Raw genomic sequence first — 44,681 nt, forward strand, 5'->3', positions numbered from 1 at the left:
CGCGCTCGGAAACTCGGCATTGGTCGGCTTGCCCGTGGGCATCGACGGCGGCAGCGCCGCAACCAAACCGGCGGCCGACGGCTGGGCGCCGACCGGCACGTTCCAGGCCGCCGCGTAGCGCGTGATCAGGTTCTCGTAGGTCCGCTCGTTCATGTTGGCGATGATCTGGTGGTTGTCGCCGAGCGAGCGGAACGCAGGGCACGCGGTCGGTGTGCAATGGTCACGCGCCATCAGCGCATAGGCGACGAGGCCGTACCGGTCATGCTCGATGGCGCGGCGCAGCGCCTGCAACTCGGTGGTCGAATTGCGCTCCGCGGCGGCGAGGTCGCCCAGTGCGGTCAGCCGCGAAATCTGTGCCGCGGCGTAGCTCACCGCCGCAGCGGCGGTATCCGATGAACCGAACAGTACCTTTTCGCAGGCATTGAGAACGGCATCTCCGGCGAGGTCGTCGACACAGGCCAGCGCCGGCACGGTCTGGCCAGTCAATTGCGCCGTCCGCGTCTCGGCCGGCGAGGCCTGCCCGCCCGGCCCGAAGCCGCGGATCGTCGCAGCAACCGCAACCGCGATCGACAGCAGCGTAATGACGGTCAGCGCCCCGTTGGCGACGGATTTTTCCGCACGCAGCAGCGTGACGAGAACGACAATCCCAAAAAATCCTGCCGCGGCCAGCGTCAGCCACATCGGGAAGGTCGGTGAGCGCCAGATCTGATCCAGCGAGGAAGCCCAATTCATGCGCGATGTCCCTCAACGCAGCGTAAGCACAATCGGCGGCGGCGAACGCCGCCATCCCGACGTCCAACCTTCAGCACAATGGGTCTGCGAACAGGGCCTTTTGACGGCGACAGCGCGGAACCCGCTTCAGCCACCGGCTTGCGCACAACTCCTCAGGACAGCGCGAGCTGGCTCTCCTTGGCCACCCGTTCGAAAGCTTCGGTCGAGCTCTTGATGCGATATTGGCAGTCATCACCGTCGGTCGGCAGCAGGCGGATCACCTGATAGGTACCGCTCGCAGCGGGGCGCGCCACGTTGCTGGCCGTGAAATAGACGACTTCGCCAATCGAGTACTTATGCTTCAACGCCCTCTCCATTTTCTTAGAGATTGCTGGCCGAGCTGACAGTCCCGATAGCTCTGGCCGGCATTTTGAGAACCCTGCGGCAAGCTAGCACATCGCACCGCCCCAAATCCAGCAAGATTGGGGCATGGCCAAGGTACAATTTTTGCAGGTTTTTCAGGGCGATAGGCAGCAATTTACGTGCCAGCCGGAAATTGCCCGCGGACCCCGGTGGGAACCCGGTTCCACCTGCTCAGGCGGTATGCGGCAGCTTGCCGTTGGGGCTCGCGCCATCGACCGCAGCCGGAAGCTGCTGGGCGAGCACCTTGGAGAGCTGGTCGACCGGAATATTGAACCTGGCGGCGAGCTGCCTGACCGTGTCGCTGCCCAGCACCTGCTGGAGCTGCTCGGCCGTGATCGGCAGGTTCTGGCCGGTGCCGATCCAGGATTTGACCTGATCGCCGAGCCCGGCCTGCTCGAGCTTGGCAACGATCGCGGACAAGCCGCCCTGCCCGCCATTGCCCATCACCTCGCCGAGCACAGCGGGAATCACCGCCGCGCCGAGCTGGCCAAGCATGCCCTTCAGCTCGGGTGAATTCTCCAGGGAATCCAGAATACCCATGGTCTAAGTCCTTTCACGACTTGCAAAACCGGCTTTTCGGATTCGACGCTTTCGGCCCCGCGACGTCAAGCTGCGATCTTTTCGGGCCCTGTCACAAATCGGAAGCGCAAGAACCGTCAGACCTCCTCGAATCGGGCGATCCGCAGCGTCTCGGCAACGCCGTCGCGGGTCCATTCCTGGAACGCCGGAAGCTGCATCATGGCATCGACATAATGCTGCGCCTCGGCCCTCACCGGGATCGCGTAGGTGCGGAAGCGATGCACCACGGGAGCGTACATCGCGTCCGCGCCGGAGAAGGTGCCGAAGAGGAACGGGCCCTGCTTGCCGTAACGCGCGTAGCATTCGGCCCAGATATCCTCGATCCGCGCCACATTGGCCCGCGCATCGTCCGACAGTGCGATGGCGCCGATCGGCCGGTGCAGGTTCATGCCGCATTCGCTTCGCAGCGGCACGAAGCCCGAGTGCATCTCCGCCGAGATCGCGCGCGCATGTGCACGCGCGGCGCGATCCGAGGGCCACAGCTTGGCCTCGGGAAACTTCTCGGCGAGGTATTCGATGATCGCAAGCGAATCCCACACCGTGACGTCGCCGTCGATCAGCGTCGGCACCTTGCCCGCCTTGCTGAAAGAGAGGATGCGATCCTTGTCGGCCTGATCGGTATAGAGCGGAACGAAGATTTCCTCGAACGGGATGTTGTTGGCGCGCAGCGCCAGCCAGGGCCGCATCGACCATGACGAATAGTTCTTGTTGCCGATGACGAGCTTGAGCATGGTCCGGGAATCCTGTTGTCACGCCAGTTTGCCATAGTGCATTGCACGCGTTCAACCTGTACATGACGCAGGATGCGGCGCGGACCGGCAGCCGCGCGTTCACGAAGGAAGGCACCATGACCGGCTATTGGGTCGACATCCTGGCCGTCGGCTTCTTTGCGCTGGAGTGGCTGGTCTACGCCATCACGCTGGAGCACACCGCCTATGGGCGCGACAGCCTGTCGGCGCGCATGCATGTCTACCGCGAAATCTGGGTGAGGAATCTGCTCAACCGCGATGCGCGGATGGTCGACATGCAGATCATGGCCAGCTTGCAGAACGGCACCGCATTCTTTGCCTCCACCAGCCTGATCGCGATTGGTGGCGCACTGGCGCTGCTGCGCGCCACCAATGACGCGCTCGCCGTGCTCGGTGCGCTGCCGGTCAACCTCACGCCCTCGCCTGCTCTGTGGGAGGTCAAGTGCATCGGGTTGATCCTGATCTTCATCTACACCTTCTTCAAATTCGCCTGGGCCTATCGCCTATTCAACTATGTCGCGATCCTGTTCGGCGCGATGCCGCCGGCCGGCCAGCGCGACACGCCGGAGGCTGAGGCCCATGTCATCCGCACCACCCGGCTGTTCGAGACCGCGGGCCGGCACTTCAACCGCGGTCAGCGCGCGTTCTTCTTCGCGCTCGGCTATCTCGGCTGGTTCGTCAGCCCCTGGGTGCTGTTCATCACCACCGCCGCCGTCGTGATCGTGATCTGGCGCCGGCAGTTCGCCTCGAACGCCTGGCAGGCGATGGGAAGCTGACGCTCGTTCTGGCTCACGACGCGAAATCGCGCGGGCTGAAATCGAGATCGAGCACCTTCCATTCGCCGTAGCGGTCCCGCGGCAGCATTGCATAGGGCTGGCAGGCCTGCAGCGCCTCGGTCGCGCTTTTCAGCAGCAGCGGCCCCTTTTGCGATGCGGTGGCCTCGATCAACAGCGGCGGCGAGGCGAGCTTGCCGTCGGGCTTCAGGAACACCCGGAGCTTGATCCTGACATCGTCGCTCGTGCTCACCGTCGCCGGGAGTTTCATGCAGGTCTTCAGGTGGCGTCGGAATTCGGCGGCCACGCTGGAGCCGACATCGGCCTGTTCGGTGGCCGCGGCGTCGAAGTTGTCCTTGCCGGGACCGGGACCGGACGGCGCGTCGGCGGGCGGCTTCACGGAGATGTCGGGCGGCAGGCCGAGCATGACATTGTATTTGACGGAAAGATCAGGCTCGGGCTTCGCGTAGGCGGGCTGTGACGGCGCCGGTTGCTGCTCCACCGGCTGGGGCATCGGCGGCGTCTGAGGTGCTGGCGTTGCCGGCGGCGGTTCAGCCGCGGCATGTTGCGGAGCCGGGCTCGGCTTGGGCGTCGGGGGCGTCGCCTGCTTCTGCTGAGGCTCCGGCGCGGTCTGCTGCGGCTTCGGTGCCGGTGCCCGCGCCGACGATTCGGGCTTGGCTGCGTCCACCGGCTTGTCGAGCGACGGCAGCTGCAGCTCGGGGGTCGGCGACGGGCTCGGCACCGGATCAGGCTCGGTCTTGATCTCGGTCTTGGCGACCTCCTGCGGCGTCACGATCTCGACCGGCACCGTGTCAGCGGCGACGGGATCGAACTGATGGACCTCCGAATACAGGAAAATCAGCGCGAGCAGCATCAGGTGCACGAACACCGACGCCATCAGATCCGCGTTTGGCCGAAACTTCATCCCACTCGATCACGTCGTGATGCTCCCCTGCCCGGCACCATAGCGGGCAATCTGGAGCGGCCTCAATCCCATTCTACCTGAAGCCGGATCGGTCCGGCTGTGATGGCCGATCCGCAACAGTCCGTTATCACATGGGATCACCGTCCGGTGACGCGCAAAGGATGGGTCCGCCGTCCATCGCAACCATTTAAGCTTCGCGCCAGGGGGAAACGACGCGCGGGCGAAACTGCGGTGACAGGTGGTGACCGTCACCGCAACGCCTCAATAGCACGCGCGATTGCGTGACCGGCAGGGGCGGTTGTTGGTTTGCCCGGCGGTTTGCCCGGCCTTCTTGGCACCGGCCTTCGGCGGATTCTGCTGCGCATACGCATCGGATACGAACAGCGGCGTGGTGATGGCGCCGGCGAACAGAATGCTCAACGCGAGGACTATGATTCTCATACAAATCTCCCTTTAAAAAATATGGCCGGAAAACCGAACGAGGGCTCGGCCGCCATAAGGCGAACGGATACGGAAATCGAAGTCAAGGTATTTTGAACCGGCTGCAGCCAGAGATAGCATTTGTGGGCTCGAAACCTCAGCCGGCTGCCGCGCCGCCCATCGCGGAAATCTCGCGCATGTCCTGATCCGACAGCTCGAAATCGAAGATGTCGATATTTTCCTGGAGACGCTCGAGCTTCGAGGTGCGCGGGATCGCGGCCACATTCTGTTGCACCAGCCAGCGCAGGCAGACCTGGGCAGCCGTCTTGCGATAGCGGTCGCCGATCCGCGCCAGCGCACGGTCGCCCTTCACCCGCCCCTTCGCGATCGGGCCGTAGGCGACGAACGCCATGCCTTGGCGTGCGCAGGCCTCGATCACATCGGCCTGGTCCAGATAAGGATGGTACTCGACCTGGTCACAGGCGAGCGGCTCGGGACACGTCGCCACCGCCTCCTCGATCAGTGCGACGCTGAAGTTCGAGACGCCGATGTGCCGCGCCAGTCCCGCCTGCCTGACCCGCGCCAGCGCACCGAGCGTCTCGGCGAGCGGCACCTGCGGATTGGGCCAGTGCAGCAGCAACAGATCAACCTCGGTCATGCGCAGCCGCGCCAAGCTCTCCTTCGCGGACCGTTCGAGATCCTTCGCCATGAAGTGCGTGGTCCAGACCTTGGTGGTGACGAACACATCGTCGCGCTTGACGCCGGATGCGCGCAGCCCCTCGCCCACCTCGCGCTCATTGTCGTAAATCTGCGCGGTGTCGACGTGCCGGTAACCGAGCCGCAGCGCCTGCTCGACGATACGAGCGCAGGTCCGCCCGCGCAGTTCCCATGTGCCGAGGCCGATCGCTGGGATTTTGGCACCGTTGCCTTCGACGACATTCATGCGGCCATTATGCGCGCATGACGAAGACCTGCCAACTCACGTATCGGTTCCGCAACGGACGATGGCGACGGCTCACCGCTCGGGCTGGTAGCCGTCGGTCAACGTTTTCAGGAAGGCGATGATGTCGGCTTCATCCTTCGCCGTCATCGCGGGCGTGTCGCCCGGATGGCGCTCGAAGGGCGGATCGCTGACGTCGACATTGCCGTGATATTTCTCCGGCAGATCGTCGTATTTCCGCACCGTTCCGTTGGCCGCGCGCGGGTACACCTTATCCGGATTGGTATCGCGGAAGTTATAGAAATCGAGCACCTGCTCAAGGCTCGTGAAGACGCCATTGTGGAAGAATACGCGGCGCGTTGCCGTATTGCGCAAGCTCGGCGTCAGAAACATCCCGCAATATTGCGTCTGCTCGGCAACATCGGTGCGATACGGGCCGCAAACCCCGAGATCGAAATAATCGGGATCGCGATTGTTGCCGAGTGCGGCGTTGCGTGGCGCGCCGAGCGCCTCATACTGGTGGTCGGTGAACAGCGGCGGCAGGCCGTCACGGGTCGGCGCCGACGTATGGCAGCCGCCGCAATTGGCCTTGTCCGGATCGTTGAACAATTGCAGGCCGCGCAGCTCGCTCTCGCTCAGCCGCGCCTTGCCTTCGAGCCAGTAGTCGAACTTGCTGTTGTAGGGATGGAAGCTCGGCTCCTCCACTTGATAGCGCGCGACCGCGAACATCGCTTCCGAGATCAGCAGCCGCGTATTGTCGAAAACGCCGGCGCCGAACAGTTCGGCAAAGCGCGGCGCATAGCTCGCCTGACGCAGCTTCTGCGCCACCACCTCGACGCTGCCGCCGTCCATCTCATTGGGATCGAGCAGCGGGAAGATCGCCTGGTCCTGCAGCGTATCGGCGCGACCGTCCCAGAACAGTCCGCCCTGCGGCACGATGTTGACCGCAGACGCAGCCGTGCCGGTCGCGACCTTCCTGGCGCGCGCGGCCTGCTGGCCTGCTGCGGCCAGTTGCGCGAAGTCGACGACGGTGTCGTCCTCGTCCTTCTCGGGCCCGATGCTGAAATTCGGCTGGCGCTCGTGATAGGTCAGGCCCGGCACCGCGCGCGTCCCTTGTCGGGATTGCGCGGGTCCGCCGAGCATCACCGCCGCATCATTGGGCGGACCGTAGGCGAGGTCGGGGCTATGACAGGAGGCGCACGACAAGGCGCCCGACGAGGACAGCGACGCGTCGAAGAATATCTTCTGGCCGAGCTGGGCCATGCCGGACAGCGGAGCGACCGGCGGACGCCGGAGCTGCACCGGGTTCGGATTGGTCCCCGGGAGCCCTTGCGTCTCGACAGCCGCAACGGCGCCGGCCATGCAGAGCAGGCCGGCGCCGAGAAGCCACAACATGCGGCCGTTCATATGTCGTCCAGTTATCCCAGAGCGCTAGTGATGGTGATGATCGTCAGACGGGCTGACGATAACCGTGCCGGCCGTCGGATCGAGGAACAGCTTGTTCTGCCGATCGTCATCGTCGCGATCGTGACCATGGTCGAAGTCGAACAGGTCCACGATCGATTCGACGCTGGCGTCAAACGAGCCGCCGCCGAGACGCTGGCCGTGCAGCCAGTTGTCTTCGATGAAGCGCACGACCGACGCCTGCGAGATGCGGGTGTGGCTGACGAAGTTCTTCTTGGCGAAGGGCGAGATCACCAGGAACGGGGTGCGCGTGCCGGGTCCGCAGCGGCCGTTCACCGGCTGGCCATTGAGGCCCTTCGGTTGCGTCTGCTTGCCGATACCGAGGCCGCACTGGCCGGGACCGTTGACCTGATCGGCGGTCGGATCATACGAAGCGCTGGTCGGCGCAATGTACTGGTGGTCGTACCAGCCGTCGGAGTCGTCATAGGTGATGATGACAGCGGTCTCGCCCCACTCCTTCTGCTTCTGCAGGAAGTTGATCAGCTCGACATTGCCCGCCTGCTCGTCGAGCGGATCGGAGTTGCCGGGATGACCGTCCTGATAGGCCGGCATCTTGATGTAGGAGACGGCCGGGAAGTTGCCGGCTTTCACCGACGCGTAGAAATCCTCGAGGTCGTAGGCGTGATTGGCCGGATCGACCGTCTTGCCGCCGGGAACGTAGGTGTGGCCGATCGCGTCGACCGAGCTCGGCCGCGCATGGGTCGGGTTCGCGGTCGACTTGTAGTACTGGAACCAGGCGTGGTGCGGGATGTAGTCCACGATGGTGCCGTTGACGTTGCTCGAGAAGGTGCTGCGGGCACAGTTGGTGGTGCCGTTGGTGTTCTTGAGCGTCAGATCGAAGCCGCCCATGAAGCTGCCCCAGCTGATGTGCTCGGCATTGAGCAGGTCGCCGATGTTCTTGCTGGTCATCAGGACCTGGCTGGTCGCGCTCGAGCAGGAGTCATAAGCGGGGTCGGTGTCGCCGATCAGCGTCAGGCCGCCCTGGCCATCGGCGATCGAGGCTGACGTGCCGATGATGTTCTGCGCGCCGTTGGTCTGGCCGGAGATCACCTCGAGCGCGCCGGGCGTCGACGGACCAAAGGTGTCGGTCCAGTTATTGTCGCTCATCGCGAAGTTCTGGGCGTAATTCCAGAACGCGGTGACGGTGTTGCCGTCGAAATAGCCCATCACCTGCCCGTTGTTGCCGAAGGCGCCGACGCCGCCGGCGGTGCCGCGACCCGTGAATTTCGGGAACAGATCTTCCTTGCCGTTGTCAACCGCCTGCTGCTCGGGCGTGTAGGCGTGGTTCTGCGAGCGCGTGTTGGCCTGGGTGCGGTCGAGGCGGAACGGATTGGTCGCACCCGTGCCGTTGGCCGGATTGAGGTTCGGGTTGTTGGTCAGCAGATTGGCGTTGGCGAGGTTGTTGACCTTCGGCGTATGCGGCTTCGCAGTGAACGGAATCGAGCCGGTCGGGTTGGCGGCGTTCGGATACGTTGCAAAATAATGATCGAACGAGCGGTTCTCGTTGAAGATGACGACGAGATGCTTGATCGGCGTTGCGGTGTGGATGTGGTGCGGATGATGATCATCGCCGCGATTGTCGTCCTGAGCCGCGGCGCCGTACATAACCGCAGTCGCGGCGATCAGACAGACTCCGACCGTCGAAAGAAATTTGGCTTTCACCGTAGTGCCCCTTGATTTTACAGATTTGTGACGTCGACCTGCGACAAGTTAGTCACCGCGGGTGACAGGTCTGTGTCAGTCTTGTGCAATCACCAATCAACGCGGCGACGAATGGCGTGCGCGTTTGTGCATCGGTTGCAACAGAGATCGAGCCGATCAACTCGCGTGCACACGCGGCTGTTCGATCGCTTCATGTGCGAGGCGCGGAGTCCGTTTCGGCCGGTGAGACGCGAAGATCAACGGAATCGCTTGCGTGACGACGATTGCCGGCAGCCGTGCGACCAACTGGCTCGCCAATCGAAGCCGCCGCTGCCTGCCGTCAAAATGATTCCGTGCTCGACGCGGTGCGGCGGTCTGTGAAGCTAGCCCTTCATTCCCGTGATCGAGGCGCTGACCGCCCGTGGATCGCGCTGCGGCCAGCGGCCGCTCTCCACCTGCGCAAGAAAATCTCCGACGATCCGGTTGTATTCGTCGGGCTCCTCGATGTTGATGGCATGGCCGCAGTTCGGCAGCACCGCAAGCGCGGCCGACGGGATGCTCTGCTTCATCAGGATGCCCGGCAACAGACACGGCCAGTCCTCGTCACCGGTGATGATCAGCGTCGGCACATTGATGCGCTTCATCTCTCGACCAGCGTGTAGAGCGAGGGCCGCTCCTTCTGCACGCCCTGCTGGGTGTTGGCCGATCCGACCGCCGAATGCTCGGCCAGCATGCGCTTGAACTCGGCGTGACCGCGCGGATCCTTGTTCTCGTACTGCACGCGCGTCGGCCCGTATGCGTACCGCTCGGCGAAGGTCGGCATGCCTTCTTTAAGGATCATGCCCGCGATCACGTCGGCCTCGGCGCGAAACGTCTCGCGCTTGTCGAGCTCAGCGCCATAGCCGCAGCCGCCGATGCACAGCGACAGCGCCCGCGTCGGGTGGCGCAATCCGAAATGCAACGTCGCAAAGCCGCCCATCGACAGGCCGACGATATGCGCCTTCGGCGCACCGATGTGATCGAGCACCGCCAGGATGTCGTCAGCGGCACGCGCCTGCGAATAGGACGAGACCTGCTCCGGCACATCGGACGGCGGAAAGCCGCGCGCATTGTAGGCAATGGTCCGGAAGCGCTTGCCGAAGTGCCGCATCTGCGCCTCGTAGCTGCGCAAATCGCCGGCGAACTCATGGACCAGGATCACCGGATGGCCCGATCCGGTCTCCTCGAAATAGAGCCGCACACCATCATCTGTTGTCGCGTAGGGCATGGTGGTCTCCAGCCTTCTTGCTTTGCGGTTACTTCCTTGGCGTGTTACGGGACCGTCGCCCCTACCGGAGGTTTGGCGCGCGGCAGATATGTGCCGTGCTCCTTGCTGCCGACAAGGGCGCCGTCGTCGACGACCACCTTGCCGCGCACCATGGTCAGCACCGGCCAGCCCGTGACCTCGAGCCCTTCATAGGGCGTGTAGTCCGAGCCGTCATGGATCAGTTCGTGGCGGATCGTCACCTTGCGCTTCGGATCCCACAGCGCGATGTCGGCATCGGAGCCGACCGCGATCGTGCCCTTGCGTGGATAGAGACCGTAGATCTTGGCGTGGTTGGTAGCGCTGAACGCGACGAAGCTGTTGAGGTCGATACGCCCCTTCACCACGCCTTCGGAGAACAGGATCGGCAGCCGCGTCGCCACGCCGGGGATTCCGTTCGGCACCCAGCGGAAGCTGGTGCGGCCCTTCGGCGCGAGCTTTCCCTTCGGATCGTCGTAGCGAAACGGGCAGTGGTCCGACGAGAACACCGAGAACACTTTCTGCTGCAAGCCTTCCCAGCACGCCTGCTGGCTGGCGACGTCGCGCGGCGGCGGCGAGCAGACGTATTTCGCGCCTTCCATGTTGAGCTGATCGAGATCCTTCTCGGTCAGCATCAGATATTGCGGACAGGTTTCGCCCATCACCCGCAAGCCCCGCTGCTGGGCGCGCCGGATTTCGTCCATCGCCTCGCGGTTCGAGACATGCACGATCATGATCGGCACGTCGACAAGCTCCGACAGCGAGATGGCGCGATGGGTGGCCTCGCGCTCGACCGGGATCGGTCGCGAGGTGGCATGGAAGCGCGGCGCGGTGTTGCCGGCGCGTTCCAGCCGGTCGGTGAGGAAGCGGATCGCATCGAAGTTCTCCGCATGCACCATCAGCATGGCGCCGGTCTCGCGCGCGACCGACATGGTCTCGAGCAGTTCGCGATCCGACAGCGCCAGCCCCTCATAGGTCATGAAGACCTTCAGCGAGGTGTAACCGTCTTCGACCAGCGCCGGCAGCTCCTGGCCCAAGACATGCTCGGTCGGATCGGTGACGATCAGATGGAAGGCGACGTCGACATGGCATTCGCCTTCGGCCAGCGAATGATAGTGCTTCAGCGCCTCGCGCAGCGTCTGACCCTTCTCCTGCAGGCAGAACGGCAGCACGGTGGTGTTGCCGCCGAACGCCGCCGAGCGGGTGCCGCTGGCAAAGCCATCGGCCATCACGATGCCGTCGCCCGACGGCTGGGCAAAATGGACGTGGCTGTCGATGCCGCCGGGCAGCACCAGCCGGTCGGTGGCGTCGATGATGATAGCCGCATCGCCGAGATCGTGACCGAGCGCGGTGATCTTGCCGTCACGGATTCCGACGTCGCAGGCAAAGGTGTCGGCAGCGGTGACCACGGTGCCGCCGCGGATGATGGTGTCGAAGGACATCAGGCGGTCTCCCCTTTCGATGAACGATGTTCGATGATTGCGGCAAGCGGCTCGGCGAGCCCGATCGTCGGCTTCGGATCGGGACGGCGGAAGGTACCGGCCACCGCCTTGCGCGGCTTCAGCACGGCAAGCGTCTCCGCCTGGCGCACGGCAGCCGCGACCGGATCGACCACGGGCACCGGAATCCGGTCGCGGACCTTTGCCGCGAGCCCGGCGAGCGGCGCGCCTGACAGAATGACGACGTCGGCGCCGTCCTGCGCGACCGCCTGGTTGGCGAGCGCGACCAGCAGTTCCTCCTTCTCGGCCTGTACGTCGGAGATCGACTGGAAGCTGCCATCGAGCGTGCGGATGCCGGCGCAGCGCGTGCTCAGCCCATGCATCGCGACGCATTCCTCGTACCAGGGCGCCAGCGCGCCGGCGAAGGTCACGATCGAGAACCGCCGGCCGAGCATGCAGGCGGTGAGCATCGCGGCTTCGGCCAATCCCACGACGGGATATGCGAATAGCTCGCGCGCGCCGAACAGGCCGGGATCGCCGAACGCGGCGATGATGGCGGCATCGATGCCGGGGCCGGCCTCGGCCAGCATCTCGAGCGCGATCGCGCCGCCGATCTGCGCCTCGGCGCGGGTCGCGATATAGGGCACGCCGCGCGCCGCCGTGACTGGCACGAGCTCGGTGTCGGCCGACGCCACCTTGCTGCCGGCGGCATGGAGCAGATCGGTCACACCAGCCGTCGTGTTGGGATTGAGCAGCAGGATCTTCATGACGCAACGTTCCTCGCCTTGCGGCCGCGCGGCTTCGCAGCTGCGCCCGGCCCTCCAGCCTCATCTCCCTTGCCATCCAGCGTCTCGGCCACGATCTCGCCGGTGCGGCGCACATGGTGGGCCAGCACCTGCCCCGCCCGCGCCGCATCGCGCGCCCGCAGCGCGACGAGAATCTCCTGGTGTTCACGCACCGATTCATCCCAGCGCCCGAGCACCGACAGCGCAAAGAAGCGCGCGCGCTCGGCCCGCGCCAGCAGCGCCTCGTGCGTCGCCTTCAGCACCGCGTTGCGCGCAAAGCCGACGATTGCCGAATGGATCAGCTGGTTGGTCTGGAAATAATCGCGCAGCTCGCCGCGGCCGTGATGCCATTCGATCTTGTCCTGCAGCGCCTCGAGCCGTTCGAAATCGGCGTCCTCCATACGCAAGGCGGCGAGCTCGGCGGCGCAGCGCTCGATGCCGCTGACGGCCTCGAACAACTCGTTCAGCTCGGCGCGGCGGAACGGCGCGACCACGGCGCTGTGGTTGAGCCTGAGCTCGACCAGGCCTTCGCTCGCCAATTGCTTCAGCGCCTCGCGCAGCGGGGTTCGCGAAACGCCGAGCGCGTCGGACAGGTCCGCCTCCCCGAGCGATTGTCCGGGCGCCAACTCGCCACGCACGATCATGGTGCGCAGCCGCGCCGCCGCCTGCTCGTGCAGTCCGACCCGCGGCACGCGCAGCCGGCGCCGTTGCAGCGCCGTGATCGCGCGCTTGGGTTCCTTGCTACGCCTGGTCGCTTTGGCTTTGGTCTTGGCTTGGGTCTTGGCTTCAGTCACCGCTCGCCTTCATCGTTGTATTCGGAGATCGCGGTCGCTGCGCGCAGATCGGGGTTCGTGAACAGGCTGCCCCAGCCATGGACACGCGACGGATCGCAGTCCACAGCCGTGAGACACGCCCACAGCGTTACCGCGATCGAATCCAGCACCGGCACGCCAAATCCACGCTCCAGCCGCTCGGCGGCGCCCGCGCCGCGCATGTTGGTGCAGAGCACGACGGCGGCATCGCAGCCCTCGCGGACCACCTCCTCGACCAGCCGTGCGACCTCAGCCTCGCTGACCTCGGCAAAGGAGAAATTGTCCTGCAACGACAAATGCCGCTCGGCGAAGCAATGCAGCCCCTCCGAACTCCAGTTGGCGATGATCTTGTCCTGGACATCCTTGCGATAGGGCGTCACCAGGCCGATGCGTTTGGCACCGATCCGCCGCAGCAGGTCGCGATAGGCCAGCACCGTGGTGCAGGCCTTGATCCCGGTCGCGGCCGTAATCTGCTCGCACAGGCTCTCGTCGCGATCGAAGCCGAGCCAGCTGGCTGAAGTGCCGTTCCAGGCGATGACATCGACCTTGGCATGCGCCAGCAATTCTGCCGCACGCAGGATCTCGCTGGCGTCGAACTGGCGCAGCGCCGCCTCCGACAGCGCGATCTCCGTCACCTTGAAGCGCGAGTAATGCGCCGAGACGTCGCCGATCCCTGCCAGCATTGCGCAGGTGATCGGCTCGAGTGCGGTATTCGACGACGGCGTCAGCATGCCGAGCCGGACGAAACGTGTCATTCGCTGGCCTCATCAACCGGCCGAACCCATTTCGGATTCGGCCGCCTCCGTTTAGACCGGGAGCTTGCGGCTGTAATCGATCAGGGTCGAGCAGATCAACAGCGCAATGCCCGCGGCGGCGAAATACATCAGTGCCAGGAAGTACGAGCCGTTGGCCTGCACGATGAAGCCGACGATCAAGGGCGTCGTGACGCCGGCGATGTTGCCGCCGAGATTCATGCAACCGCCGAGGAAACCGGACTTGCCGCGGCCGGCCAGCGCCGACGGGATCGCCCAGTACATGCCGCACCAGCGCAGGAAGAACAGCGTCGTCGACAGCAGCACCACGACCGCGACCGCATTGGTGACGTAGGCGACGAGGAAGATCGAGACGGTCGCCATGATCGCAGCGATACCGAACAGCGTGCGGAACACGGTGTTGGGCGTCCCGCCCCGCGCCCGCCAGCCGTCGCCGATCCAGCCCCCGACCAGTTCGCCGACGAAGCCTGAGAAGAAAATGATGAAGGATGCGCCGCCGAGCGCCTTGATGTCGAAGCCGTGCACCTTGAACAGATAGGTCGGCATCCAGGTCAGCAGCCCGTAGAACGTGGTGTTGAAGAACATCCAGCCGAGGCACATGCACCAGACCGAGCGGAAGCGGAAATACGCCACCCAGCTAGCGCCGGAGGACGGCGGCGTCGCCGCGTCCTCGATCGCATGCGCCTCCTCGAGATAGCGCGCCTCGGCTTCGTTGACCGACGGATGCTCGCGCGGCACGTTGCGGATGTAGTACCAGGCCCACAACCCGCACAGCATGGTTCCAACGCCGGCGATGACAAAGGCCACGCGCCAGGAGCTGAACGCCGCCATCAGCCACGCAATCACGATCGAGCCGAGCGCGGCGCCAAGCGGCGCACCGCCGTCCAGCAAGGTCGCGCCGCGGCCGCGCTCGGTCTGCGTCATCCAGATCGCGTTGAGCTTGCCGCCGGCCGGATAGATCGGCGCTTCGGACGCCCCGAGCCCGAGCCGGGTCAACAGCAGCAACATCCAGCTCGTCGACAATGCCGCCAGCGCCTGGAAGAAGCCCCAGAACAGCGTCGCTGTTGCGATCACGATGCGCGGCTTGAAGCGGTCGGCGAGCATGCCGCCCGGCACCTGCATCAGCGCGTAGGTCCAGAAGAACGAGCTCAGGATCAGGCCCTGCATCGCCGGATCGATATCGAACTCCTTGGCGATGACAGGCATTGCGACCGAGAGCGAGGCGCGATCGATATAGTTGATCGAGATCAGGAACAGCATCAGCAGGAAGATCTTCCAGCGCACGCCGCTCGGCTTCGCCGTATCTGCCATTGCGATGGTGGACACCTGATCGCTCATTGCTCGCTCCTCTGCCGGCAGATTGTTTTTTGCCCCTGGCGCGACCCTCGTCTTCGAAGGTCGCTGGCCTCTCCTGCCCCGCGAGAAGTCTGCTTCAACCCGGCCGACGCGACAAGCACATTTTGCATGTTGCATGCAATTTATTTCATCATATTGATATCGCTAGATATTCAATCATAGCTGCATTGATTTTGGTCAGCCCGTGATGAGGGATTGGGCGTCAGGTCACCCGCTCGGGGCTGGCAATTTCAGGGAATGGGGCCCCGCGATGCCGCTCTATCGATCGCAGCAGCGGTGGTTCGCTTATTCCAAAATGAGTCGGTCCGCGCTCCCGTTGGGAGCGCGGACCTGTCGTGAAGCTGCAGATGCGGAATCGCTTGTCAGCGGCGGATGAAGGCTGCCACCACCGCGCTGGACGTCGCGCAAATCGCGACGACGAGGAACACCAGCGACGTCTGGTTATGTTTGTCCATGACATGGCCGATGATGGGCTCGCCGAGACCTGCGAACAGATAGGCAAAGGAGTTCATCACCCCGGTTGCGGTCCCTGCCCGCTTGTGGCCGACCAGATCCGGGCACAGCGCCCAGAACGAGGATTGCGGGCCGTACGTGAAGAAGCCGCACAGGAACAGCACCGTCATCCCGAGATAAATCTCTGAGGTCGGGATCGCGTACATGCACAGCGCGGTGACCGCGGCGAGCACCATGTAGAGCACGATGGCGAGGTAGCGGCGCGAGCCGAACACCTTGTCCGAGACCCAGCCATTGCTGAATGCGCCGACCGCCATGCCGACCGGCAGCGCGATGCTGATCCAGCGCGGATCGATCGCCGACGTCGCACCGGCCTTGGCCCAGTTGCTGCCGAGGAAGTGCACCGGCACCCACACCAGCAGGCCGTAGCGCGCCGCGTTCTGGAAGCCGATCGAGACGCCGGCGACCAGCAGGCGCCAGTTCGACAGCACCGCCTTGTAGCGCGCGAGCGAGCCCTCGTTGGCGTCGACCGCGGCTTCGGTTGCGGCGACCCCATCGGCCTCGTCATGCGGCGAGGCAAAGCCCATGTCCTCGGGCTTCTCGCGCGCCATCAGATAGAACGCGATGCCGCCGAGCAGCAGCAGCACCACCGGGATGCGGAAGATCCAGCGCCAGTCGAGCTGGAAATAGCCGACCACCACCAGCGAGGTGACGAACGACAGCACCGAGGCGAGACCGGCCGCGAATGTGTAGAGCCCGTAGACCGTGCCGCGCTCGTGCCGGCCCCACCAGTTCGAAAGCAACCGGCTGCCCGGCGCCCATCCCATCGACTGGAAATAGCCGTTGATGCCCCAGAACGCGGTGAGGCTGACGATCCCGGTCGAAAGACTGGTGGCCCAGTTCATGATGAAGGAGAGGATCGCGCCCGCGCTCATCACGCGGCGGCCGCCGAACTTGTCGCCGAGATTGCCGTTGATGGCCTGCCCGACCGCGTAGCACCACAAGAGCGCCGCGCTGGCCCAGCCCAGCGCCTCCTTGGTGACGCCGAACTCGGCCTGGATGCCGGGAATGGCGAAGCCGAAGGTTTGCCGCCCGGTGTAGAAGAACAGATAGCAGAACATCGCCGCGAACAGCATCCGCCACTGCGCGCGGCGGAACGATGTCGCAAGCTCCGGATTCTGGACTCCGACCGAGCCGACGCTCGACGGACTGAACGTGATCGACATTGAGGCCTCCCCTTTGTTTGGTTGATCGCAGTCGGCCGCCGCGTTGTTCTTGTTCTCGCGTACGGCCCTCGTTCGGACGACGCGCTTCGCTACACCGGCCAGGGCAGCGAATAGGTCTTGACGTTGGTGAAGCTCTTGATCGCCTCCTGCACGCCTTCCTTGTAGCCAAGGCCGGAATCCTTGATCCCGCCGAACGGCGACATCTCGATCCGGTAGCCCGGCACTTCCCACACGTTGACGGTGCCGACATCGAGCTCGTTGACGAACCGCGTGATGTAGTCGAGCCGATTGGTGCAGACGCCGGACGACAGGCCGAACGCGGTCGAATTCGAGATCCGGATCACGCTCTCGATGTCGTTGGGTACGCGGATGATCGGGATCACAGGCCCGAAGGTCTCCTGCATCACCAGCTCACTGGTGTAGGGAATCCGGTCGACCACCGTTGGCGGATACAGCGCTCCGTTGCGGCCGTTGCCGTGCAGCAGCTCGGCGCCGTCGGCGACGGCAGCGTTGACGCGGCGCTCGAATTCCTTCGCCGCCCCCTCATGGATCACCGTGCCGACGTCGACCGTCGGATCCATCGGATCGCCGCACTTCAGGGTGCGCGCCTTCTTCAGGACGAGCGCCGCAAAATCGTCGGCAACCGCCTCGACGCAGAGGATGCGCTTGACCGCCGTGCAGCGCTGGCCGGAATTCTTGGTCGCGCCGGTGACCGCAAGCTCCGCCGCCTTCTCCAGATCGGCATCCTCCATCACGATCAGGGGGTCGTTGCCGCCGAGCTCGAGCACCAGGCGCTTGTAGCCGGCCTTGGTGGCAATGTGCTTGCCGACCCTGACCGAGCCGGTGAAGGTCACAAGATCAGCGTCCGGGTCGATGATCATCGCGTCACCCATCGAATGCGGATTACCGGTGACTACCGACAGCATCTCGGGCGGCAACCCGGCCTCGTACAGCACGTCGGCAAGCGCGAGCGCGGTCAGCGGCGTCAGTTCGGTCGGCTTCAGCACCACGCGGTTGTTGGTGGCGATCGCGGGGGCGATCTTGTGGCTCACCATGTTGAGCGGATGGTTGAACGGCGTGATCGCCGAGATCGCGCCGAGCAACGGCGTGCGCGTCGTGAAGATCTTGCGCGCCTTGCCTTGCGGGCTGATATCGCAGGAGAACGTCTCGCCATCGTCCTGGATCGCGAGCTGGCCGGCAAAGGAGTAGACGTCGTAGGCGCGGCCCGCCTCGTAGAGCGAGTCCTTCCAGCACAGGCCGGACTCGGCGGTGATCAGCCGCGCGAACTCCTCCTTGCGGCCCGCCAAAATCTCAGCGGTGCGGAGCAGGATACGCTGGCGCTCGTAGCGCGTCAGCTTCGGCTTGAACGCCGCCGCTTTGGCAAAGGCGCTGCGCACATGTTCCGGCCGCGCCGCGGGAACCGTGCCCACCACCTTGTTGGTGTAGGGATTGAAGACCTCGACATGCTCGTCGGTGTCGACGAGTGTGCCTGCGATGCGCATCTGCTCATGGCGAACGGCCGGGCCCTGGATGTTCATGGTGGTGTCCTGGAGTCCCGTTGTCACTGGATGCGGTTGAGCGCGACGTCGAAGGCGTCGAAATTGCGCAGGGCGTGACCGGCCGGCAGCGCGATCTTGCGGTTGGCGATCAACGGCACCCGCTCCTCGGTCAGCCCGCCATGCGAGCGCAGCGGCTCGGTCAGCCCCGACAGATCGTGCCGGGATTCGCTGGTGCCGAGCACCTTGTGCTTGGTCGAGATCACGACGATGTCGCCGATCCGGTCCGGCGGCAGCTCGAACCTGGCGCAGGCATCCTTGCGCGGCAGCGCCACCTCGATGCCCTTGATGTCGCGTAACCGCGTCAGCAGCGTGCCGACATCGGCGCCTTCGGGCGTGTAGATCGTCGCGAACGAGCCGAGTGAGCCATGATGGGCGACATAGGGATCGGTGATCGGCAGGATCACGCGTGCGGCGCCCTTCCCCGTCCAGTCGTCCATCACGTCCTGGAGGTAGATCACGTCGGGCTTGCCGTCCGGCAAAAACTTGTCGTTCATGCCGTGGTCGGCGGTCGCCACGATGTTGCAGCCGAGCGCATCGAGCTGAGCCAGATAGCCGTCGATCATGGCGTAGAAGTCGTTGGCGACCTTGGTGCCGAGCCCGACCTTGTGCTGGATGTAGTCGGTGGTCGACAGATACATCAGATCCGGACGGTGCCGCTCGACCAGCTTGACGCCGGCAGCGAACACGAAACGCGACAGATCGGCCGAGTAGACCTCGGGCAGCGGCAGGCCGACGAAGTCGAGCACATTGTCGATGCCGTTATTGGCCTTGGTCGCCTGATCGGCTTTCTCCGACGAGAACGCGATGGCGCGGCCGCTCGCATAGTCGAGCCCATAGGCCAGCAAGGTGCGCAGCTTGTCCTTGGCGGTGACGGCGGCAACCTTGTAGCCGGCGTCATGGACACCGGCCAGAATGGTCGGCGCGCGCAGGAATTTCGGGTCGTTCATCATGACTTCGGCGCTGCTCGCCGTGTCGTAGAAATAATTGCCGGCGATGCCATGCACCGCGGGCGGCCGTCCGGTGATGATCGAGAGGTTGTTCGGGTTGGTGAAGCTCGGGATCACGCTCGCGGCATGGACATGCGCGCCCTCCTTCATGAAGCGAGCGAAGGTCGGCGCAACGCCGGCCTCGATCGCCCGCTCGATATAGCCGGGCTCCGAACCGTCGAGGCAGATCACGACCGTCGGCCGCGTCGGCGCATCGTAGCGGCGTCCGTTGACGGTGATGGTTTTGCGATTGTCTTGCATGATATCTCTCCTTGTCACCTGGCCGCCGTCAAGCGCTCGCCGCGCTCGGCATCCGCAGCGTCTGCGCTGCCTCGATCAGCCGTTCCTTCGAGCCTAAGAAGTTGCGGCCGCGCTCACCCTCGAGCGAGTCCGCGATCAGCGCATGCCATTCCGCGCGCTCGATCCTGTAGGCGGCCGGATTGCAGGAGATGCCGAGCCGCGCCATGAAGTCCTCGAGATCGTCGGCCGCCCGCGCCAGGTCGGCGCCGAAGATCTGCTTCAGGCTGTCCTCGCAGAGACCGCCCGCCCCTTTGACGCTGCGCAGCACCATCGGCAGCGAGAACGAGCAGGCAATGCCGTGCTGCACGCCGTGCCGCAGCGTGATCGGGTAGGACAGCGAATGCGCGATCGCCGTCTTGGTGTTGGAGAACGCCAGCCCCGCGAACAGTGCCGCCTGCGCCATGCGGCTGCGCAGCTCGAGATTGCCGAGATCATTGGCGAGCTTCGGCAGCACGTCGAGAACACCGCGCGCCGCGGCGACCGCGTGATTGGCCGACACCGGGTTGTTGTTGACGTTCCAGATGCTCTCCAGCGCATGCGACAGCGCGTCGAGCCCGGTGCTGATGGTCAGCAACTGCGGCTTGCCGAGCATCAGGCGCGGATCGATCACCGCATGGGTCGGATACAGCGACGGGCGCGCCAGCGAGTATTTCTTGCCGTTGGCCTCATCCCAGACCGTGCCCCAGCACGTCACCTCGCTGCCGGTGCCCGCGGTGGTCGGCACCGCGATGATCGGAATCGCCGAGAGGCGTTCGGCGCCCTGCTGCGTCTCCAGGTAGGCTTTCACGGTCGCGAAGTCGCCGCCGGCGGCCGCGAACACTTTTGCCGAGTCGATCACCGAGCCGCCGCCGAGCGCGATGATCACCTCGGGCTGCTTCGCGAGCCCGGCAAAGCGCGCGGTCTGCTCGGTGAGCAGCCGGTAGTCCGGATTGGGCGCGACGTCGCGGATCGTCAGGACCGACGGCCCCGCCGCGGCGCGCACCCGCCGCTCGAGCTCGGCGAAAGCCGGCTCGCCATAGGTCACGAGCACATAGGCGCGCTTGCCGATCAGCGCCGGCAGCTTGTCGAAGGCGTCGGCTCCGAATTCGATCTTCACCGGGTTGGAATAAGTCCAGGCCATCCACGCGTCCTCCGTTTGGCGCGAAGGTACGTCGTCGGCTGCTATTGACAAATTCATTCTACGGATGCGCTCTATTGATTATGTCAATAGTGTTCAGCCAGCTGCGCGCCTTCCACGCGGTCGCCGCCCATGGCGGCTTCACCGCGGCCTCCCGCGTGCTCAATGTCGGCCAGCCGACGTTGACCATCCAGGTCAAGGAGCTGGAGGAGAGCTACGGCGTCGAACTGTTGATCCGGAAGCCGCGGCACACCGAGCTCACCGAAGCCGGCGCCGCACTGTTCGAGATCACCCGTGGCATCATGACGTTCTGCGACGAGGCGCATGAACTATTGGCCGCGCATGGCAAGGCCACCAAGGGCCATCTGCGGGTGGCGACCGTCGGACCGTTTCATGCCACCGAGATCATCGCGGCCTTCAAGCGCGATCACCCCGAGGTGCAGATCTCGACCCTGCTCGGCAATTCCGAACGCACCTTCCGCCACATCGTCGACTTCGAGGCCGACGTCGCGATCCTGGCGGAAGTGCCGGAAGATCCGCGCGTCACCATGATCCCCTACCGCACCCACCGCGTGATCGTGTTCGTCAACCGCGATCATCCCTGGTTCAAGCGAAAGTCGGTCAGGCTGCGCGAGTTGGCCGATCAGCCGATCGTGCTGCGCGAGCGCGGCTCGACCACGCGGCGCGCCTTCGAGGCGACGATGCAGGCCGAGGGCATCAGGATCGAGCCGGTGTTCGAGATCGAGAGCCGCGAAGGCGTGTGGAAGGCGGTCGAGCGCGGGCTTGGCATCAGCGTCGTCGCCGACTTCGAATTCGTGCCGCATCCCAATCTGCGCGCGCTCGAGATCAGCGACCGCACCATCAAGACCCAGTACAGCATCGCCCATCACAGCGGCCGCGGCCATTCCCCGATGATCAAGGCGTTCGTCGATACGGTTCGGCGGATGAAGGGTGGCGATACTATCGCGAAGAGGCTTTCTCGGCCTTGAGTGTGAAGAGCGCTACGAGCGCTGCCAAACTTAAAGCCGATGTGACCGCAAGCGTGTAGCCGCCGAGCGGTGAAATCAGAAACCCGAATGCCAGCGGCGCGATCGCTTGAGACAGCCGCGACGGCGCGCCGAGCAGTCCAAGGCGATAGCCGTAATCCTTTGGACCGAATATCGCCAACGGCAGCGTGCCCCGCGCGATCGTCAGGATCCCGTTCCCTGCGCCGTGCAACAGCGCGAAGACTCCGGCGAAGCCGCCGCCGAACAAGCCGATCACGCAGGCGCCCAGCGGGTGCGTGATACAGGCAAGTCGTGCCGACCAGAGCGGATGGAACCGTTTCAGGAGGCTCGCTTCGACAATGCGCGCCGCCACCTGCGCCGGGCCGATCAACGCGCCCGCCGCGATCGCCTGCGCTTGCGTCGCGCCGAGCGACTCAAGAATTCGCGGCAAGTGAACGGCCATCGCCGAGGTGACGCTCCAGGCGGCCGCGAAGGCAAAGGCCAGCAACACCATCGCACGGTCGATCGGAACATGCGGCTTTGGCGTGTCGGCTGCGACCCGATGCTCTCTCTTCAATTTGGGGATCAGGAAGCCGTTGAGGGGCAGGCAAATCAGGATGTGCGCGGCCGCCCAGCCGAAGCAAGTCCAGCGCCAGCCGATCGTTGCCAGTCCCCACGCGCTGAGCGGCCAACCGATCGTGCTGGCAAAGCCCGCGATCAGGGTAATGCCGGTGATGGAGCGGCGGGCCGTGTCGCCGTAGATGCGCCCGAGCGCTGCGAAAGCTGCGTCATACAGACCAAGGCCCATGCCAACGCCGAGCAAAAGCCAGCTCACCGCCATTAGCACACCACCGTGCGAAAGCCCGAGCAGGATCAGACCGGACGCCAGAATGAGGTTGGAGGCGCAGAGCACCTCACGCCCACCTATCCGGTCGATCTGGCGGCCAACGCGCGGGCCCAGCAGTCCTGAGATCACCAGCGCCATCGAGAACGCGGCGAACAGCCAGTTCGTCGAGATGCCGAGGTCGCGCGCAATCGGGTCCGCGAGAATGGCCGGCAGATAATAGCTCGAGGCCCATGCAAGGGTTTGCGTGGTGCCAAGCGCGACAATCAGGACGTTATCCGCATGGCGACTCATCCGGCGTGCGCACCCGGCGTCTTGGACGAAACCACCTCTCCGTCTTCCTTGACGAATTGGCCGATGTCGGCCACGGCGAGCAGATCAAGCACGGCCTCGGATGGCCTGCACAGTTTCACGCCCTTTGGCGAGACCACGATCGGCCGGTTGATCAAGATCGGATGCGTCATCATGAAATCGATCAACTCGTCGTCGCTCCACTTTGGATTGGCAAGATCGAGCGCAGCATACGGCGTGCCCTTCTCGCGAAGCAGCGCGCGCGGTGTCATACCCATGGCGGAGATCAGCGAGATCAGCGTGTCGCGCGAAGGAGGAGTCTCGAGATACTCGACGATCTCGGGCTCCTCCCCGCTCTGGCGGATCATGGCCAAAGTGTTGCGCGACGTGCCGCAATCGGGATTGTGATAGATCGTGATCGTCATCGGACTGCTTCCTTGGTCATTTCAGGGGCCCGAAGGAGCCACGTCATGAATGCCGCCGCGACCACGGCGCCCAAAATTTCGGCGACGATGAATCCCGGCAGGTCCTGCGCCCGGATGCCGGAAAACGTATCGGTGAAGGATCGCGCGACGGCGACTGCCGGATTGGCGAAGGACGTCGACGCAGTGAACCAGTAGGCAGCCGTGATGTAGAGCCCGACCAGCCATGGAATTGCGGCCTCACGAAACCGCAGGCCACCGAGAATGGTTGCGATCAATCCGAACGCGGCAACGAATTCCGCAAACCACTGCGGAAATCCCGTCCTTGCCTTGGCAGAGAACTCCAATAGCGGCAGGCCGAACATGGCGTGCGCAACCACCGCGCCCAGGATTCCTCCGAGCACCTGTGCCGCGATGTACTGCGCGGCATGCGGCGGACGGAGTTCGCCCTTGAGCGTGAACACCAGCGTCACCGCCGGATTGAAGTGCGCGCCGGATATCGGTCCGAGGATAGTGATCAGCACCACCAGAATGGCGCCGGTCGGAAGCGTGTTGCCGAGCAGCGCCAACGCGACGTCCTTGGTCAAGGTCTCGGCCATGATGCCTGAGCCGACGACGGTTGCGACCAGAAGCAAGGTCCCGAGGCATTCGGCCGCAAGGCGTCGCGGCAGGTCGAACTCGCGCATCAGGCACGCGCCTTCTTCTTGACCGTGGAGGGCTTGCACTGGGCATCAGCGAGCGCCGGCGCGCAGATTTCCGGATGGCCCGCGCAGCAATCCTTCATCAGGAATGCGATGAGATCGCTCAAGCCGGTGAAGTCCGCCGAGTAGATGATCGAGCGCGCCTCGCGACGCGGCACGATCATGCCGGCATGTTCGAGGTCCTTCAGGTGGAAGGACACGTTGGATGGCGACACCGCGACTGCCTCGGCGATCGCCCCCGCCGCCATTCCATCGGGACCGGCCTGCACCAGCAACCGCACAATCCGCAGCCGCGTTTCCTGCGATAGCGCGGCAAAGGCGGTTCGGGCTTGACGCTCCTCCATCTTTCGATAATCCTATGATTCAACAATCATTGAAATGAGGATAGCAGTCATGGACACGCTTGCCAATACCCGATCGATCGTCGGCGCCCTGCTCCCGGTAGACGAGCTCTCGTCAGCTGCGCTCCTTTCCAGCCTCGAAGCACACAGGGAGAAGCCGCTGGTCTTCAGCTACGACGGCCGGGACGTCCGCCCGAGCTACCACGTGACAGAGGTCAAGACCGGGTCGTTCAGAGGGCTCGATTGCGGTGCGAACCCCGAGAGCTGGAGCGAGACCTTCATTCAGCTCTGGGACATCGAGGAGGAACACCGCGGCCACATGCCCGCCGGGAAGTTTCTCGCGATCATCCGCAAGGTCGATGAGGCTGTCGGCTTCGATCCACAAGCCAAGCTGACCTTCGAGGTGAGCGACGGTATTCGACCGATGCAGATCTATCGCGCGGAGCGCATGGACGCCGGCGACACCGCGATCCGCGTCTATCTCTCGGCACGTCCGTCGAGCTGCAAGCCGCGAGACCGATGGCTGCAGGAACAGCAATCCTGCTGTGCCCCGAAAGCCAAGCAGCCGTGCTGCGGCTGATTGCTGCCGAGCGTATCGGCCGCGGTCCACGTGGCCAGAGTCAGCACGCGATTTGAGAAATTTGCGGCTGTCAGCCGTGTCGGCTGGCACCGTTCAAAATGACGCGAAGCCCGCGATATGGCGATGGCCGAGCCGCAGCGACGATGCCTGCGCAGGTGCGGCCGCGCAACTCCCATGCGCCGAGCCCGATCGCGGGGATCGCCATTGCCTTCCGTGACGTCCACGCGCCCGTCATGGGCACGCGAACCCGTGCCTCCCAACTCAACTCTGCGTGGTACCGCGCACGACGATTCGTTCTGCGGCGCAGGCACGTCGAACATCATCTTCTCATTCCGCGCACGACTTCGCCGACGCTCCCCACGCAATCGCGTCATGCGCAGGAAAACCCGCCCCGGCCGCCTGTGTCGCGCCTTCAAATATGCATTTTCTGTGGCAACGACCGAAGCCGACTGCTATGGCCGATGTGGGGTTGCCTGCGTAGCAGGATTTTTTTCGATTTGGGGCCGGGCGATCGTCTTCGCCCATGCAGTGATTTCAAAAAATGCTTTCTTCAAAAATGCGTTCCGCATTTGGAATCGTTTCGGCAATCGGCAACCGCACAAGATACGTTCAGGCGTCGCTCAAATGGCTCCTTGTGGCGCTCTTTCAACTCGCTCTCATATCGCCTTCCTTCGCGATATCTGCCGGTTGCAGTCAGATCAACGCGACGTGGGGCGGCGGACTCTCGGTCGCATCGTCTGCGGAGCAATATCTGACATACAGCCTTTTGGCCGGTGAGAAGCTCACCTATTCGGCCACGACGTCGGGAGATACGAATCCACCCTCGAACCGTACCAGCGGTGCCGGATTCGCGCTCTACGGGCAGAACGGAAACACTGTCATTCTCGAGCAGTACGGAGCAGCAGGCAGCGAACTCAATCTCAACGGCAGTTACGTTCTTCCGCTGAATGATACTCAATTCATCGTCTATGCCTGGAGCACTGCAACTGGTTCTACCCAGGCGACCGTGACCTGCTCGGCTCCGCCGACCGTGACGGCGATATCGCCGACATCCGGGCCTCTGAGCGGCGGCAACTCGGTCGTGATCACGGGCACGAACTTCATCGGCACCACGGGCGCCGGCGGTGTGAAATTCGGCGCCACGAATGCGACGAGCTACACCGTCAATTCCGACACCCAGATCACCGCGTTCGCGCCGAGCGGTTCTGCGGGCACCGTCGATGTGACCGTCACGAATAGCGGGAATACGTCGGTGACTTCGGCCGCCGACCAGTATACTTACGTCGCGCCACCGACCGTCACCTCGATCTCGCCGACGGCGGGGCCGACAGCCGGTGGCACCACGGTGATCATTACCGGCACCAATCTGACGAGCGCGACGGGGGTCACATTCGGCGCATCGGCGGCGACGACCTTCACGGTCAATTCCGCAACCCGGATCACAGCGACCTCGCCTGCCGGCACCGGCACGGTCGACATCAGGGTGGCGACCGCAGGCGGCACGTCGCCGACGTCAGCCGCCGACCAGTTCACTTATGTCGCAGCTCCCACCGTTACCTCGATCTCTCCGACGTCGGGTCCGGGCGCTGGCGGCACGACCGTGACTATCACCGGCACCAACTTCTCGGGAGCCACGGCCGTGACCTTCGGGGCGACGTCCGCAGCCGGTTTCACCGTCTTGTCGCCCACCACGATCACAGCGACTTCGCCCGCAGGCGCGGGCACGGTCGATGTCAGGGTGGCTTCCGTGGGCGGAACGTCGGCAATATCGGCAGCCGACCAGTTCACGTATATTCAGTCCCCGACCGTCACTTCGCTTTCCCCCACCGCCGGCCCGACGGCCGGCGGCACCTCCGTGATCATCACCGGCACCAACTTCACGGGTGTAACGGCGGTGACCTTCGGCGGCACGGCCGCCGCGAGCTTCACCTTGAATTCCGCCACGTCGATCACCGCGACCTCACCGGCCGGTACCGGCACGGTCGATATCAGGGTCACGACCGCAGGCGGGACCTCGGCGACGACGGCAGCCGACCAGTTCACCTTCGTCGCGCCACCGACCGTCAGCTCGATTTCGCCGACAACGGGGCCACAGACGGCCGGCACAACGGTGATCATCACCGGCACCAATCTGTCGGGTGCGACGGCGGTGACGTTTGGCGCAACCGCTGCAACGGGCTTCACGGTCAATTCCGCGACCCAGATCACCGCAACGTCGCCCGCCGGCATCGGCACTGTCGACATCAGAGTGACGACAGTCGGTGGGACTTCGGCCACGTCAGCCGGCGACCAGTTCACTTATGTCGCAGCCCCCACCGTCACCTCGATCTCTCCGACGTCGGGTCCAGGCACCGGCGGCGCGACCGTGACCATCACCGGCACCAACTTCTCGGGAGCGACGGCCGTCACGTTCGGGGCGACGGCCGCGGTGGGTTTCACCGTCGTGTCTCCCACCACAATCACCGCGACCTCGCCCGCAGGCGCGGGCACGGTCGATATCAGGGTAACCACCCTCGGCGGCACCTCGGCCACGTCGGCCGCGGATCTGTTCACCTATATTCCGGGACCCGCGGTCACCTCGATCTCCCCGACGACAGGTTCTCAGACCGGCGGCACGACAGTCACCATCACCGGCTCCAATTTCACGGGTGTAACGGCGGTGACCTTCGGTGCCACAGCCGCGGCAAGCTTCACCTTCAACTCCGCGACATCGATCACCGCGACCTCGCCGGCCGGCACCGGCACGGTTGATATCAGGGTCACGACCGCGGGTGGCACCTCGGCAACCTCGGCCGCCGACCAGTTCACCTATATCGGGCCACCAACCGTTACCTCGATCTCGCCGACTGCGGGACCCTTGGCAGGTGGCACCACGGTCACCATCACTGGTTCGGGCTTCACGGGCACCACCGCTGTGACCTTCGGCGCAACGGCCGCCGCCAGCTTCACCGTCAATTCAGCGACCTCGATCACCGCGACATCGCCCGCTGGAACCGGCACCGTGGACATCCGCGTGACCACGATCGGCGGCACCTCGGCGATTTCGGCCGCCGATCGCTTCGCCTATGCAGCGGCTCCGACCGTGACGGCAGTCGCACCGCCGGCCGGGCCGGTTGCGGGCGGCGCCTCGGTGACGATCACCGGCACCGGCTTCACCGGTGCGATGGCGGTGACCTTCGGCGCCACCGCTGCGACCAGCTTTACGGTCAATTCCGCGACCTCGATCACCGCGGTCTCCCCTGCCGGAGCAGGTACCGTCGATATCAGGGTGACCAATCCGGTCGGGACCTCGGCCACCGCTGCGGCCGACCAGTTCACCTACACGGCGGCGCCGACGGTGACGTTGATCTCGCCGGCATCGGGACCGGCTCCCGGCGGTACGGCGGTGACCATCACCGGCACCGGCTTCACCGGTGCGACGGCGGTGACCTTCGGCGCCACGGCCGCGACCAGCTTCACGGTCAATTCCGCGACGTCGATCACCGCGACGGCGCCCGCCGGCTCAGCTGTCGTCGATATCAGGGTGACGACCGCAGGGGGAACGTCCGCAACCTCGGCCGCGGATCAGTTCAGCTACCTGGCGGCGCCCGTGATCACGTCGATCTCGCCGACAACAGGTCCTGCGGTGGGCGGCACCTCCGTAACCATCGCCGGATCAGGTTTCGGTGGAACGACGGGCGCCGGCGCAGTCAGGTTCGGTGCTGTGAACGCGGCCAGCTACACGGTCAATTCGGCGAACTCGATCACGGCCGTCTCGCCACCCGGTACGGGCACGGTGGACATCGTCGTGACCAACAATTCGCAGGCGTCCTCCGTCACGGCCGGCGGTCGCTTCACCTATCAATCGGCAACGACGCAGACCGCGCTGGCTTCATCACAGAATCCGAGCCAATTCGGGCAATCCGTGACGTTCACCGCAACCGTCACCGCGTCCGGCGGAACTCCCGCGGGCACGGTCACATTCGCCGACAGCGGCGCAACGATCGGCTCCGCGACCTTGTCGAGCGGCGTTGCGACCCTCGCCGTCTCGACGCTTGCGATCGGCAGCCATACGATCACCGCGAGCTACGGCGGCAGCACCACGTTTGCGTCCAGCAACTCACCGTCGCTTGCGCAGACGGTCAACGTGCCGATCGACAGCGTGCGATTGCGGGCGCTTCAGCTCAACGTCACCAAGATGGTGGCGCAGACATCGGGCCAGGCGATATCAGGCGCAATCGATGACGCAATCGCCGACAGCTTCAACGATGGCGGCGCCTTCATGACACCGGGCAACGGACGCATCCGGTTCAATTTCTCTGCCGATCCGCGCGATGGCGATGGGGCCGAGCCAGCAACGACCACACCTGGTTTCGCCAGCAGCGCGTTTGGCGCTGACGGACGCCGCGACGCATCGTCGTTCGGTGGAGCGCGCCGCAGCGGCCCGCGGGTCGACGATGCCTTTGCGGCGATCGCTCAACAGATGCCGAAGAAAGCGCCTCCGAAATGGCAGGAGGAGAAGCAGTGGCTGCTCTGGGCCGACGTGCGCAGCGCGGGCATCGACCGCTGGGGCACGACGAACGCCAATGGCGTGGCGCAGACCTCGCAGGCTTCGCTCTACGGCCAGCAGGTCAATGCGTTGATGGGCCTGACCTACAAAGCGACGCCGACCCTGGCAATCGGCGTCGTGGGCGGCTGGGAAACCTTCAGCTACACCGAGCAGGACATCAACGGAAAGCTCAAGGGCGATGGCTGGACCACCGGCACCTATCTCGGCTGGAAGATCCTGCCGACGCTGCGTTACGACGCGGCCGTCACCTACTCCGGCATCGGATACAATGGCATCGCCGGCACCGCGCAGGGCAATTTCACCGGCGAGCGCTGGATGTTCGCGACCGGCCTGACCGGCACGTACAAGACCGCCGGCTTCCTGATCGAGCCGTCCGCGAGGCTCTATGCGCTCAGGGAGCATCAGAACAGCTACGTCGACTCCCTCGGGACCCAGCAAGGCACCCACGACTTCATGAGCGGACGCGCCTCGGGGGGCGTGAAGGCCGCCTACCCGGTCCCGTGGCTGGACAGTGGCATCGTGCTCACGCCGTTCGCCGGGCTCTACGGCGACTATTACTTCAACAAGGAAGATAGCGGCGCGATCCTTGCCGCAGGTAGCCTCCCGCTCGCATCGACACCCCTGCTGCAAGGATGGTCGGCGCGTGCGACCGGCGGTCTCGCCGCGCGCTTCCCCGGCGGAGCCGGTGTCGCGATCGGCGGAGAATTCGGCGGCCTTGGCAGCAACACCCAGATCTGGACGTTGAGCGCGAAAGCAAATGTGCCGTTCTGATATCTGCGCGGAACTTCTCAGACGAGCATTGCCTGCTGTCGCGAAGCAACTGCGCGATGCGAGCTCAATTGCGCACGAAGTACAGTAGCGTTCTCGGCGTCAACCGGTAGGCCGGCGAACTGTTCGACACGAAGCTGCCGTTGCGGCAGCATCGAAATAGTCCCGTTCATCACCAAACGCCGTGATTATGGGTCCGGGCTCTCGCCGGGACGACGGCAGGAATGTGGCGCGTTGGCGCGATGACGGCGAAGAACGCCCTACCGGCTCAAGTCGCCGTCGGCTCGCTCGACAGCGCGGCGAACACCATCTCCGGCGAATGCGCGATCACCGCGAGCAGCGCGCGGGCGGGTCCACGCGGCGCGCGCTTGCCCTGCTCCCAGTTCCGGATGGTTTCGACGGGCACGCCGAGCTTCGCGGCGAATTCGAGCTGGGTGAGCCTGGCCCGGCGGCGCAAATCACGCACGACGAGATCGCGTACTGCCGGCTGCGCGGCCACGGGCTGCATCGCTGCCTCGGCCGGGTGTGCAGGCACCAGCAGGATTTCCTGCCCGTCGCGCAGTTCGACGATCCGTCCGTCCGCCTTGAGCCGCAACCGCTGCATGATGGCCCCCATGATGGCCCTTTGGAGATAGGAGCATCATCCGCCAACCCCGTTAAGGCGCGATTAACGATAAACCGGCCCTCAGGCGCCGGCCTATTTCAGCCCGAACCACAGCGTGGCGATGCCGAGGAACGAGAAGAAGCCGACCACGTCGGTGACGGTCGTGACGAAGGTGCCGGAGGCGACCGCCGGGTCGGCTCGCACCCGTTCCAGCACCATCGGGATCAGGATGCCGCCGAGCGCGCCGGCGACCAGATTGCAGATGATCGCGAGCCCGATCACGATGCCGAGGCCCGGGATCTTGAACCAGGCCACCGCGGCGATGCCGGTGATGACGGCAAACGCAATGCCGTTGACCAGCCCGACCATGGTCTCGCGCAGCACCACGCGCATCGCGTTGAACGCACCGAGCTCGCGGGTGGCGAGCGCACGCACCGCGACCGTCATGGTCTGGGTCGCGGCATTGCCGCCCTGGCTCGCCACGATCGGCGCCAGCACCGCGAGCGCCACCATCTTCTCGAGCTGGCCCTCGAACAGGCCGAGCACCGACGAAGCCAGGAACGCGGTCGCGAGATTGACCAGCAGCCAGTTGAAGCGGCCGCGGGCGATGGTCCAGACCGTGTCGGACAGCTCTTCGGGATGGGTGACGCCGCCGAGCGCCTTCAAGTCCTCGTCGGCCTCCTCCTCGATCACGTCGACGACGTCGTCATGGTGATCACGCCGACCAGCCGGTCGGTGGTGTCGACTACGGGAGCCGCGACCAGATTGTACTTGCCGAATATGCGGGCGACCTCTTCCTGGTCCTCCAGCGCGGAGACCCGGCGGCGGTCCTCGTCGATCAGGTCCTTGACCGGAACCGGGCGGCGCGCGCGCAGCAGCACGTCGAGCGGCATCGCGCCGAGCAGGTGCCGGTCTGCATCGACCACATAGATCTCGTAGAAGCGCTCCGGCAGATCGGGCGTGTCGCGCATGTAGTCGATCGCCTGCCCGACGTTCCAATCCGGCGGCACCGCGATGAACTCGGTCTGCATCCGTCGGCCGGCGGAATTCTCCGGATACAGCAGGCTGCGCTCGATGTCCTCGCGCTCGGCCGCCGGCAGCTTCTCCAGGATCTCTTCCTGGTCCTCCTCGTCGAGGCTCTCGAGGAGCTCGACGGCGTCGTCGGATTCGAGCTCGCGGACGCCCTCTGCAACGGTCTCCGGCTCGAGTTCCTCGAGGATCTCCTCGCGGACCGTTTCGTCGACCTCGTTGAGTGCCGAAAAATCGAAATCAGCGCCCGTGATCTCGACCAGCGTGACCCGGTCGTCCGGCTCCAGCGCCGCGATCAGGTCGCCGAGATCCGCCTCGTGCAGTTCCGCGACCACCTCACACAGCAGCGGCCGGTCGGCGGCGTGGATGGCCCGGGTGATCTCCGCGACGAATTCGCCGCGGAGCTGGCCCTCCTCGTCCCGCATCGACATCCGGGCCTGCGGGGCTGCCCCGGCGGGTTCGGCAATGTCGATATTCTCGGCCATGCCGTGTTTCGCCGGTTTGACAGGAGGGGAAAATCTGGTCTGATTGATGCGGAACGGATTACCTAATCGGTGGGGCCCAGTGCAATGAGAAAGATGTCGAGCGCACCGCGACCGATCCTGAAGATTGTCGCGGCGCTGATCGCGCTCGCACCTTGCGGGCTGATCGGCTCGGCGCACGCGGCCGAGTGCTCGCGCAACGACGCGCTCGGCACCTCACGTGTGCTCGAGGTCGACCCTGCGACCTATCCGCGCGTCGGACTGAAGAGCTTTCCGCAGACCCTGCCGCTCAGGGATGGCGAGGTTGTGCTGACCTTCGACGACGGGCCGACACCTGGCGTCACCGACAAGGTGCTGACGGCGCTGGCAACCGAATGCGTGCAGGCCACCTTCTTCATGGTCGGCCGCAACGCGGCGGACCATCCCGATATGGTCCGCAAGATCGCGCGGCTCGGCCACAGCATCGGCTATCACAGCTGGGACCATCCGCATCTCAACAAAATGCCGACGGATCTGGCCGAGGCGAACATCAATCGGGGGATCGAAGCGGTCCAGACGGCCTTGCGCGGCACAGCGAGCACGGTCCCGAGCACGCCGTTCTTCCGGTTCCCCTATTTCGAGTCGACGCCCGCGCTGCTCGATCGTCTGGAAAAGCGCGGTATCGCGGTGTTCGGAGCCGATTTCTGGGCCAGCGATTGGAACAAGATGACCCCCGAGGAGGAACTCAAGCTGCTTACCGGTCGGCTCGAAGGCCACCGCAACGGAATTATCCTGCTGCATGATCCGCAAATGCGGACAGCCCAGATGCTGCCGGCCTTTCTAAGGTATCTGCGCGAGCATAATTATCACGTCGTCCACATCGTCCCGGCAGCGATGAAAACCGTGTCCGACCGGACACATTGAACCCGGGCCCCGAGCTGGATTACAGACTGTTAAGGCGGCGTTCATGGCGCCGCACCTAAGGATTCGTCAGTGCGTTTGGAATGCGGCCGAGATTTGATGATTGCAAACGTCCTGGTGATGATCCGGAAGCGGTCGCGGACCGTGATCGGCGCGGCGCTGCTGGGCTGCGGCTTGATGACGCCGTACGCTGCCCTCGCCGCGGATTGCCCGAACCCCAACGCACTCGGCACCTCGCGCACCCTCGTCGTCGATCCCACGGAGCATCCGCGGATCGGCACCATGCAGTATCCGGAGACCCTGCCGCTCGCCGACCATGAAGTGGTGCTGACCTTCGACGACGGGCCGCTGCCGAAATACAGCAACCAGGTGCTGGCCATTCTTGCAAGCCAGTGCGTCAAGGCCACCTTCTTCACCATCGGCTCCCAAGCCCGGTTCAATCCGGAGGGCGTGCGCAAGCTGATCGCGGCCGGACATACCGTCGGCACGCACAGCCAGAACCATCCGTTGACGATGAACAAGATGCCGCTCGAGCGGGTGCGGCAGGAAGTCGACGACGGCATCGCCTCGACGCTTGCAGCGCTCAATGGCGACAAGAGCAAGCTGGCGCCGTTCTTCCGGATTCCCGGCCTGATGCGCGCCGAGATCCCGGAAGCTTATCTGGCGTCGCAGGGCATCCAGGTCTGGAGCGCCGACTTCCCGGCCGACGACTGGCGCCACGTTTCGCCGCAACGGGTCTACGATCTCGCGATCCAGCGCATCGAGGCCAAGCGCAAGGGCATCCTGCTGCTGCACGACATCCAGCCGCGCACCGTCGCGGCGCTGCCGCGTATCCTCAACACGCTGAAGGAGCGTGGCTATCGCATCGTGCATGTTGTGCCCGCGACGGCCGACCGCCCGGCGACGCCGACCGAGCCGCAGCAATGGCTCATGCACCCGCCGACCGAGACGGTGGCGACCACGCGCTGGCCGAAGATTCCGAACTTCGTCTTCACCGCGACGCGGACGCTGCCCGCGCCGGTCTTTGCCGACATGGACTGGCGCGATGCCGACATCCTCGACCACGCGCAGCACGCCCGCGTCGCTGTGCCGGTCCACACGCCGTGGCCACAGCCGCAGCTCACGCTGCTCGCGCCGGTCTCGACATTGCCGATTCCCGCGGCCGACGTGTTTCACGTTCCCGAAGCACTGGACCTGACCCTGCTCGCGGCTCGCTCGGCCGCCAGTCGCCGCCTCGCGCAGCGCGCAACCGGTCCAGCCGTCGGTGCGCCGCGTGCGCAGGCGATCTCCGCGCGGCAGGCCAGGCATCCGAAGCAGGCCGCGCATCAGATCCCCGCTGCGGGTCACGGCAGGATCCACGGCGCGCCCATGCGTGTCGCACCGCCGGCTGCGAGCAATGCTTCGGTTCGCGTCGCCAAGCGCACGCCACGCGCCGAAGCCTCGGCCGCCGGCAAGCGCGTGCCTGACTAGCGCGCGATCTAGCTGGCCACGATCTTGGCGACGCAGAGCAGGATCACCAGCGCCAGGAAGAAGATATCGATATAGGATTTGATCTCGCCGGCGTGCCTGAGCGCGGTGACATCACCGACAATCTGCTTGCGCGAGGCCGCCGCATTGGGCCCCTCGCCGGCCGCCGCGGCCAACCGCCGCGTCTCGCCCTCCAGGCGCTCGATGCGCTGGAAGAAATAGAACGAGCGCAACCCGGAGAAGGCATGCATCGCCGCATAGACGAGAATCAGGATCGCCACCGTCGCGCGCTGCTCGTATTTCTCCAGAAGGTTCAGCGTGAAATAGACCAGCCCCAGGAACACGAAGTTGGAGAGGACACGGTAGGCGTAGCTGGCAAAGATCATCAGGCGCTCCGGGTGGGCAGGCTTGGGCCGCGCGATCGGAAGGTGCAGCGGCCCTCCGGCCGGCAGCGCCGAACCAGCCAGGCCATGCATCCGCGAATCTATCCGACGGGTGTTACAGGACCGCATCGGCCGGCACCTCCACCAACCGCTCCAGATCTGGGGCCGACCGTCACGCAGGCCGGCACAGCCGCGAGCGGCTATACTTCGAAAAGTTCAGCGATTTCAAGGATCAGCTGAGGTGTGGTGCGCTCGGAGGGACTCGAACCCCCACGGTGTTACCCACTGCCACCTCAAGGCAGCGCGTCTACCAATTCCGCCACGAGCGCTAGGATGCCGGATGGAACCCTAAGGCGCCGCCGCATCGACGGGGCCATGTAACAAATCATGCATGCAGGGACAAGGCGATTAATGCGCGAATTAACTGCGAACGCCGGGAGATTTCGGCAGCATCTGCTTGACCTCGACCGCAATCCGGTTGCGGTCGACCAGAACCACGCCGCTGGCGACCGGCAGGTTGTTGGCGAGGATCTTGACCTCGTCGGCCTCGGTGGCATCCAGTTCGATGATGGCGCCGCGGGACAGCCGCATGACCTGGTGAATCGGCATGGTGGTGGTACCGAGAACCACCATGAGATCGACGCTGACTTTATCGAGCGTGGGCACTTCTGAACCGCCGAACGGGAACTAAATTGTGGGTTCACCTGACCACGTTAGGGTTAGCTAATGGTTAACGACCGCCAAAGCCTCGATTTGACGACCTTTGCGCGCCCTTCGGGCGGCGAAGCGGTCGAATGGCGGATTGCGGACCGCCCGGTGCCCTACCCCGATTCTCTCACAGCGATGGACGCGCGGGTGGCGGCGATTGCCGACGGATCGGCACCTGAACTGGTGTGGCTGCTCGAGCATCCGCCGCTCTATACCTCCGGCACCAGCGGCAAGGCCGACGACTTGCTCGATCCGCGGTTTCCGACCTTCCAGAGCGGCCGCGGCGGCCAGATCACCTATCATGGCCCGGGCCAGCGCGTGGCCTATGTGATGCTCGACCTCAAGCGGCGGCGGCCGGATGTGCGCGCCTATGTCGCCTCGCTGGAAGAATGGATCATCCGCACCCTCGCCGCCTTCAACGTCCGCGGCGAGCGCCGCGAGGATCGCGTCGGGGTCTGGGTGCGTCGCCCGGACAAAGGGCAAGGCTACGAGGACAAGATCGCAGCGATCGGCGTGCGGCTGCGCCGCTGGGTCTCGTTCCACGGCATCGCGATCAATGTCGAGCCGGATCTTTCGCACTTCCAGGCGATCGTGCCCTGCGGCGTGGTCGATCCGCGCTACGGCGTCACCTCGCTGGTCGATCTCGGATTACCGGTCACAATGGCCGATGTCGACATCGCACTCCGGCAGGCATTTGCCGAGGTGTTCGGCGACACCGCAGCGCGCCTGCCGGAAGCGACCGGCTAGACGTCACGCCGCCTTTTGCGGCGCGACGTCGAGCTTGCCGGCGATGTAGCGGCGCTCCTGGGTCAGGCCGCCGAAGCCGTAGGCATCGCCCTTCACCTCGTCGACATGAGCGTAGCTCTCGGTGTGGAGCGGCCCGAGCAGTTCGCCCATCCGCTTGAACAGCGCGGCGAGATAGGCCGCCTTCTCATCTTTGGTGTTGGTGCCCTCGGTGACGTGGATGTCGAGCCAGTAGCTCGCGAGCCCCTGCTCGGCGAGCGACTTGCCGCCCGCGAACCAGTCGGCGGCGTCAGCGGACTTCACGATGATCGCGGTGACCTTGGGATCCTTGTGCAGGATCTTTGCGGTCAGGTCCGACACCGCGGCGGCGATGTCGGACTTCAGCGACGATGGCTGGCGCGAGGTCGCGTAGGTGACGGTGATGAGCGGCATGATCGGTCTCCTTGAATTCGGTTGGCGCGGGTCAATCGCGCCTCCTCTAGCTAGACCTTCACGCATCATCTTGGTATCTTATCTATATGGATAGTAATGATAATGATTATTGATCATGACGACCACGCTCGACATCGATACCGTGCAGGCCTTCCTCCTCGTCGCCGAGTTGCAGGGCTTCACCCGCGCCGCCGAAGCGCTCGGCACCACGCAGGCCGCGATCAGCATGAAATTGCAGCGGCTCGAAACCGTGCTCAGCAAGCGGCTGGTCGAGCGTTCGCCGCGGGCGGTGCGGCTGACCGCCGACGGCGCGGCCTTCCTGCACCACGCCCGCGCACTGATCGAGGTGCATGACCGCGCGCTATCAGGCGAGAAACCGGCGCGACAGCAGCTCACGCTCGGGATCAGCGATCACGCCGCAGGCCCGGAGCTGGTGCCGCTGCTGGAGCGGTTGCACGCGATGGCCTCCCAACTTGCACTCGCCGTGACCATCGGTTTCTCGCGCGAGATGCTCGATGCCTACGATGCCGGCGAACTCGACGCCGTGATCGTGCGCCAGGAAGGCAGCCGGCGCGGCGGTGAAAAACTGGCTGAAGACGAATTCGGCTGGTTCGCCGCCAAGCGCTTCGTCTGGCCGCGCGGCAACGCTTTGCCGCTGGCAACCCTCGCGCCACCCTGCGGCGTACGCGCCCTGGCCGTGCGCGCGCTCGACAAGGCCGGCATTGCGTGGACCGAAAGCTTCATCGGCGGCGGTGTCACCGCGGTGGTATCAGCCGCGCTCGCGGGCCTTGCGGTTGCCCCCCTCGTCCGCCGCATCGCGCCGCCAGGCCTGATCGACATCGGCCCCGCGCACAAGCTGCCGCGGCTCGGTACGTCAAAGGTGACGCTGCATTCAAAGGTCAGCGATCCTGCAAAGCTGGCGGCGTTGCGGACGCTGGCTGCGACATTTCGGAGCGTGGCGTCTGCGGCCTAACGCGAACGACCATGCGGGCTCAGGAGGCATATTCGCCGGCCTCCAGCTCTTGCACGACAAACCAGTAGGTCAGACCTGCGACGAATCCGGCTATGGCGAACAGACAACCAAGTCCCGATGTCCAGACTGCCGGAGATCGCAGCAGCAAGCTGATGCTCAACGCACCGATCACGGTGCCTGCGCAGCCGAAGAACACGGCCGACCCGATCAGAAGCTCTTCGCCCAGCCAGATGACGATCGCGGCGGGAACAGCGGTCAAAAAACAGGTGACGACGAAAACCAGGAATGAGGGAAGCAGAAGCGCGACGATGCCTCCCAGCAATCTCGTTATATCGCCACCGGACATGATCATCAGAAGGGTCTGGGCAACACCGGAAAGAACCGCGGTCGCGGCGCCACAGCCCGCCAACCAACCTCCGAAAGCGCGCGAACAGGTGCTGGACATCGTGCCCTCCTCTAAAGGATCGCCTCGAATGCGCTACGCAGGGTCTCGTGCCGGAACACAAAGCCGTTGCTCAAGGCCTTGTTCGGCAGCACGCGCTGGCCGCCGAGCAGCAGCTCGTTGGCGAAGTCGCCGCCCGCCGCGCGGAGCAGCGCGGCAGGCACGCGGAAGATCGCCGGCCGGTGCAGGCGCCGCCCCAGCTCCTCGGTAAACTTTGTGTTGGTCACCGGGATCGGTGCAGTCGCGTTGATCGGCCCGGAGAGCTCGGGCCTCGCGATCACATGCGCGATCAGGCGCACCAGATCGTCGCGCTCGATCCATGACATCCACTGCTTGCCTGAGCCGAGCGGGCCGCCGAGACCGAATTCGAAGGGCGTCAGCATCCGCGTAATGAAACCGCCGTCGGTGCCGACCACGAGACCGATCCGCAAATACGCCACGCGCACGCCGTGATCGGCAGCGGGCTTGGCCGCATTCTCCCAGGCCTCGCACAGCTCATGACTGAAGCAGGCGTGGGATTTTGCGGACTCCGTCAGCACCTGGTCCTGCCAGAGACCGTACCAGCCGATCGCGGAGCCGCTCACCAGCACCGACGGCTTGCGTCCCAGCCGCGCGATCAGCCTGACGACCTCGGCCGTCATCTCGACACGCGAGGCGACGATCTTGCGGCGCTTGGCTTCAGTCCAGAGACCGTTGCCGATCGGCTCGCCCGCAAGATTGACGATGGCGTCGATCACTGAGTCAGCGGGCAACTGGTCGAGGCTGGTGATCAGCGTCACCGGCGGCGGCAGCATCTCGGTCTTCGCCGGATTGCGGATCAGCACAATCACCTGATGGCCCGATGCCGTGAGGCTGGCAACAAGGCGACTGCCGATGAAACCGGTCGCGCCGGTCACCAGCACGGTCTGCCGCGCCGGCAATTTCTCGACCAGCGTCGCAGCCGGCACGCTGGCCATCCGTCCCAGCCGCCTGGCGGCGGCAAAATCGCGCGCGCCGAACAGCGCGGCACCGAACGCCGCAGCGGTTGCGAACAGGCTTAGGAGACCCGCATAGGCCGGTACAACGGCCGTCGGCAGCATGGCCCAACCGATCAGGATCGGCACCAGCAGCACGAGGATAGCGCCGTAGTTGATCGCGAGCAGAGTATGATTGATCCGCTCGCTCGGCGGCAGCTTTCGGCTCAGATCCTCCTCGACGAAATCCATCAGCGTGATGACGACCTCGACGACCAGCACGACCATGATGGTGATCGCGATAATGCCGTGCACCTCCAGCCAGCCGAGCACGAGGAACAGCAGCGCATAAAGCATGTTCCGCACGCTGTGCAGCTGAAGCTCATGGCGCTGCGACGGGCGCCAGGCCAGCCGCTCGGTGAACTCGTGGTGATAGAAGGTGTCGAACGCGCCCATCGCGATCTGGATGGCGACCAAGATCCAAAGCAGCGGTGTCATGACGAGGCCTCCCTGAACACGGCAGACTGACGGATTAGCCGGCCGAAACGCGGGTGGATGATCTCCAGCGTGAAGCGGAAGTCGCCGCAGCCGAGATCGGAATGGGTCACGGTGAGGTCGCCGGGCGTGAGCCATTCGGGCAGCGGCAGGCGAAACGGACCGAGCTGCAGCGAATAGCCGACGCTGTGAAACACCAGCGCCTCATGCTCCACCGCGATCCGCAGCGCCATGCTGACGCCGAAGCCGACATATTCCTCGAGCCCGGTCGGACCGGCGAAACGCTTGGCGGAATGGATCACCTGCGGGAAGCCGTCGCGGCGCGCGCAGATGCGGGTCCATATCTGGCCGCCGCTCGCGGCATCCTCGGTGACCGTGACGATCATCGGCACGCCGGTCTCGCTGCCGGTCGGGAGCGGCCCGCCGATCAGCCGCGCGGCCTGTGCCAGCCACCAGCCGGCGCGGCTGCTCGCGGCTTCCTCGACCTCGCCGACATAGACGACGGTGTTGCCGTCCTCGAACCGCTTCGAGAAGCGCCGCCAGATTGCGACCGGCAAGCGGCCCCAATCCTCATTCGATAACAATGCGCGGAAGCGATGATCGTCGAGCATTTTGGTATCGGAAGCCGGCGCTGTCTTTAAGGTGGATATCCTTGCTGACGTCATCGCACACTCCCGTTACGCCGCCGCCCCTATTTGGCTCTGCCTGTCGGCAGGAAACTCACGATCTTCTCGCCAAGCTTGATCAGCGCGACCAGGCGCGGCCGCGGCACGTTCAGCATCTGCGTGTACCAGCGGTCGACCAGCTCGGTGAATGTCAGCATCTCCTTCAGCCGCTTGCTGGCGAGCGAGCTGATGGCCGGATCGTCAGCCGCGTCGGAGACGCAGGCGCGCAGCGCTGCAAGCGCCGGATCGATCTCGCGCTCCTTGCGCCCGGCCGCGATCTTGGCTGCGACCTCCCAGATGTCGGTCTCGGCCTCGAAGTGGTCGCGACGATCGCCAAGGATCGGCACCCGCCGGATCAACCCCCAGGACAGCAGCTCCTTGATCGAGTTGGAGACGTTGGAGCGCGCCATGCCGAGCGTGTCGGCAATGTCCTCCGCCGTCATCGGCGCCTCCGCGAGATAAAGCAGCCCGTGGATCTGGCTGACCGAGCGGTTAACGCCCCACTGGTCGCCCATGTCGCCCCAATGCAGGATGAAGCGCTCGACGGCGGCGGGAAGTTTTTTCTTGGCGGTTATTTCTGTCATAACAGAAATATCAGACCGTTCGGAGTGAAAGTCAAGGGTCATCGATGCCGCCAGGGACGCCGCGCGACGCAGCGTGCCCCTCTCGCCTGCGTGACCCCAGCGAAGGTGATCATCACAGATGACGAATTTTCCTTTGTCGCGACCGACGTCTTCGTCCAAGCTGATCCGGGTGGACGATTTTTCGGCCGGATCGCGGGCTGTCGACAATGAGCCAGCTTCACGGCCAACAAGGAGCTTGCGATGCCCGCGTCCGACAAGGAGTTCGTTGGGTCCATTCCAGAACTTTACGACCGGCTCCTCGTGCCGATGATTTTTGAACCCTACGCACGCGATCTCGCACAACGCGCCAAGGCCATTGGCCCGCGCGACCTGCTTGAGACGGCCGCGGGCACCGGTGCCGTGACCCGCGCGCTGTCGGCAGCGCTCGGCCGTGACACCCGCATCGTGGCGACCGACCTGAATGAACCGATGCTCGAACGGGCGAAATCGCGGATGCCGGACGCGGCTGATATCAGGTGGCGGCAGGCCGACGCGCTCAACCTGCCGTTCGACAATGCGAGCTTCGATGTCGTCGCCTGCCAGTTCGGCGCGATGTTCTTCCCCGACAAGCCCAAGGGTTATTCGGAGGCTCGCCGTGTCCTGAAGCCGGGCGGCCGTTTCCTGTTCAGCATGTGGGATCGCATCGAAGAGAACGAGTTTGCCGACGTGGTGACCCAGGCATTGGCAGAGGTCTTCCCGGCCGATCCGCCGCGATTCCTGGCGCGCACGCCCCATGGCCACTACGCGGCAGACCCGATCCGGGCCGATCTTTTGGCCGCGGGCTTCAGCAAGATCGAGATCGACACCGTCCGGGAGCAAAGCCGGGCGAACGCGCCGCACGATCCGGCGATCGGTTTTTGCCAGGGCTCACCGCTGCGCGGCGAGATCGAGGCGCGTGGCGGGATCGGCCTCGACGCTGCGACCGAGCACGCCGCATCGGCGCTCGCGCGGCGCTTCGGCAAGGGCGCGATCGAAGGCCGCATTCAGGCGCTGGTGATCACGGCTGTTGCGTGACCGCGCGTCATACCGTCGGCAGGACCGAGAACCGCTCCCCTGCCCGTCGCAGGTTCAGAAGATCGGAATTGCCTGATACGGCGTGCACGGCATCGACCCGCGCCGAGAACGGTCCGCGGCCGCAGGCCGCGATCATGTCATCGACGACGGCCTCGGAGCCGGCGAACACCGCCTCGACGCTGCCGTCGCGGCGGTTACGGACCCAGCCTTCGAGGCGGCGTGAGGTCGCCTGCTCGTCGACCCAGGCGCGATAGCCGACGCCCTGGACGCGGCCATTGACCGTGACATGGCGGATCACGCCGCTCATTTCTTCAGGCCGAGGAATTCGCCGCTGCGCGCCCTGGTCTCCGCCTCGCGCATCACGCGGCTGGTCAGTTCGAGGGACGCGATACCCTTGAGGTTCTTCGGCGAGGTGCCGTCGCGCAGCGCCTTCAGCGTCTCGTAGACGGCCTGGGTTGCGGCCGCGAACGGCGCGTGGCCCTGCAACGCGATCCTGACGCGCTGGCTTGCCAGATAGTCCAGCGCGGTCATCTCCTCCGGCGCCCCGCCGAGCACGATCGGCAGCGTCGTCGCCGCCGAAATCGCCTCCAGTTCACCGCGCGACTTGATGCCGGTGAAGAACAGCCCGTCGACGCCGACCACCTCATAGGCCCGCGCGCGTGCGATCGCGTCGTCAAGATTCGTAATCGAGACGGCACCGGTCCGGCCCAGGATGACAAGCGTCGGATCGCTGCGGCCATCAAGCGCCGCCTTCATCTTGCCGACGCCCTCCTCCAGCGAGATCAGCTGGGTCTTCGGCTGGCCGAACGCCTGCGGCAGCAGCGTGTCCTCGATGGTGAGGCCGGCGGCGCCGGCAGCTTCCACTTCCTGGACGGTGCGGCGGACATTGAGCGCGTTGCCGTAACCGTGATCGGCATCGACGAGCACCGGAAGGGTCGACGCACGCGACATGCGGCGTATCTGCTCGGCGAATTCGGTCAGCGTGATCAGCGCAATGTCGGGATCGCCGAGCACGGCGAGCGAGGCCACCGAGCCGCCGAACATGCCTAGCTCGAAGCCAAGGTCCTCCGCAATCCGGATCGAGGTCGCATCGTAGACCGAGCCCGGGCGAATGCAAATTGATCCGTTGAGAATCGATCGCAGGGCTTCGCGGCGTTTGCGGAAGGCCATGGTGCTGTCTCCATCCGCGTCATTGCGAGAAGCGAAGCGACGAAGCAATCCATCTGTCGTCATGTGCGGTTAGATGGATTGCTTCACTTGCGCTCGCAAGGACGGTGCTAAGCGAACTCCAGGATCAGCGCATCGACCGCGAGCGTGGCGCCGGCGGCGGCGTGGATCTTCTTCACCGTGCCGTCACGCTCGGCGCGCAGCACGTTCTGCATCTTCATGGCTTCCACGACCGCGAGGGTCTCGCCGGCCTTGACCTCCTGGCCCTCGGTCACCGCGATCGACACCACGAGACCGGGCATCGGACACAGCAATTTCTTGCCGGTGTCGGCGGCCGAGACCACCGGCATCAGCTGCGCCGAGGTTGCCTCGGTCTCGGTGAAGACATAGACCGGGACCTCAAAACCCTGATGCGCCAGGCGGAAGCCGTTGTTGATCGCCCGCACCTGCACGGCGACGAAGTTGCCGTCGATGGTGCCCTGCCAGACCGGCTCGCCTGGCACCCAGCTCGACACCAGATTGTGCGGATTGCCGGGCAGCCCGTCGGCGCCAATGAAGCGCACGGTAATGGCATCGCCCTCACGCGCGACATCGAGCGCGACTTCGGCGCGCTCGAGCCACACCGCGCGGCGGCGCTCGCGCAGCACGACGCGGCCGCCCATCTGGCCCGAAATCTGCCGCTTGCGCTCGCCCAGCACGTGATCGATGGCAGCCCCCACTGCCGCGAGCCTCCGCGCGATCTCGCCTTCAGGCGCACGCGCGGAAAATCCCTTGGGGAATTCCTCGGCGATGAAGCCGGTCGAGAGCCGGCCCTCGCGCCAACGCGGATGGTTCATCAACGCCGACAGGAACGGAATGTTGTGCCTGATGCCGTCGACATAGAAAGCGTCGAGCGCAGTCGCCTGCGCCTCGATCGCGGCTGCGCGCGACGGCGCGTGGGTGACGAGCTTGGCGATCATCGGATCGTAATAGATCGAGATCTCGCCGCCCTCCTGCACGCCGGTGTCGTTACGAACAGTGATGCCGTCGTGGCTGGCTTCGGCCGGCGGACGGTATTTCACCAGGCGCCCGATCGACGGCAGGAAATTGCGGAACGGATCCTCGGCATAGACACGCGATTCCACCGCCCAGCCGGTCAGCGTCACGTCCTTCTGCGCGATCGCGAGCTTCTCGCCGGCAGCGACGCGGATCATCTGCTCGACGAGGTCGACGCCGGTGATCAGCTCGGTGACGGGATGCTCGACCTGCAGACGGGTGTTCATCTCCAGGAAGTAGAAGCTCTTGTCCTGGCCGGCGACGAATTCGACGGTGCCCGCCGAATCGTAATTCACGGCCTTGGCTAGCGCGACGGCCTGCTCGCCCATCTTACGGCGGGTCTGCTCGTCAAGCAGCGGCGACGGCGCCT

Annotated in this window: 45 protein-coding genes, 1 tRNA gene and 1 pseudogene; 10 read left to right on the forward strand and 37 right to left on the reverse strand. The window is 65.0% G+C overall.

What is annotated here, in order from left to right:
• From H8A95_RS18040 to H8A95_RS18055, 4 genes are all read right to left on the reverse strand, one after another.
• A partial coding sequence (locus H8A95_RS18040; protein ID WP_229184338.1) for a hypothetical protein occupies window positions 1-732 on the reverse strand: 732 nt, incomplete at its 3' end.
• A 152-nt stretch (window positions 733-884) separates the two neighbouring features.
• Window positions 885-1,088 (reverse strand): hypothetical protein, encoded by a 204-nt coding sequence (locus H8A95_RS18045; protein ID WP_175068379.1) that lies wholly within the window; start codon window positions 1,086-1,088, stop codon window positions 885-887.
• Between the two features lie 217 nt (window positions 1,089-1,305).
• Window positions 1,306-1,674: a YidB family protein gene (locus H8A95_RS18050; protein WP_163154164.1), complete on the reverse strand. Its 369-nt coding sequence runs from the start codon at window positions 1,672-1,674 to the stop codon at window positions 1,306-1,308.
• Between the two features lie 116 nt (window positions 1,675-1,790).
• Window positions 1,791-2,444, reverse strand: coding sequence for a glutathione S-transferase family protein (locus tag H8A95_RS18055; RefSeq protein WP_229184339.1), 654 nt, complete (start codon window positions 2,442-2,444; stop codon window positions 1,791-1,793).
• A 116-nt stretch (window positions 2,445-2,560) separates the two neighbouring features.
• Here H8A95_RS18055 and H8A95_RS18060 point away from each other — a divergent pair, with 116 nt between their 5' ends.
• A complete protein-coding gene (locus H8A95_RS18060) occupies window positions 2,561-3,238 on the forward strand; it encodes a DUF599 domain-containing protein (protein WP_229184375.1) in 678 nt (225 codons plus the stop codon).
• A 13-nt stretch (window positions 3,239-3,251) separates the two neighbouring features.
• On the opposite strand, the gene H8A95_RS18065 is transcribed toward H8A95_RS18060, so the two are convergent.
• From H8A95_RS18065 to psrA, 16 genes are all read right to left on the reverse strand, one after another.
• Window positions 3,252-4,160, reverse strand: coding sequence for a hypothetical protein (locus tag H8A95_RS18065; RefSeq protein WP_229184340.1), 909 nt, complete (start codon window positions 4,158-4,160; stop codon window positions 3,252-3,254).
• A gap of 261 nt (window positions 4,161-4,421) precedes the next feature.
• Complete coding sequence (locus H8A95_RS18070) at window positions 4,422-4,601, reverse strand: hypothetical protein (RefSeq protein WP_229184341.1); 180 nt, start codon at window positions 4,599-4,601, stop codon at window positions 4,422-4,424.
• A 136-nt stretch (window positions 4,602-4,737) separates the two neighbouring features.
• On the reverse strand, window positions 4,738-5,523 hold the full coding sequence (locus H8A95_RS18075) for an aldo/keto reductase (protein WP_229184342.1): 786 nt from the start codon (window positions 5,521-5,523) through the stop codon (window positions 4,738-4,740).
• A gap of 72 nt (window positions 5,524-5,595) precedes the next feature.
• Window positions 5,596-6,915: a cytochrome-c peroxidase gene (locus tag H8A95_RS18080; protein WP_229184343.1), complete on the reverse strand. Its 1,320-nt coding sequence runs from the start codon at window positions 6,913-6,915 to the stop codon at window positions 5,596-5,598.
• A 36-nt stretch (window positions 6,916-6,951) separates the two neighbouring features.
• Complete coding sequence (locus tag H8A95_RS18085) at window positions 6,952-8,589, reverse strand: phospholipase C (RefSeq protein WP_229184376.1); 1,638 nt, start codon at window positions 8,587-8,589, stop codon at window positions 6,952-6,954.
• 419 nt (window positions 8,590-9,008) lie between these two features.
• Window positions 9,009-9,269 carry an alpha/beta fold hydrolase gene (locus H8A95_RS18090; RefSeq protein ID WP_229184344.1) on the reverse strand — a complete coding sequence of 87 codons (261 nt, stop codon included), beginning with the start codon at window positions 9,267-9,269 and terminating at the stop codon, window positions 9,009-9,011.
• Entirely contained in the window at window positions 9,266-9,892 is a 627-nt protein-coding gene (locus tag H8A95_RS18095; protein ID WP_229184345.1) for an alpha/beta fold hydrolase, read from the reverse strand. The genes H8A95_RS18090 and H8A95_RS18095 overlap by 4 nt, the downstream gene beginning before the upstream one ends.
• Before the next feature lie 44 nt (window positions 9,893-9,936).
• The gene (gene hydA / locus H8A95_RS18100; RefSeq protein WP_229184346.1) at window positions 9,937-11,349 is read right to left on the reverse strand and encodes a dihydropyrimidinase; all 1,413 of its coding nucleotides are present in this window, start codon (window positions 11,347-11,349) and stop codon (window positions 9,937-9,939) included.
• Window positions 11,349-12,113: an aspartate/glutamate racemase family protein gene (locus H8A95_RS18105; RefSeq protein ID WP_229184347.1), complete on the reverse strand. Its 765-nt coding sequence runs from the start codon at window positions 12,111-12,113 to the stop codon at window positions 11,349-11,351. Before H8A95_RS18105 ends, hydA begins: the two co-directional genes overlap by 1 nt.
• Window positions 12,110-12,925: a GntR family transcriptional regulator gene (locus H8A95_RS18110; protein WP_229184348.1), complete on the reverse strand. Its 816-nt coding sequence runs from the start codon at window positions 12,923-12,925 to the stop codon at window positions 12,110-12,112. Before H8A95_RS18110 ends, H8A95_RS18105 begins: the two co-directional genes overlap by 4 nt.
• A complete protein-coding gene (locus H8A95_RS18115; RefSeq protein WP_229184349.1) occupies window positions 12,922-13,698 on the reverse strand; it encodes a maleate cis-trans isomerase family protein in 777 nt (258 codons plus the stop codon). The genes H8A95_RS18110 and H8A95_RS18115 overlap by 4 nt, the downstream gene beginning before the upstream one ends.
• A gap of 51 nt (window positions 13,699-13,749) precedes the next feature.
• The gene (locus H8A95_RS18120) at window positions 13,750-15,054 is read right to left on the reverse strand and encodes an MFS transporter (RefSeq protein ID WP_229184350.1); all 1,305 of its coding nucleotides are present in this window, start codon (window positions 15,052-15,054) and stop codon (window positions 13,750-13,752) included.
• A gap of 380 nt (window positions 15,055-15,434) precedes the next feature.
• Window positions 15,435-16,751, reverse strand: a complete 1,317-nt coding sequence (locus H8A95_RS18125; protein WP_229184351.1) for an MFS transporter — start codon at window positions 16,749-16,751, stop codon at window positions 15,435-15,437.
• Window positions 16,752-16,840: 89 nt separating this feature from the next.
• Window positions 16,841-18,289: a phosphonoacetaldehyde dehydrogenase gene (gene phnY, locus H8A95_RS18130; protein ID WP_229184352.1), complete on the reverse strand. Its 1,449-nt coding sequence runs from the start codon at window positions 18,287-18,289 to the stop codon at window positions 16,841-16,843.
• Window positions 18,290-18,312: 23 nt separating this feature from the next.
• Complete coding sequence (gene phnA / locus H8A95_RS18135; RefSeq protein ID WP_420839418.1) at window positions 18,313-19,560, reverse strand: phosphonoacetate hydrolase; 1,248 nt, start codon at window positions 19,558-19,560, stop codon at window positions 18,313-18,315.
• Window positions 19,561-19,585: 25 nt separating this feature from the next.
• Entirely contained in the window at window positions 19,586-20,716 is a 1,131-nt protein-coding gene (psrA, locus tag H8A95_RS18140; RefSeq protein ID WP_229184354.1) for an iron-containing alcohol dehydrogenase PsrA, read from the reverse strand.
• Window positions 20,717-20,796: 80 nt separating this feature from the next.
• On the opposite strand from psrA, the gene H8A95_RS18145 reads away from it, so the two are divergent.
• Window positions 20,797-21,702: a LysR substrate-binding domain-containing protein gene (locus H8A95_RS18145; protein ID WP_229184377.1), complete on the forward strand. Its 906-nt coding sequence runs from the start codon at window positions 20,797-20,799 to the stop codon at window positions 21,700-21,702.
• Here the strand turns inward: H8A95_RS18145 and H8A95_RS18150 are convergent.
• Genes H8A95_RS18150 through H8A95_RS18165 form a run of 4 tightly spaced genes read right to left on the reverse strand, consistent with a single transcriptional unit; the run spans window position 21,674 to window position 24,301 of the window.
• Window positions 21,674-22,837, reverse strand: a complete 1,164-nt coding sequence (locus H8A95_RS18150; RefSeq protein WP_229184355.1) for an MFS transporter — start codon at window positions 22,835-22,837, stop codon at window positions 21,674-21,676. The genes H8A95_RS18145 and H8A95_RS18150 overlap by 29 nt on opposite strands.
• Entirely contained in the window at window positions 22,834-23,259 is a 426-nt protein-coding gene (gene arsC / locus H8A95_RS18155) for an arsenate reductase (glutaredoxin) (RefSeq protein ID WP_229184356.1), read from the reverse strand. The genes H8A95_RS18150 and arsC overlap by 4 nt, the downstream gene beginning before the upstream one ends.
• Window positions 23,256-23,942: an aquaporin gene (locus H8A95_RS18160; protein WP_229184357.1), complete on the reverse strand. Its 687-nt coding sequence runs from the start codon at window positions 23,940-23,942 to the stop codon at window positions 23,256-23,258. Before H8A95_RS18160 ends, arsC begins: the two co-directional genes overlap by 4 nt.
• Window positions 23,942-24,301, reverse strand: a complete 360-nt coding sequence (locus H8A95_RS18165) for an ArsR/SmtB family transcription factor (protein WP_229184358.1) — start codon at window positions 24,299-24,301, stop codon at window positions 23,942-23,944. The genes H8A95_RS18160 and H8A95_RS18165 overlap by 1 nt, the downstream gene beginning before the upstream one ends.
• A gap of 49 nt (window positions 24,302-24,350) precedes the next feature.
• On the opposite strand from H8A95_RS18165, the gene H8A95_RS18170 reads away from it, so the two are divergent.
• From H8A95_RS18170 to H8A95_RS18180, 3 genes are all read left to right on the forward strand, one after another.
• Window positions 24,351-24,878 (forward strand): DUF6428 family protein, encoded by a 528-nt coding sequence (locus tag H8A95_RS18170; RefSeq protein WP_229184359.1) that lies wholly within the window; start codon window positions 24,351-24,353, stop codon window positions 24,876-24,878.
• Between the two features lie 372 nt (window positions 24,879-25,250).
• Window positions 25,251-25,655: a hypothetical protein gene (locus tag H8A95_RS18175; protein ID WP_229184360.1), complete on the forward strand. Its 405-nt coding sequence runs from the start codon at window positions 25,251-25,253 to the stop codon at window positions 25,653-25,655.
• On the forward strand, window positions 25,645-30,198 hold the full coding sequence (locus tag H8A95_RS18180; protein WP_229184361.1) for an IPT/TIG domain-containing protein: 4,554 nt from the start codon (window positions 25,645-25,647) through the stop codon (window positions 30,196-30,198). Before H8A95_RS18175 ends, H8A95_RS18180 begins: the two co-directional genes overlap by 11 nt.
• A gap of 265 nt (window positions 30,199-30,463) precedes the next feature.
• Here the strand turns inward: H8A95_RS18180 and H8A95_RS18185 are convergent, their stop codons facing one another.
• Both H8A95_RS18185 and mgtE read right to left on the reverse strand, forming a co-directional pair.
• Window positions 30,464-30,799 carry a helix-turn-helix domain-containing protein gene (locus tag H8A95_RS18185; protein WP_229184378.1) on the reverse strand — a complete coding sequence of 112 codons (336 nt, stop codon included), beginning with the start codon at window positions 30,797-30,799 and terminating at the stop codon, window positions 30,464-30,466.
• A gap of 93 nt (window positions 30,800-30,892) precedes the next feature.
• Window positions 30,893-32,313, reverse strand: a pseudogene (mgtE, locus tag H8A95_RS18190) (magnesium transporter).
• Between the two features lie 84 nt (window positions 32,314-32,397).
• Between mgtE and H8A95_RS18195 the strand changes: the two are divergent.
• Window positions 32,398-33,213 (forward strand): polysaccharide deacetylase family protein, encoded by an 816-nt coding sequence (locus tag H8A95_RS18195; protein ID WP_229184362.1) that lies wholly within the window; start codon window positions 32,398-32,400, stop codon window positions 33,211-33,213.
• Between the two features lie 96 nt (window positions 33,214-33,309).
• On the forward strand, window positions 33,310-34,680 hold the full coding sequence (locus H8A95_RS18200) for a polysaccharide deacetylase family protein (protein ID WP_229184363.1): 1,371 nt from the start codon (window positions 33,310-33,312) through the stop codon (window positions 34,678-34,680).
• An 8-nt stretch (window positions 34,681-34,688) separates the two neighbouring features.
• On the opposite strand, the gene H8A95_RS18205 is transcribed toward H8A95_RS18200, so the two are convergent.
• From H8A95_RS18205 to H8A95_RS18215, 3 genes are all read right to left on the reverse strand, one after another.
• Window positions 34,689-35,153: a hypothetical protein gene (locus tag H8A95_RS18205; protein ID WP_420839417.1), complete on the reverse strand. Its 465-nt coding sequence runs from the start codon at window positions 35,151-35,153 to the stop codon at window positions 34,689-34,691.
• Window positions 35,154-35,304: 151 nt separating this feature from the next.
• Window positions 35,305-35,389: transfer RNA gene (locus H8A95_RS18210), tRNA-Leu, on the reverse strand.
• Between the two features lie 91 nt (window positions 35,390-35,480).
• A complete protein-coding gene (locus tag H8A95_RS18215) occupies window positions 35,481-35,726 on the reverse strand; it encodes a FliM/FliN family flagellar motor switch protein (protein WP_021080574.1) in 246 nt (81 codons plus the stop codon).
• Window positions 35,727-35,786: 60 nt separating this feature from the next.
• Between H8A95_RS18215 and lipB the strand changes: the two genes are divergently transcribed.
• Window positions 35,787-36,515: a lipoyl(octanoyl) transferase LipB gene (gene lipB, locus H8A95_RS18220; RefSeq protein ID WP_229184364.1), complete on the forward strand. Its 729-nt coding sequence runs from the start codon at window positions 35,787-35,789 to the stop codon at window positions 36,513-36,515.
• A 3-nt stretch (window positions 36,516-36,518) separates the two neighbouring features.
• On the opposite strand, the gene H8A95_RS18225 is transcribed toward lipB, so the two are convergent.
• Window positions 36,519-36,944 (reverse strand): tautomerase family protein, encoded by a 426-nt coding sequence (locus H8A95_RS18225; protein ID WP_229184365.1) that lies wholly within the window; start codon window positions 36,942-36,944, stop codon window positions 36,519-36,521.
• 115 nt (window positions 36,945-37,059) lie between these two features.
• Here H8A95_RS18225 and H8A95_RS18230 point away from each other — a divergent pair, with 115 nt between their 5' ends.
• Entirely contained in the window at window positions 37,060-37,917 is an 858-nt protein-coding gene (locus H8A95_RS18230) for a LysR family transcriptional regulator (protein ID WP_229184366.1), read from the forward strand.
• Window positions 37,918-37,936: 19 nt separating this feature from the next.
• Here H8A95_RS18230 and H8A95_RS18235 read toward each other — a convergent pair whose 3' ends face one another.
• Genes H8A95_RS18235 through H8A95_RS18250 form a run of 4 tightly spaced genes read right to left on the reverse strand, consistent with a single transcriptional unit; the run spans window position 37,937 to window position 41,056 of the window.
• Complete coding sequence (locus H8A95_RS18235; protein ID WP_229184367.1) at window positions 37,937-38,362, reverse strand: hypothetical protein; 426 nt, start codon at window positions 38,360-38,362, stop codon at window positions 37,937-37,939.
• A gap of 11 nt (window positions 38,363-38,373) precedes the next feature.
• Entirely contained in the window at window positions 38,374-39,810 is a 1,437-nt protein-coding gene (locus tag H8A95_RS18240; RefSeq protein ID WP_229184368.1) for a TIGR01777 family oxidoreductase, read from the reverse strand.
• Entirely contained in the window at window positions 39,807-40,472 is a 666-nt protein-coding gene (locus tag H8A95_RS18245; RefSeq protein WP_229184369.1) for a DUF4166 domain-containing protein, read from the reverse strand. The genes H8A95_RS18240 and H8A95_RS18245 overlap by 4 nt, the downstream gene beginning before the upstream one ends.
• A gap of 26 nt (window positions 40,473-40,498) precedes the next feature.
• A complete protein-coding gene (locus H8A95_RS18250) occupies window positions 40,499-41,056 on the reverse strand; it encodes a GbsR/MarR family transcriptional regulator (protein WP_229184370.1) in 558 nt (185 codons plus the stop codon).
• Window positions 41,057-41,296: 240 nt separating this feature from the next.
• Here H8A95_RS18250 and H8A95_RS18255 point away from each other — a divergent pair, with 240 nt between their 5' ends.
• Window positions 41,297-42,109: a class I SAM-dependent methyltransferase gene (locus H8A95_RS18255; RefSeq protein WP_229184371.1), complete on the forward strand. Its 813-nt coding sequence runs from the start codon at window positions 41,297-41,299 to the stop codon at window positions 42,107-42,109.
• A 7-nt stretch (window positions 42,110-42,116) separates the two neighbouring features.
• Here the strand turns inward: H8A95_RS18255 and H8A95_RS18260 are convergent, their stop codons facing one another.
• From H8A95_RS18260 to H8A95_RS18270, 3 genes are all read right to left on the reverse strand, one after another.
• Window positions 42,117-42,416, reverse strand: coding sequence for an acylphosphatase (locus H8A95_RS18260; protein ID WP_229184372.1), 300 nt, complete (start codon window positions 42,414-42,416; stop codon window positions 42,117-42,119).
• On the reverse strand, window positions 42,413-43,279 hold the full coding sequence (locus H8A95_RS18265) for an isocitrate lyase/PEP mutase family protein (protein WP_229184373.1): 867 nt from the start codon (window positions 43,277-43,279) through the stop codon (window positions 42,413-42,415). The genes H8A95_RS18260 and H8A95_RS18265 overlap by 4 nt, the downstream gene beginning before the upstream one ends.
• 107 nt (window positions 43,280-43,386) lie before the next feature.
• Window positions 43,387-44,681 (reverse strand): ATP-binding protein (locus H8A95_RS18270; RefSeq protein WP_229184374.1); only part of this gene is annotated, 1,295 nt, incomplete at its 5' end.

Origin of the sequence: Bradyrhizobium oropedii (genome assembly GCF_020889685.1) — a bacterium.
Classification (GTDB): domain Bacteria; phylum Pseudomonadota; class Alphaproteobacteria; order Rhizobiales; family Xanthobacteraceae; genus Bradyrhizobium; species Bradyrhizobium oropedii.

Coding starts and splice junctions, on each gene's coding strand:
- psrA (WP_229184354.1), bottom strand. CDS start 20,716: ATGGCCTGGACTTATTCCAACCCGGTGAAGATCGAATTCGGAGCCGAC.
- H8A95_RS18255 (WP_229184371.1), top strand. CDS start 41,297: ATGCCCGCGTCCGACAAGGAGTTCGTTGGGTCCATTCCAGAACTTTAC.
- H8A95_RS18230 (WP_229184366.1), top strand. CDS start 37,060: ATGACGACCACGCTCGACATCGATACCGTGCAGGCCTTCCTCCTCGTC.
- H8A95_RS18175 (WP_229184360.1), top strand. CDS start 25,251: ATGCGCAGGAAAACCCGCCCCGGCCGCCTGTGTCGCGCCTTCAAATAT.
- H8A95_RS18240 (WP_229184368.1), bottom strand. CDS start 39,810: ATGACACCGCTGCTTTGGATCTTGGTCGCCATCCAGATCGCGATGGGC.
- H8A95_RS18050 (WP_163154164.1), bottom strand. CDS start 1,674: ATGGGTATTCTGGATTCCCTGGAGAATTCACCCGAGCTGAAGGGCATG.
- H8A95_RS18145 (WP_229184377.1), top strand. CDS start 20,797: ATGTCAATAGTGTTCAGCCAGCTGCGCGCCTTCCACGCGGTCGCCGCC.
- H8A95_RS18260 (WP_229184372.1), bottom strand. CDS start 42,416: ATGAGCGGCGTGATCCGCCATGTCACGGTCAATGGCCGCGTCCAGGGC.
- H8A95_RS18160 (WP_229184357.1), bottom strand. CDS start 23,942: ATGCGCGAGTTCGACCTGCCGCGACGCCTTGCGGCCGAATGCCTCGGG.
- H8A95_RS18265 (WP_229184373.1), bottom strand. CDS start 43,279: ATGGCCTTCCGCAAACGCCGCGAAGCCCTGCGATCGATTCTCAACGGA.
- H8A95_RS18195 (WP_229184362.1), top strand. CDS start 32,398: ATGAGAAAGATGTCGAGCGCACCGCGACCGATCCTGAAGATTGTCGCG.
- H8A95_RS18085 (WP_229184376.1), bottom strand. CDS start 8,589: ATGTACGGCGCCGCGGCTCAGGACGACAATCGCGGCGATGATCATCAT.
- H8A95_RS18245 (WP_229184369.1), bottom strand. CDS start 40,472: ATGACGTCAGCAAGGATATCCACCTTAAAGACAGCGCCGGCTTCCGAT.
- H8A95_RS18200 (WP_229184363.1), top strand. CDS start 33,310: ATGATTGCAAACGTCCTGGTGATGATCCGGAAGCGGTCGCGGACCGTG.
- H8A95_RS18075 (WP_229184342.1), bottom strand. CDS start 5,523: ATGAATGTCGTCGAAGGCAACGGTGCCAAAATCCCAGCGATCGGCCTC.
- H8A95_RS18250 (WP_229184370.1), bottom strand. CDS start 41,056: ATGACAGAAATAACCGCCAAGAAAAAACTTCCCGCCGCCGTCGAGCGC.
- H8A95_RS18115 (WP_229184349.1), bottom strand. CDS start 13,698: ATGACACGTTTCGTCCGGCTCGGCATGCTGACGCCGTCGTCGAATACC.
- H8A95_RS18095 (WP_229184345.1), bottom strand. CDS start 9,892: ATGCCCTACGCGACAACAGATGATGGTGTGCGGCTCTATTTCGAGGAG.
- H8A95_RS18185 (WP_229184378.1), bottom strand. CDS start 30,799: ATGCAGCGGTTGCGGCTCAAGGCGGACGGACGGATCGTCGAACTGCGC.
- H8A95_RS18070 (WP_229184341.1), bottom strand. CDS start 4,601: ATGAGAATCATAGTCCTCGCGTTGAGCATTCTGTTCGCCGGCGCCATC.
- arsC (WP_229184356.1), bottom strand. CDS start 23,259: ATGACGATCACGATCTATCACAATCCCGATTGCGGCACGTCGCGCAAC.
- H8A95_RS18235 (WP_229184367.1), bottom strand. CDS start 38,362: ATGTCCAGCACCTGTTCGCGCGCTTTCGGAGGTTGGTTGGCGGGCTGT.
- H8A95_RS18205 (WP_420839417.1), bottom strand. CDS start 35,153: ATGCATGGCCTGGCTGGTTCGGCGCTGCCGGCCGGAGGGCCGCTGCAC.
- lipB (WP_229184364.1), top strand. CDS start 35,787: ATGGTTAACGACCGCCAAAGCCTCGATTTGACGACCTTTGCGCGCCCT.
- hydA (WP_229184346.1), bottom strand. CDS start 11,349: ATGTCCTTCGACACCATCATCCGCGGCGGCACCGTGGTCACCGCTGCC.
- H8A95_RS18055 (WP_229184339.1), bottom strand. CDS start 2,444: ATGCTCAAGCTCGTCATCGGCAACAAGAACTATTCGTCATGGTCGATG.
- H8A95_RS18125 (WP_229184351.1), bottom strand. CDS start 16,751: ATGTCGATCACGTTCAGTCCGTCGAGCGTCGGCTCGGTCGGAGTCCAG.
- H8A95_RS18080 (WP_229184343.1), bottom strand. CDS start 6,915: ATGTTGTGGCTTCTCGGCGCCGGCCTGCTCTGCATGGCCGGCGCCGTT.
- H8A95_RS18065 (WP_229184340.1), bottom strand. CDS start 4,160: ATGAAGTTTCGGCCAAACGCGGATCTGATGGCGTCGGTGTTCGTGCAC.
- H8A95_RS18090 (WP_229184344.1), bottom strand. CDS start 9,269: ATGAAGCGCATCAATGTGCCGACGCTGATCATCACCGGTGACGAGGAC.
- phnY (WP_229184352.1), bottom strand. CDS start 18,289: ATGAACATCCAGGGCCCGGCCGTTCGCCATGAGCAGATGCGCATCGCA.
- H8A95_RS18165 (WP_229184358.1), bottom strand. CDS start 24,301: ATGGAGGAGCGTCAAGCCCGAACCGCCTTTGCCGCGCTATCGCAGGAA.
- H8A95_RS18225 (WP_229184365.1), bottom strand. CDS start 36,944: ATGCCGCTCATCACCGTCACCTACGCGACCTCGCGCCAGCCATCGTCG.
- H8A95_RS18060 (WP_229184375.1), top strand. CDS start 2,561: ATGACCGGCTATTGGGTCGACATCCTGGCCGTCGGCTTCTTTGCGCTG.
- H8A95_RS18120 (WP_229184350.1), bottom strand. CDS start 15,054: ATGAGCGATCAGGTGTCCACCATCGCAATGGCAGATACGGCGAAGCCG.
- H8A95_RS18150 (WP_229184355.1), bottom strand. CDS start 22,837: ATGAGTCGCCATGCGGATAACGTCCTGATTGTCGCGCTTGGCACCACG.
- H8A95_RS18105 (WP_229184347.1), bottom strand. CDS start 12,113: ATGAAGATCCTGCTGCTCAATCCCAACACGACGGCTGGTGTGACCGAT.
- H8A95_RS18045 (WP_175068379.1), bottom strand. CDS start 1,088: ATGGAGAGGGCGTTGAAGCATAAGTACTCGATTGGCGAAGTCGTCTAT.
- H8A95_RS18170 (WP_229184359.1), top strand. CDS start 24,351: ATGGACACGCTTGCCAATACCCGATCGATCGTCGGCGCCCTGCTCCCG.